This window comes from Phaeobacter sp. (assembly GCF_022825805.1).
GTDB lineage: Bacteria > Pseudomonadota > Alphaproteobacteria > Rhodobacterales > Rhodobacteraceae > Phaeobacter.
The window spans coordinates 1-57,671 of the sequence record NZ_JAJDWC010000023.1 but is presented as its reverse complement, the minus strand read 5'-3'; the positions used below and the strand labels follow the sequence as shown (position 1 = coordinate 57,671).

Genomic DNA, 57,671 nt, shown 5'->3' with positions numbered 1-57,671 from the left:
GTGCCGGGCGATATCTGACTATTTTGCTACAACAGGAGGCATAGATGACACAATTGCGCGAAAAACTACAGGATCTTGCCGCCTTGCCAGAAGATCGGCCCATGGGCATGCCCGGTGCCTTTTATACGTCGCAAGAGCAATTCGAGCACGAAGCCAACACCGTGCTCAGAAACGGTTGGCATTGCCTTGGTCGCCTCGACGAGCTTGCCGAGCCCGGCGATTTCTTTACCGTTCAGTTGTTGAACGAACCTCTTTTGGTGGTGCGTGGCGACGATGACAAAGTGCGCGTGCTTGCCAATGTTTGCCGCCATCGTGGGATGCCGCTGGCAGAGGGGAAAGGCAATCAGAAGCGGTTCATTTGCACATATCACGCGTGGATGTATGGGCGCGATGGTGCATTGTTGCGCGCGCCACGGATGGAAAACGCAGGGTTTGATCCAAAGTCATGCCGCCTGCCTGAACATAATGTGCAGGTCTGGAACGGGTTCATTTATGTGAACCTATCCCCCGATGCCGCGCCGTTCAGCTACCCGGACCTCGAACAGATGCTCGCGCCCTATGAAACCGACAAATTCCGCGTGGTTCATTCGGCCGAGGAAGAATGGCAGACCAACTGGAAATGCCTGGTTGAGAACTTCATGGAGGGGTATCATCTGAGTGTGGTGCATCCCCAGACGCTCCATGGATACACACCGTCGGGCTTGGCGCGAAAACTGGTCAGCGGCGATGGCTATACATCCTACGCTGCAAATTACCCCGAAAACATTGAGTCACGCGGAGACGGGGCGCCGGGGCTAAGCGATGCTGAGAAACAGCGTTCATCACTGTTTTCTATTTTTCCGACGCAAGTAGTAAGCCAAGCGGCCAGCCTTCTCGTTTCGCTGTCGATCTTTCCAATCAACGCCAATCTGATCCGAGTAAAATGGACGATGTCTGTTTATGGCGATGATCTGAGCGATGACACCATTCAGCAGCGCGTCAAACTCTGGGAAGAAGTGAACCGAGAAGACCGTGAGAAGTTGGAAAAAATGCAAGTGACGTTGCGTTCGGCCCACGCGCTGGAGGGGCCATTGGCTGCGGATGATTATGAGGGGACGATAAGGGATTTCCAAACCTGGCTTGCCAAACAGGATGCGGCGTTCAGCACGGCGCAGTATGCGTAAATAGGCTGGTACCGCCTGATCGGAGCTGATTTGATGCTGCTCAGCAAAGTCCCTCAGGAGCATCAAATGCCACGGTTCACCCTTCGCCAGCTTGAGTATTTTGTCGCGGTGGGGGAAACGGGCAGCATATCGCGCGCGTCACAAAAGCTGAGCGTGTCCTCGCCTTCGATCTCATCGGCGATCACGCAATTGGAAAGCCATTTTGGGATCCCGTTGTTTGTCCGCCAGCATGCGCAGGGCCTCGCGCTGACCAGCGGAGGCCGGCGCGTTTTGGAGCAGGCCCATCGGGTTCTCGCCGAGGCTCATGTTCTGACTGACATCGCAAGCGACGTTTCGACCACGGCCAGAGGTGCACTGACGATTGGTTGTTTTGTGACCTTCGCGCAATTGGTTTTGCCACGGCTGCGTAGGGAGTTTGTGGCGGATTTCCCCGAGATACAGGTGAACCAATGTGAGATGGACCAGGCCGCGCTGTTTGATGCGTTGCGCCGATCCGACATTGATGTGGCGTTGACTTACGACATGGATATCCCGGCTGATTTGCAATTTAGCGGTCTGGTTCGGCTGCGCCCCTTCGCTTTGTTCGATCCGCAGCATCCGCTCGCTGATCGCGAAACAGTGTCGTTGCCAGAACTGGCCGACTGGCCGATGGTGCTGATGGATCTGCCGATCAGTACGGAGTATTTTCTATCTCTGTTTGATGCACATGGTGTCAGGCCCAACATCGCAGAGCGGACGCGAGATATGGCTGTGATGCGGTCGATGGTTGGCAATGGCTTTGGATACTCCATTGCAACCGTCCGCCCACGCAGCGACATGTCACCAGACGGGCAGATGATCCGATCGGTGCCAATCAGTGGCGATGTACGATCATTGCGCATGGGGCTTTTGACCGCACAGAATGCCGATCAGTCCCGCAATATTCGCGCGTTTATCGAGTTCGGGAAGGCGCAGGTGCAAAAGGGCGCGTTTGCAGCAATCGGCGGTGAGGCGCTGAGATAGACGTAGCTGCGCTCCGACAGTGTAATCATGCTGCCTTAACGGGACCGAGGGATTGCCTCAGGCGAATGTCGGTGGGCAATTCGACACACTGTCGGGTGTCTTCTTCCCGCAGCATTTGGATCAGGATACCCGCTGCGCGGCGCCCCATTTCGCGATGTGGGACATGTACCGTCGTCAGGGCCGGTTCTGCCAGCATGGCGATTTCAATGTCATCAAACCCCGTGATCGACACATCTTTCGGCACTGTTATGCCCATCTCCCGCGCGGCGCGCAGCGCGCCAATCGCCAGGACATCGTTGGCACACATTACGGCAGTGGTGTTTGGTGCTGCTGCCATGACTTCGCGAAATGCCGTCTCGCCGCTTTCGATCCCGTAAGGTTTCTCAACAATAAGCAAAGCGTCCGGGTCCTGACCGGCCTCAGCCATGGCGGCTTGAATGCCAAAAACCCGTTCCCTGGCGCGATCGTTGAACTCAGTCGGAGCGGTGATACAGGCGATATTGCGGTGACCTTGTCCCATGACCAGACGGGCGAGTTCTGCCATCGCAGCGCGATTGTCAAAGCCGATCGCTGGACGGTCCTGACCAGCGGAAAACGACCAAGCAACCAATGTCGGTACTTTGCGTTTCTTGAGAAAGGCATAGAGATCCGGATTTCGGTCGTAGCCAATCAGCAAAAGCCCATCTGCACCGCGCGCGACCAAAGCTCTGACCTGCTCGTCTTCGAGTTTTTGACTATAGGCCGACGAGGCTACCAAAAGCGTTTTGCCGTGGCGCCCTAACTCTTCCTGAAAGGCTTGCAAGCCTCTGGCAAAAACAGCGTTTTCCATCGTTGGAATGACGGCGCCCACTGTGTTGGTCTGCTTAGCAGCGAGCGCTCTAGCCCCGAAATTCGGCGCATAGCCAAGCTCTTGTACCGCGCGCAGGACGCGCTCACGGGTTTCCCCAACCACGCGGTCCGGGGAGTTGAGGCAGCGGGATACTGTGGCCGTGGAGACATTGGCGCGTTTGGCCACATCCGCCAGCGTCGGGACATTGTTGCCTTCGATAGGTTGGGTCATTCGTCATCTTCTCATCACCGGCCCGGTAGCTCAATACGTCCGTTCAAAACAAGGCAAAATCGTCGGCGGGAAATCAGGGCGAAAATGTAAGCGCTTGCATTGTGATATGTAAGCGCTTACATTTTCAACGACTCAGGTGTGGCACCGGAGCATTGGGAGGGGAAAATGCCATTTGTGATTGCTGCCGTTTTGCTTGTTGCGTTTGTCGCGAACGTTGTGACCGGTGCAGTAGGAGACGCCCCTTTCGTCGGTATTGTTTCAGAGATGCTGATCCTATTTGGCGCAGCAATAGCCTTTTCCGTCGGCATTCTCCGAAGCGAGGCCCATGCGAATTCCAAAGACAAATCATCAGAATAAGTCCAATTGGGAGGAAAACACATGGACAAGACCAAGGATGATCTGGCCTCAGCAGAGCGCCGAAATTTTCTGAAACTTTCAGGGTCAGGGGCGTTCACTGCAGCGGTGGTGGCCGGAGCAGGGGGGATGCTCTGGTCCAGCGAGGCAGCAGCGCAGACTGCAGCGGAAGAACGTGATCGGGAAGCAGCGGCAGATCATATCATGACGCTTGCAACAGCCTATGTTCTGGGCGCGTCTCGCAGCTATCCGATCATGCAGCTGGATCTGAAAGAAAACATCCAAAACATGACCAATGGCAAGGTCTACGTGAAACTCGCACCTGGGGGACAGCTCGGCGCAGGTGGTGCACTTGCTCAGGCCGTGCAGGGTGGAACGATCCAGTGTGCGCAGCACTCTCTGGCCAACTTTGCACCCTTTGCAAGCGTTGTTGATTTGATCAATCTGCCCTACTTCTGCGGGTCCAATCAGCGGTTTACAAACCTAACCTCGTCAGCTGCCTGGAAGGCTGAAGTCGATCCCAAGATCGCGGCCTCAGGGTTCAAAGCTCTGTTTTATATCGTGATTGATCCACGGGTTGTGGCTGTGCGCAAAGGTGGCAACGCGATCATCACGCCCGGTGATATGTCCGGTGTGAAATTCCGCGTGCCGGGATCCAAAATGCTGCAGCAGTACTACGGCCTTGTTGGTGCCAACCCAACCCCTGTGGCCTGGGGTGAAACACCATCTGCCATCCGCCAGGGTGTTGCTGATGCGTTGGATCCATCAGTTGGCGCGCTGCATGTGTTCGGCTTTGGCGAGATCCTAAGCCACGTTACCTTCACTCAGGCTGTTCCAGACAGCCAAGTCTACTCCGTCAACGCCGAATGGTTCGATAGCCTGCCGATGGATGTGCAGGAAGGCATCGAATTTGCAGGTGAGGTCACTCAGCAACAGAACCTGTCCAAAGTTCCGTCTGCACGGTCCTATGCCATGTCGCAACTGATCGCCAATGGTGTGGAATTCCATTCCCTCAGTGATGATCAGCTGGCCGAATGGAAAGACGCAGGTGGCTACCAGCGAAGCGAATGGGACAGCTTCAAAACAGAGTTGGCAGGTTCCATGGATACCTTCAACAAACTGGATGAAGCTGCGGGAACGCCGTCGCGCTACTACGTGCACGACGCCTAGCGCTTTGCAAGTCGGCGCATCTCGGTGCGCCGACCCTTACCCATTTTCCAGATAGCGCAGGAGCAGGACCGGGCTTTGCCCGGTTCGGAGGGAGGTTGCTATGTCACGGCTCTACCAGGCCATTGATGCAAATGCGGAACGTTGGCTCTTATTGGTGTTTTACGTGATGCTCGTCGGGACAATGTTCATCGAGGTCGTGCGGCGTGAAGTCTTTGCCTATTCGTCCATCTGGGGTGAAGAAATCGTCCGCTATTCGTTTATTTATCTCGCATGGATTGGCGCTGCCGCCGCGGTGAAGGAGCGTGGTCATATCCGCATCGACGTGCTGATGCACTATGTGCCCTATCGCATCAAAGCTCTGCTCTACATTTTTGGCGATGTTGTGATGTTCGTGGTCGCCCTGATCGCGATCTACTGGTCATGGGAAACCGTGCATGTGTCGTGGAAATTCGGCTCCGTCACGCATGGGCTCCGGATCAGCCAGGTGTTTTTCCTGTTTGCCGTGCCTTTCGGTTTTGCGCTGGTGATTTTTCGGTTGGCGCAATCCCTCCTGCGAGATGTCTCAGACCTTCGGAACGGAACACCCGTTTACGAAGGCGACAAGTTGTTTGATTAAGGGGGAGACGCTGCCATGATGTGGCAAACACTTGGGCAACAGACCCTCGAACTTGGTTGGGACTTCTACGGGTCGGTTCTTCTTTTTGTAGGTTTGGTTGCTTTGGCGGTGCCGGTTTGGGCTGCAATCGGTGCGGCAACTATCCTTATGCTGGTAATGTCAGGTGCGCTTCCGCTCAGCCTGATTGGGGAGAAACTGTTCTCCGGCATCGATGCTTTCGCATTGACCGCTGTGCCTCTGTTTATTCTCACCGGTGATGTTCTGGTCCGAACGGGACTGAGCCGGAAATTCCTGGATGTCGCCGAGGCATTGACGTGCTGGGCAAAAGGCGGGTTTGGATCGGCCACTGTCCTGGTGTGTGGTATGTTCGCGGCCATTTCAGGATCCGATGCGGCGGGTGCCGCCGCAGTTGGGCGCATGACAATCGACCGCCTTGTCGAAAGCGGCTACCCGCGACCCTACGCTTGCGCTCTTGTCGCGGCGGGCGCATGTACCGGCATTCTCATCCCGCCATCGATTGCCTACATCATTATCGGCCTGGTGCTCGGTATCGCGGTTTCCACGCTTTTCCTGGCGGCCGTGATTCCCGGTCTTCTGATCCTGTTGTCGATCCTTGTCACCAATATCGTGATGAACCGTCTCAATCTTTGGGAAGGCGGCGGCATCATGACCGCTGCAGAATGGCGGGCCAATCTCTGGCAGACAGTGAAATCCGGTTGGTACGCGTTTCTCGTGCCCGGCATCATTTTCTACGGCATTTTTTCCGGTCGGCTCACCCCGACTGAGGCCGGTGCCGTGGCGGTTGTCGTCACAATCATCATTGGCTTCATCATCGGGACGCTGAAACTCTCTGATTTCCCGGCGATGCTTGTCAGCTCAGCGAAGGTCAATGGCGTCATTCTGCCAATCATCGCCTTTTCGATCCCACTGGCCGAGGCGCTTGCGATCATTGGTGTGCCACAGGGGTTTGTGGGGGCGTTGACCTCGGTCAGCAGTAATGAATTCGTGTTGATTGGCATGATGGTTCTGATCCTGATCGTGGCTGGCTGCGTCATGGAGACAACGCCCAACATCGTGATCTTGGCGCCGATCCTTTATCCTTTGGCGCAAGAGATCGAAATGAACCAGATCCAATTCTGCATCATGATGATCACGGCCCTGGGTGTTGGTTTCATCACCCCGCCACTTGGACTGAACCTCTTTGTGGTGTCGGGGATTACAGGGGAATCCATCCTCAAGATCGCCTACCGCGCTGTGCCGTTTGTGTTCTTCATGCTGCTGGTGACGCTGATGATTGCCTACATCCCAGCGTTCTCCACTTCGCTTCTTCCAGATGTCTACCGATAGGACCCGAAACAGATGACCAGAGTCTATCTCAAGAAAGCAACCCTGACACCGCGCAGCGGCGCGTCTGATGTCACCGACATCGTGCAACGCATCCTCAACGACATCGAAGAGGGCGGGGACGCAAAGGCGCTCGAATACGCGACACAGTTTGACAAATACGATGGCAACGTCCTGCTGACGGACGAAGAAATTCAGGCCGCAATCGACGCTGTTCCAGACAAGCTGAAGCGCGATATCGAGTTCAGCCACCAGAACGTTAAACGCTTTGCCGAGGCGCAAAAATCCTCCATGACGGATATCTCTGTCGAGGTTGTTCCAGGCATGACCGCAGGGCAGAAAATGATCCCCGTTGATGCTGCTGGTTGTTACGTGCCAGGGGGACGCTACAGCCACATCGCCAGTGCGATCATGACGGTAACGACAGCGAAGGTTGCAGGGTGCAAACACATCGTGGCCTGCTCCCCGCCACGCCCTGACGTCGGCATCGCACCGGCTATTGTCTATGCCGCGCATGTATGTGGCGCAGACAAGATCATGGCCATGGGTGGTGTGCAGGGCGTCGCGGCCATGACGTTTGGCCTCTTTGGTTTGCCCAAGGCCAATATTCTTGTGGGGCCAGGCAATCAGTTTGTGGCCGAAGCCAAACGCATTCTGTTTGGGCGCGTTGGTATCGATATGATTGCAGGTCCAACAGACAGTCTGATCCTGGCAGATCAGACCGCGGACCCTCTGGTGGTTGCGACGGATCTCGTGGGGCAGGCCGAGCACGGCTACAATTCACCAGTTTGGTTGGTCACGGACAGTCGGCAATTGGCCGAAGAGGTGATGGAGTTGGTGCCGGGGCTGATCGATGATCTGCCCGAGGTCAACAAAGACAACGCAACCGCAGCATGGCGCGATTATGCTGAAGTCATTCTTTGCGATAACCGCGAAACGATGGCCGCCACATCGGATGAATACGCGCCAGAACATCTGACGGTGATGGCGGATGATCTGGATTGGTGGTTGGATCGTTTGACTTGCTATGGTTCGCTGTTCTTGGGCGAAGAAACCACCGTTGCGTTCGGTGACAAAGCTTCTGGCACCAACCATGTGCTCCCAACCTCTCGCGCCGCTACGTACACTGGCGGGTTGAGCGTCCATAAATATATGAAAATTGTGACATGGCAGCGGTCTACCCCCGCAGCGATGAAGCCAATTGCCGAGGCGACGGCCCGGATTTCACGTTTGGAGGGCATGGAAGCCCATGCGCGGACAGCCGACATCCGGTTGGCCAAATACTTCCCCGGCGAAAACTTTGATCTGACGGCCGAGGACTGAAGATGCCGGAAAGTTATCTGCCAAATCTCAAAGGGCGTGTGGCACTAGTGACCGGAGCAAGCTCCGGTCTTGGCCGCAGGGCTGCACAGGTTCTGGTCCAGGCTGGAGCGCAGGTTGTTGGCGTTGCACGCCGCGAGGCGGCTTTGGCAGATCTGAATGGCGTTGCGCCGATCTCTTGGGATCTGTCAGACCGCGGCCAGCTCCCCGCTTTGGCAGAGGCTGTTGCGACACCGTTTGGTTCTCCTGACATTCTTGTTCATGCGGCGGGGGTCAACACACGGGAACCCGCTGATCAGGTAACCCCAGCCGGTTGGGATCTGACCTTGGATCTGAACTTGGCTGTGCCATTTTTTCTATCCCAACACCTGGTTCCAGCCATGCAGCAAAATGGTTGGGGGCGGATCGTCAACTTTGCGTCTTTGCAAAGTCATCGCGCCTTCCCAGCGGGTCTCAGCTACGGGGCCTCTAAAGGAGGCATCGCGCAGCTGACCCGTGCAATGGCAGAGGCGTGGTCGCAACATGGAATTTGCGTCAACGCGCTTGGCCCGGGGTTCTTCAAAACCGAGCTGACAGCCGCAGTGTTTGATGACCCCGAACGCGCGGCCCGCAATGCGGCGCAAACCTGTATCGGCCGCAATGGCGAACTGGCGGACATCGATGGTCCGTTGCTGTTCTTCTGCTCTAATGCTTGCAGTTACGTGACCGGTCAAACGTTAATGGTCGACGGGGGGTTCACAGCAAAATGAAGGCCCTTGTTTACACTGGTGTTGAAACGCTTCGCTACCAAGACGCAGCAGATCCAGAGCCGCAGGATGGCGAGGTTCTGGTCAAGGTGGAAAGTGTCGGGATCTGCGGATCGGACATGCATGCCTTTCTGGGTCACGATGATCGTCGTCCCGCGCCCCTGATACTTGGTCATGAAGCGGCTGGGACCACCTCTGATGGTCGCCGAGTCACCATCAACCCGCTCGTGGTTTGCGGAACCTGTCGATCCTGCGCTGCGGGCCGGGAAAATCTCTGTGATCGTCGTCAGATTATTTCTATGGCACCAAGGCCCGGCGCGTTCGCAGACTATGTTGTTCTACCAGAACGAAATTTGGTGCAGGTTCCCGATGCGATCCCCTTGGAAAAGGCGGCTCTTGCCGAACCTATTGCTGTCAGTTGGCACGCCGTGCGCCTGGGTCTGAACGCAGCGCATACGGACATGCGCCAAAGCGCACTTGTGATTGGTGGCGGCGCAATTGGCGTCGCAGCCGCGCTGAGTTTTCTGGCGCAGGGCGTTACAAATGTAACCTTGGTTGAACCGAACAACTTGCGGCGGTCCTACATTGGTCTGGATGCAAATTACCGCGTTGTTCAACCAGATGACATTTCTGGCGAGTTGTTCGATCTGACTTTCGACGCTGTTGGGTTTGATGCCACGCGTGAAATGGCAAGCGCGGCAACACACCCGGGTGGCGTCATCCTGCACACTGGACTGGGTGGTGGTGCTGCGGGGTTCGATATCCGGCGGATTACGCTTCAGGAAATAACTGTGATCGGAACCTACACCTACACCGATCAAGACTTCAAAGACACATGTGCAGCGATGTTCAGTGGCGCGCTTGGGCCGCTCAACTGGACAGAGATCCGGCCGTTGTCAGATGGCGCTGCTGCCTTCGACGACATCAGGGCGGGAAACACAGCCGCCCCCAAAATCATTCTCAAACCCTAGGATAACCGGAGATACTTATGTCAAATCCCGCCCCGAATGAAGTTCCCCATTTGTTGGTCCACGAAGAGGCTGACAATGTTGGGGTTGTTGTTGTCGAAGGGCTGACAGCTGGCACAGACATGTTGTGCTGCATCACCCACGACAACTCCACATTTCGTCTCACGGCCGGAGCGGATGTCCCCATTGGCCATAAGATCGCGCTGAAGGATCTGAAAGATGGGGATACTGCCGTGAAGTATGGCGAAGATATCGGCAAGATCATCGCCGATATCCCCCAAGGCGGACATGTTCACACTCAAAATTGCAAAACAAAGCGCTGGTAAGGATCAAAGAAATGACAAAGCTCTCGAACATGACAGTCATGGGGTATCGGCGTGAAAATGGCCGTGTTGGTGTCAGAAACCATGTCCTTATTCTGCCAGTAGACGACATCTCCAATGCCGCTTGTGAAGCCGTCGCAAACAACGTCAAAGGCACACTGGCTATCCCGCACGCTTATGGGCGCTTGCAGTTCGGTGAAGACTTGGAGCTTCATTTCCGCACCATGATTGGCACTGGGTCAAATCCCAACGTCCATTCTGTTGTGGTCATCGGGATTGAACCCGGCTGGACGAACCGGATCGCGGAAGGCATTCGGCAAACTGGCAAAGAGGTCGCTGAGTTCTCAATCGAGCAGAACGGGGATTTTGAAACCATTCGGGCTGCCTCCTGGGCTGCCAAAGACTTCGTCCACAAAGCGACAGAGGTGCAGCGAGAAGAGTGCTCCATCAACGAACTCTGGATTTCCACGAAGTGCGGTGAAAGCGACACCACTACCGGTCTTGGATCCTGCCCAACCGTCGGGAATATGTACGACAAGCTCCTGCCAGAGGGGATCACAGGTTTCTTCGGCGAGACCTCCGAAATCACCGGTGCAGAGCATATTTGCCAAAAGCGCGCGATCAACGAAGAGGTTGGAGAGCGGTGGTACAAAATGTGGAAAGCCTATCAGGACGACGTTATTTTTGCGCATCAAACTGACGATTTGTCTGACAGCCAGCCGACCAAAGGCAACATCGAGGGCGGTCTGACCACCATCGAAGAAAAAGCGCTGGGCAATCTGGAGAAAATTGGCCGGACTTCGAAATACATTGATATTTTGGAGCCTGCGGAAATGCCTGCCTCGGGCAAGGGCTTGTATTTTATGGACAGTTCTTCTGCGGCGGCTGAGTGTGTGACACTGATGGCAGCTGGCGGCGCAGTGGTTCATACATTCCCAACAGGGCAAGGCAATGTTGTCGGAAACCCGATTGTTCCGGTGATCAAAATCACCGCCAATCCACGCACGGTTCGCACCATGTCGGAGCATGTCGATCTTGACGTTTCGGGCATTTTGCGCCGCGAGCAAACCATTGATGAGGCCGGCGACGCGCTGATCGAAATGATCCGCCGAACTGCAAATGGCCGTCACACCGCTGCCGAAGCGCTGGGTCACCGCGAATTCTCGATGACCAAATTGTATCGGAGCGCCTGATCTCGTTTTTGGAAGCGGTCGGTGCGTCTGCCCGCTTCCAATCATTCTGGCCCCAACAGGGAGCGATCAATGCCAAAATCTATCCTGATTCCTGTCGCCATCGATCATGAACCGCTTGTCGCCCAAAAACTCGCCACCGCGCGGGATTTGCTGCAGCCTGGCGGGAAAATTACGCTGCTGACCGTATTGGAGGCCATTCCGGGGTTCACGGCTGAGTTTGTGACCGTGAAGTCAGAGAACAAGCTGACCACAAAGATCTTGGCACAGCTGAAACAACAAGCGGGAGATGCCACCGATATCGACTGTCGCGTGGCGACCGGGAAACCCGGTGTCAAGATTGCAGAGGTGGCCCGTGACATCGGCGCAGATTTGATCATTGTTGGCGCGCATCATCCCTCTGCGATGGACTATTTTCTCGGCTCAACCGCGGCACGCGTTGCACGGCGCGCACCTTGTTCGGTGTTCATTCAGCGCGCTGAAACACCTACGTCCTGATTAAGACCTTCTGGCCACTTTCGGCACCAAGCCATGCCCGACTATTCGTCTGCGCGAGGAGGCAGATAGGCGTTGCCGACGAGTTGTAGATAAACATCTTCATCGATCTGCACATTGGTGTTCTTGGCCTTGTTGTCCAACCGTAGAAACGAATGCCCATGCACGGCGCACCACAGGGCATAAGCTCTCGCGCCGACCTCTGGGCTATCAGGATCTTGGCACAGGTGTTCTGCCACCACTCGTCTGACGATTGCCAGTTTTGCCTTCCCTTCTTCGATCATTTCTCCGTCGTTGGAATGGCCTGAGGTCAAGCCGAACATCAGCATGAACACCCCCGGTTCGCTCTGTGCGAATTGGGTGTAGGATTTTCCCAAAGCCACCACACGCCGGGGATCTCCCGCATCAAAGGAGTCTGCGGCTGTCTGCATTGCATGTTCCATGCGCTGCATGCCTGCCAGTACGACCCCCCTAAGAATATCCTGTCTGTCTTTGAAGTGTTTGTAGGGTGCAGCTGTGCTCACTCCGGCCAACCGGCATGCTTCCGCCACTGAGAAACCATCAGGACCACGTTCTTCTACAAGTTGTCGGACAGCCTCCAAAAGATGCTCTTTCAGGTCGCCGTGATGATATTTTTTCTTCTTGTTTAACAAACGATTGCCTTCTTGCGTCACTGCTTAGGTCGATTTTCTTTTTGACGATGTTAGAAACGCTAACATATGTTAGCAATGCTAACTTCTTCCTGTCGTCTCAGAAAATCTACGCTCACGCCATGACAAATTCGCACGAAAAAATCAAATTGCCCCTTGGCCGCATGGTGGCAAGAACGGCTCTGACGCTAGTGATTATGGGCGGTGCGGTTGCCAGCGGCGTGGCTGCCTATGGCACGCTGTCCGCACGCGCGGCACAAACCGTGGATCAGGGCGTGGCGCCCCCCACCGTTGTGCGTCCGATCGCCATTAAAATGCAGACAGACATGACAGTTGGGCGGCGATTTGCTGGTCAATTTGAAGCGCCGCAGGAAACGGTGCTCAGCTTTGAAGAGCCCGGAACGGTCAGCGAAGTTTATGTGCGCGAGGGCGATGTGGTTTCGCGAGGCATGGTGATTGCACGGCTCGATGATCGGTTATTGATGGCTGAACAGGACCGGTTGCATGCCTCACGCGACGCAATTGCAGCCCAGGTTGAATTGGCAAAGCGGACCAATCAACGCCAGCAGAGACTGTTGGAGACTGGTCATGTTTCGGCCCAACGGGTTGATGAAACATCGCTAAGGTTGGCCCAGCTGACAGCAACAGCTTTGGAGCTGGAGGCCGCGCTGGATGCGGTGGCGGTGCGATTGTCAAAAACTGTTCTGCGTGCGCCGTTTGATGGAATGGTTGGTCAGCGCGCGGCAGACGCAGGTGTCGTGGCCGCCCCTAGTGCGCAGATTGTGACTGTTCTTCAGACCGGAACCGCGCGCTTCCGTGTCAGTGTTGATCCAGATCTCGCGCAAAAGATGACCATGGGTGACAGCGCACATATCGTATCGGGTGCGCGCAGCTATCCTGCTGTTCTGGCGCACCTCGCGCCCGAACTGGATCCTGTTACGAGGGCACAGTTCGCGTTTTTTGATGTCTTGTCCAATGACGTGCCGCCGTCGCGTGCCGCCGGTGAAGTAACCATCACGCAGACGATCCCAGCTGTCGGCGCCTGGGTTCCCCTATCTGCGCTGCAACAGGGGTTGCAAGGAACATGGTCGGTGTTGACGGTCAGTGGCGCAGCGCAGCCTGTTGTTGGGCGCGAATTGGTTGAGATTATCCAGATCGAGAGCGACAGGGCCTATGTCAGGGGCAGCTTCACCGACGGCGCATTGATCATCCCTGCCGGAACGCATCGCGTTGTGCCGGGGGAGCCTGTTCAAATCGCAGCGGAGCGGTTCTGATGTCTGGCAGCCTGGCGAGCCTCACATGGCGCAACCCACGGATCGTTGCTCTGATCTTACTGGTGATCCTGGCGGCTGGTCTGTCTTCGTTATGGTCCATCGGGCGCCAGGAAGATCCGACCATCACCAATCTCTTCGCAACAGTGAAGACCCCATATCCGGGCGCCGAGCCCGCAAGGGTTGAGGCGCTTGTCACAGCAGAAATTGAAGAGGCGCTCCGCGAGATCAGTGAGGTCGATGTGATCGCCTCTACATCTGCGACGGGCATCTCGATTGTGTCAATCGAGCTGGATGAGACAATCGCCAAAAGCCGGATTGAGCAGGTCTGGTCAGAAGTGCGCGATGCACTGTCCGAGGCATCAGATGATTTCCCGTCTGGCGCGGCAGAGCCTGAACTGAACACCGATGGTGCTGGCGCCTACGGCGTGATCGTTGCGTTGACCTCAAATCACGATGGCGTACCCCTGGCGCTTTTGTCTCGGATGGGGGACGTGTTGGCGGATCAATTGCGCAACGTTCCGGGAACCAGCCTGGTGGATGTTTTCGGCCAGCCCGAGGAAGAGGTCACTGTCACTCTCCACGCAGGTCGCTCCGCAGCGTTGGGCATCACAGCTGATGATGTGGCTGCTGCCATTGCCGCAGCGGACCCTAAAATCAGCGCCGGCAAGGTGAGCAATTTCTCTGACGAGTTGGTGGTCGAGGTTGCTGGAGAAATCGACGCCCTGTCCCGCCTGCAACGCATCGTTTTGCGAGACGGGTCACAGGGCGCCATGCTGCGTCTGGGCGACATCGCTACATTTGATCGTGGCCCACGCTTGCCCGCGTCAGAATTGGCCTTTCAGGATGGTCGACCTGCAATTCTGGTGGCCGCCAAGCTGAACGAAGGTTTGCAAGTTGATCGCTGGGCGCAGTTCGTCGGCGACGCGCTGGCGTCTTTTGCCGCGACATTGCCACACGGGATGGAACTGACACGGGTCTTTGATCAGTCCTCCTACACCTCTGATCGTTTGGCGGAAGTCGGATACAATATGCTCGTCGGGGTGGGGCTGGTGATTGCTGTTCTGCTCTGCACTCTTGGCCGGCGATCGGCCATTATAGTCGCCATCATTCTGCCGGTCGTGACCTTGGCCAGCGTCGCGACAATGAATGCCATTGCTCTGCCGATTCATCAGATGAGCGTGACTGGTCTGGTCGTCGCACTTGGCCTGTTGGTGGACGCAGGGATTGTGATGACCGATGAAATTGGCCGCCATATCCAGAATGGGGTCACTCGTTTGCGCGCTGTCGAGAAAGCGGTGAAGCGTTTGACACTGCCGCTTTTCGCATCGACCGCAACCACGGCACTCAGCTTCACCCCGATGATCTTGCTCCCCGGCGGTGCGGGGGATTTTGTTGGGGCCATCGCTATTGCTGTGGTGATCATGTTGTCGTGGTCTTTTCTGGTTGCCATCACCGTCACGCCAGCACTCGCCGGTTGGGTTTTGCCGTCGCAGGCGTCGGGCTCATGGGCCAATGGGTTGCCTTCCGGGGTGGCAGGGCGATTGTTCAGAGCAACGTTGCTATGGGCAGCGCACAACCCAATTCGGTCCATTTCCATGGCGCTTGTGTTGCCGGTTCTGGGTTTTGCCACGCTGCCTTTGCTGACTGCTCAGTTCTTTCCGGGTGTGGACCGCGATCAATTTCATATCGAGGTAGATTTGGCGTCCGGAACGGCCCTGTCTCAAACCCAATCAGTGGTGACGCAACTGGATGTTGCCTTGCGTGCAGAACCGGGGATCGAGAGCGTGACCTGGACAGTCGGCACATCTGCGCCAGCATTTTACTACAACATCGCGGGTGGGCGCGACGCGGCCCCGGCCTATGCGCAGGCTCTGGTGCGCACCTCATCTGCGGCCGTAACGGCTGCGCTCTTGCCAAAGCTGGAACAAACCCTGCCTGTCGTTGCACCCGAAGCCCAGGTCTTGGTGCGAGGGCTGGTCCAGGGCCCACCAGTGAGCGCGCCTGTGGAAATTCGCCTTGTTGGCCCTGACATAGCCGTGCTGCGGGAGGAGGGCGAAAAACTACGCCGCATCATGATTGCTGAGGATGCTGTTTCGCTTGCGCGGGCAACAATTGCGGCAGGCGCGCCGAAGCTTGAAATCGATGTAGATGAAGCCGAAGCGCGACGCCTGGGGCTGAGCCTTTCGGATGTGGCGCGACAGCTGGATGCTGCTCTGGTGGGGCGCACTGGTGGCTCTCTTGTTGAGGGTACAGAGGAACTGCCGGTGAGAGTGCGCATGGGGGAGAGGCTTCGTGGCGATCCTGCATTAATCCGGGACATGGCGATCCTGCCTGCATATGCCGCAGAAACCGCAGCGACTGGAGCCCATCCCGGCGTGCCTCTATCCGCGATTGCAGAAGTGGTCCTGACCCCAGGTGATGGAAGTATCACAAGGCGGAACGGCGAGCGCGTCAACACGGTACAAGCTTTTCTTCTGAACGGTGTGCTGCCAGAAGAAGCCCTGAGCCAAATTCGCACCAGCATGACAACAGCGGGATATGCGCTTCCACCGGGCTACCGGATTGAGGTCGGCGGCGACAGCGATGAACGCGCCTCCACCGTCAACAACCTGCTGGCTCCTTTGGGATTGATCATCACTCTTTCCATTGCGGTGATTGTTTTCACACTGAATTCGTTTCGGCTCGCAACTGTCGCTTTGGTGGTCAGTGGTCTCGCAGCTGGCCTGTCTATCTTGGCGCTTGCGATCTTCAACTTCCCGTTTGGAATTACAGCCATCATTGGTTTGATTGGATCAATCGGGGTCAGTATCAACGCTGCTCTGATCATCATGACCGCATTGCAAGAGGATGAACGCGCTGCCTCGGGGGAACCAGACGCCATGACGGATGTCATCATGAAATCCTCGCGCCACATTGTTTCTACGACGATCACCACGTTTGGTGGCTTTCTCCCGCTTATTCTTGCGGGCGGTGGGTTTTGGCCGCCTTTTGCGGTGGCCGTCGCAGGCGGAGTTCTGTTGTCCACGATCATCAGCTTCTATTTCGTGCCACCAGCGTTTCGTTTGGTTTACGCAAAGCGAAATCAATCCAAGCCTGATCAGCAAATCGGCAACAAAAGGGTTACGCTGTTGCAAGCAGCTGAATGATCGCGAATGTGTATTTTCCGAAAGACGTCGCAGGTTTTGCAGTGCATATGTGGGGGTATGTACTGAGACCGACCCTGTGAGCTGATGAAACCTGCCAGTGACCCACATTTTCGCCGCGCAAAACGGCCAAGCAGGAACGCTCGCGACGCAAAGTCGAACATATACTCGACGTTACATTGGAGTTGCTTGCCGAGGGCGCAGTGGATCGTTTGTCCACCAATTTGATCGCCTCGCAGGCTCGCATCAGTGTTGGGAACCTGTACCAGTTTTATCCGAACAAAGACGCGATCCTCTGTGATCTTCTGCGCCGGTGGCAGGAACAAACAGTCGAGGTGCTAAACGACCTGGACGCGCGATTTGCCAAGGGGATCCAGCCCGAAGAGTGTATCGACGGGATTTTGCGCGCTTTGGGATGCAACACCGCGCTCAACTCCCCGGGATATTGGAACTTGCGCGCCGCATTGGAGCGGTCGCCTGAACTGTCCCAGTTCTCGCATGAACAACATGAACCGATACGTGATCGTATCACCGGCCTCTATGAGGCCTGCGCAATGCCGGTCCAAGATACCAAAGCCGGTGGGGTAGGGATGCTGCGAAGCCAAGTTACAATGGCCTGCCTTTACACGTTGTCACAAACGGCAACTGGGGACAGGCAGGAAGAGATTCTGGAACGGAGCCGTCAAATCCTGATGACGGCTTTTGATTTGTGATTGCGCATGAAACTTGTTCCAAAGGTCGATCTGCCAAAGGTTCGGCCTCCTGACAGGAAGGCTCACCTTTGGCGTGTTCTTAGCCATCAGGCGCTCTCTTCAGTCAGTCTTTTCTCGCACGCATTCCTATTGGTTGACGCCCCATTCTTCCTGCCAATAGCTGTTTATTAAACTCTCTATCTTAGCGTTTTCGCGGTCAAAGGAGAGTGCAAAGTGGACTTGTTAAACGCGCTATGGGTCGTTGTGTGTGCTGTTATCGTGCTCGATATGCAGGCCGGTTTCCTATGCTTTGAGTCAGGGTTTGTCCGCAAAAAGAACGCTGCCAGCGTGGCGATCAAAAACATCTGCGATCTGTGCTTTGTCAGCTCGGCCTTTTGGTTTGTTGGGTTTGGCCTGATGTATGGTCCGAGTTTTGGGGGCTTGTGGGGGACGGGGCCATTCGCCCCCCATCTTGCGAACTCCGACGATCCCATGACGGGTGCGTTCTTCCTGTTTCAGATGGCCTTTGCAGCAACTGCTGCCACGATCGTCTCCGGAGCTGTTGCTGAGCGTGAGCGGTTCGAAGGGTATCTGTTGCTCAGCGTGACGATGGGGGCCGTAATCTACCCGGTCGCCGGCCATTGGATTTGGGGGGGCGCTTGGAGTGGTGGCTCTCCGGGCTGGCTGGCAGAGTTGGGATTCATCGACTTCGCAGGAGCAACAGTTGTGCACGCGGTCGGGGGATGGGCTGCGCTAGCAGCCATTCTCGTGCTTGGTCCGCGGCTGGGGCGTTTTTCGCACAAAACCCGTGTGTTTGAAGAACAATCAATTGCCATGGCGGCGCTGGGGGCGCTGTTGCTTTGGATTGGTTGGGGCGCCTTCAACGGCGGCAGCGCTTTGGCCTTCAACTATGATGTCTCGGTTATCGTTGCCCATACAATGATGACCGCTGCCGCCGGCGGGATTGTATCGACGTTTTTGTCGATCTGGCTCTATCGTCACATGCGCATCGATTTGATTTTGAATGGTGTCCTGGCAGGTTTGGTCGCCGGGACCGCCAGCGTTCATCTGATCGATGCGAAAGGCGCCTACATCGTTGGAGCGATTGGTGCGCTGGTGATGCTGGCCGCCTTTGAGGCGCTTGAATTTTTCAAGGTTGATGATGTTGTTGGGGCAGTACCCGTTCATCTGGCCGCCGGGGTTGCCGGGACGCTTTGTTTGCCCTGGCTGGTGCCAATTGATGCGTTGGGTGGGCTGACCCGTTGGGAACAGTTCAATGTTCAACTCTTGGGAACGGCTGCCGTGGGCCTGTGGGTGATGGGTGTTTCATTCGGGGTGGCATTGGCCCTAAACAAACTAGGCATTCTGCGCGCGAGCCGTCGCAACGAAGTGCGCGGGTTGAATATCTCAGAGCATCGTCGCTACGACGCTTTTGCCGAACTGCTTGATGAAATGCGCAAACATTCCAGAAGCAGCTCATTCGAAAAACGCGTGCGCGTGGAGCCGTCGACCCAGGCAGGCGCGTTGGCATTGCGTTACAACCAGGTTCTTGATCGTGTGCAAAATGAGATCGAGCTTCGGGTGACCGCCATGCGGCAAGAGCGGGAAATGCGGTCGATGGCCGAAAACGCGTTTGGTGCGATGAAGGCTGCTCAGGAGGCGAGCGCTTGGGCGGCGCTGCACGATGCTTTGACTGGGCTGGGGAACCGCAAGTTCCTGGAGGAAATCGCCGCAACGAGCGTTGGCGACAACGGCAGAGCGGCAACACAACTTGTCATTTCGATTGATCTGGACCGGTTCAAGGAAATTAATGACACCTATGGGCATGAGGCAGGGGATCAGATTTTGCAATCCTGTGCGGCCCGTATCCAGAACCATGTGCGCGAGGGGCGTGATTTGGCCTTCCGTATTGGGGGCGACGAATTCGTGCTGTTGCTGGAATTCGAAGACAGTGAACTGCATGCGCAGTGGTTTTGCGATAAGTTGCTGGATGAGCTGGTTGCCCCGGTGGCGTTCCGCACTGTTCAACTCAACATTGGTGCCTCAATTGGCTTTGCGTTGACCCAAGATGGCGACAGTCTGCTGGAGGCTTTGCGCCGATCTGATCTTGCGCTGTATGAAGCCAAAGCCCACGGGCGGGGCCGCGTCGTGGCATTCTCTGAAAAGATCGGCACCGCTCACGACGTGAAGCTGGCGCTGATCAACGATTTCAAAGACGCCATCAAAAACGACCAAATTTCAATTGAGCTGCAGCCGCAGGTCGACGCGCAAACACTTGCGCTGAACGGGATTGAGGTTTTGGCCCGATGGGATCATCCCGAACGCGGACGTCAAAGCCCTGCCGTCTTCCTCGAGATCGCAGAGGAACTCTGCATGCTGGGTGATCTGGATCGCAGGGTGTTGGACCTTGCGCTCGTGGCCCGAGGCAAGATCGAAGCTGCATTGGGATTTGCGCCGGATATTGCCGTGAACGTTTCTGCCCGGCGTTTGACGGCGCCAGATCTTCTGGACGAACTCGCCAGCCGCGAAGATCTTCCTGCACGTGGATTGGCGTTTGAAATTCTGGAAACAGCGTTCCTTGACAGTGTGTCAGAGGAGCTGGGGCATACGATCCAATCCTTGAAAGACATGAACATCAGCATCGAGGTGGATGATTTTGGAACCGGTCATGCAAGCTTTGCCTCGGTCTTGGCCTTGCGGCCCGACCGTTTGAAAATCGACCGATTGTTTGTTCCTGGCGTCGACCATGATCCTGATCGCCGGGAACTGATGCGGGGTATGATTGAAATGGCCAGCCGCGTGTCGGCTGAAACGGTTATTGAAGGGATCGAAAGCATGGAGGAAGCAAAGGCTGTGGCACAGCTGGGCGCTGGGACGTTGCAGGGCTATGCGATCTCCAAGCCGCTACCGCTGGATGCATTCATCGCCTGGGCCGAAAGCTGGCAGTCCCGCGCCGCGTAGTGGCTGCAGCACGGATCTACTTTGCATGCATGGCCCGTTTGCGTTCGCGAATGTGTTTGGTCGCTTTCTCCGACCCGTCGTGATAGGTGCCAAACCATCTATCCCATGGCATTTCCGCATTGCCATAGTTGCACTCATAATATCTGTGATGAAGTTGGTGGAAAAAGGCCCCAAGCAAAAGCGCTTGTCGGTCCTTGGCCCAGATTGCTTCATATCCTGAATGCGATGACGCAGCGCCCAACATCAGCCAGTATGCCAAAAATAACATATGCACGGGATGGGAAGGCACGATCAACAGGATCAAGACAGCGCTGAGATAGCCGCAGGCTTCCACGGGATGCATGGACATGCCAGACCACGGTCCGGTGTTGACGTTGCGGTGATGCACCGAATGCACATGTCGATACAGAATGGGCTGATGCAGCAGCAGATGCACGAGGTAAAAATGGAGACTCTGCCAAAGCGCTAGCAGCGGAAAGAGCAGGATAAACCACAGGGGCGCATCGACAAATTGGATGGTTGTCGTGTGTCCAGACGCATAGGACCAACGCAGCACACATTCAAAAACAGAAAGGATCGGCGCGCCATAGACGAGGGAATAGAACATGTTGTCCCAAGTCTGATAGCCGAATTTGAACAGCGCATTTCGGCGTTTCAAATAAGGGCGCGGATCGTATTTCAGCAACTTGCCTTGTCCGTCAATGCCATAGAACCACAGATGCAATCCACCTGCGACCAGGGTGAGCAAGATCCAGTTGCGTAGAAAAACCGGAAGCACCCAATCGATCGTTATGTCGGCCTGTGCCGAGCTGACAGGTTGCAGCCAAAACGCTACGATAAACGCCAGTATCAGAAAAATGGAACGATCCGAGAACTGCAGCCAGTTTTGCCAGCACCAACGGATCAGGCCCTTAAAATTCGGTGGCCAGTGCCAATAGGGAGCAAATCGCACAGGCAAAACAGGGTGCCAGTGCCACTCCTTGCTCATCGGCGCGTCTTGCCGGGTGGGCGATGCCGCGTTTGGTTGCGATTTCTGTTCTGACGGCATCACCTGATCCTCCCGCGGCTATCTTGAAAACAGTTGCTGGTGCTGGGTTTCACCCGCGCTGGGGTGTAATTTCGTAACCGGGCTCTTCGGGCTCGTCGTCGTGCATTTCTGCCGGAAACCCGGGGGCACGAATGTCGAGCCCGGTTGCCTCCTCCAACCGCTGGATGATTGCGGGGGAATTGCACCGCTCACCGTAGCGCTCGATGCCATCTTCGATGATCTGCAAAAGCATCGGAGAGACATCGAGCGGCACGGAACTGCGCTCTGCGATCTGCTGGAACAGACCCACATCCTTTTTGACCAGATCCAATGTGAATGAGATATCACGCGACCCGTTCAGAATAACCTGGCTCTCTGTTTCATGGACAAACGACGTACCAGAGCTGATTTTGATCGCCTCATAGGCGGTGTTCAGGTCCATCCCTGCGGCTTTTGCGGTGACCAGTGCCTCGCAACAGGTGATCAGATTGGCTGTTGCAAGATAGTTTGTCACAACTTTCAGGATCGACGCTGAGCCCAGTTCTCCGGTGTGCAAAATGCGCCGCCCCATGGTTTTCAAAAGCGGAGCGATGCGATCAAACGTATCGCGGTCACACCCCGCAAAGATTGAGATATTGCCAGTTGCGGCACGATGACAGCCGCCAGACACCGGGCAATCAACCGCGGCGCCGCCCCGCGCGATCACCTGCTCGCCCAACCGTTTGACCTCTGCCTGATCTGTTGTGGACATCTCCATCCAGATTTTTCCTGGCCTGATGTGAGGCAACATTTGCTGCAACACGCTGTCCGAGGCCGCGGGCGATGGCAAACAGGTGATGACCGCATCGCAGGTCTGCATCAGTTCGGCGGGGGAGCCACCGGGCACAGCACCGCGTTGAACAAACGCATCGACCAGCTCGGGGTCCAGGTCATGGACCGCCAGTGAGATCCCGTTTCGCAACAGGCTGTCGCTGAGTTTGCCGCCTACGTTCCCCAGTCCAATGAACCCGATTTTCATCCAGATGATCCCCTGTCGTTGCGTTGGTGGTGATTTGGTTGGTTTCACCGATTAAGGAGGATTGTGTTGAACGCGTAAAATGAATAAAAAAGCCATCAATAACCAAAAATTTTTGGTGTAAATTGGCAATCTCTCCCAATCTGATCTGGCTGCGGTCTTTTGAACGCGCGGCACATCACATGAGCTTCACTGCAGCAGCAGAGGAGTTGGCGATCACACAAACGGCCGTCAGCTTGCACGTGCGATCCCTTGAAGCCAAGCTGGGATGCAAGCTGTTCAACCGTGTCGCACGCAAACTGTCTCTGACAGAAGTGGGGCAGGCCTATGCTGCGTCTGTGCGCAGAGCTCTCGATGAAATAGAACTGTCGACGACCAGCCTTTTCGGTATCGATCAAAAACTGGCGCTGACGGTTAGGGTGCCGATCTCGACTGCGGGTCTGTTTTTGGCGCACCGGCTGCCTGCGTTTCTCGCGCGCAATCCGCAAATTTCGGTACGGCTGCTTTCGAACATCTGGGCGGAGTCAGCGGGGCGTGAAAATGTCGATGTTGAAATCAGATTGGGGTCAGGCCACTGGGAAGACGCTCCGTCACGCTGTATTTCGCAGGAGCGGATCGTTCCAATTGTTGCAAGTTCGCAGATCGGCGAGGGCACAGATATCGCCGATTGGCAGGACAGGCCTGTGGTTCAAATTCTCGGGCTGCAGGACCTGTGTCAGAAGTATCTCGCCACATTGGGTTTGGACCTTAGCAATCGCAGCGATGTTCATTCGGTGGACACAACGCTTGCTGCGGTCGATCTGGTTGCTGCGGGTTGTGGATTTGCCGTTGTGTTGGAACGGTTTGCGACGACTGCAATCGATATCGGCCGCCCGATTGCCATCGCTGGCCCGCCGTTGCCCATTGATCAAGCACATTATTTGATCGCGGCGCCCCAAGGTGCAGGCGCAAGAGCATCGAGAGTGTTGTTTGAAAGCTGGCTGGAAGAGGTTTTTGTGACCTGGAAATGACGCGAGTGCCAGCGCGATGGCCGTCGTTGGATTGGCTTTGATTAGACAAACCGCCGCTGCGCGTTAAATCCCCAAAAAACAAGAAAGGGCAGCCGTGCAAGTTGTGTGGTTCAAACGTGATTTGCGGGTGCAAGATCACGCGGCACTGCATTGTGCAGCGCGCCGTGGGACCGTCTTGCCGCTTTATGTCGTGGAGCCAGAACTCTGGCGACAGCCGGATCATTCTGCCCGTCATTGGGAGTTTGTCGCTGAGACGCTGGCAGGGTTGCGACAGGATCTCGCCCAATTGGGTCAACCGCTGATCATTCGTGTTGGCGACATGACAGATGTGCTGAACCGGCTGTTGCAACTCGGCTGCCTGGACGCACTGTGGGCGCATGAAGAAACGGGCAACAATTGGACGTTTCAACGCGACAAGAAAGTCATCGCCTGGTGCCGGTCCGCGAATGTCCCATTCCATCAACTGCAGAACCATGGGGTTGTGCGGGGTCTCGCCTCGCGGAACGGCTGGGCGGACAATTGGGATCGGATCATGTCCCGCGAGCTGACGCCGCCACCTGCACTCTGTCCCTTGAACATTGCTCCAGGCCCTATTCCTGATGCATCCGACTTGGGGCTGTTGCCTGATCCGTGTCCTGAACGTCAGGTTGGTGGTCGTCTTGCGGGTGTGGAGCGTTTGAGCAGTTTCCTTTCCCATCGCGGTGAAACCTATCAACGCGCAATGTCGGCACCTCTGGCGGGGGCGCATGCTTGTTCGCGAGTGTCACCCTATCTGACCTGGGGCGCGCTTTCGATGCGGGAGGTTTATCAAGCCTGCGAACGCCGACGGGCAGAGATCCGTTCAAAGGGGTCGTCATGGGGGCGCTCGATGCGGTCCTTTTCGGGGCGGCTGCACTGGCACTGCCATTTCATCCAAAAGCTCGAGGATGAGCCAGAGATTGAATTCACCGAATTTCACCCGCTCTACGCAGGATTGCGGCCTGAACAACCTGATCAGACCAGATTGGACGCTTGGGCCAATGGTGAAACGGGCTATCCATTCCTTGATGCTTGCATGCGGTCGCTGCGGGCAACTGGATGGCTGAACTTCCGTATGCGGGCGATGGTGATGTCAACCGCGAGCTACCATTTGTGGCTGGATTGGCGCCGCCCTGGCCAGCAGCTGGCGCGATTTTTCACCGACTACGAGCCGGGGATCCACTGGAGTCAGGTGCAAATGCAGTCAGGCACCACCGGCATCAACGTCGCGCGGATCTATAATCCTGTGAAACAAGGGATCGATCAGGATCCCACAGGTGTGTTCACCCGCCGTTGGGTGCCAGAACTGGTGAAGATCCCTGATCAGTTTTTGCACGAACCATGGAAAGCGGACAACGCGGCGGAGGTGCTTGGTAAACTCTATCCAGAGCCCATCTTTGACCATGTGGTTGCCGCACGAGAGGCGCGAGATAAGATCTGGGGTGTGCGCAAAGAGGCAGGTTTCCAATCTCGAGCGCGTGCCATTCAGAACAAACACGGAAGCCGGAAAAGTGGCATCAAAAACCGAGGTCAGCGCAAACCGAAGGGCCCGTCCAATCAATTGGAATTGCCCTTCTGAAGACTACCGAGCCCGACCGGTCGGGGATCGAGAAAGCTCAGGTCGGTTTCCTCATAGACAACAAAGCCGTTTACTGCAGGTTTCTTCGACTTTACGGCCCAACAAAGTTTCGCGTCGGTCAGCGTGAGGTTGGGGTGCGCATCGCGTAGGTCGCGCAGGTATTGCAGGTAGTTGTTGCATGAGGCAATTTCACGCCTGAACCCCGGTTGCTGTGCTCTGGTGTGAAACAGATGCCACTGCGCGATTGCCTCACCAAGGCTGCGCCCCGGGTGTGACTTCACCCAATCCATGAACTCGCCTGTGCATCTGAATTTCGGTCCAATTTCTTGTTTCAAGAAATTCCTTAGATTGCAGCCAAACGTGACATTTGCATCGATTATTGTGTCGCGCGTCAGGACGGCTTTGGACCAGTTCTTGGGCTTTCGGGGCGTTGTGCCGGGGGCGGTGATTTCACCCCTCAAATGTCCCAGCAGGCGGGCCCGCAACTCTGCTTTCAGCCCAGATGTAGGTAAGCCGCGCTCTCTACAGAGGTTTTGCATCTCTGCGACGGGCCAGTACCAGCGGTCGAATTCCTCACTGCTGGTGATGGAGAGTATATCGGGCCGGTCTTCAAGATCCATGGGGATCCTCCTGCGTTTTGGCGGACCAGTCTTCTGGGAAGAGGCTGCGCGCCATGGAAAGCAACTTACCTTCAGCGCCGGGTTTGCCGACAATCTGGACGCCGATTGGCAAGCCGTTGCTGTCATGCCCAAAGGGCAGTGTGACAACGGGCCATCCCAACGCGCCGATAGGAACAGTGAAGTGCGTCAGAATGTCGAGATAGCCCATTGGTCCAGCTTGTGTGGTGAAAACCTGCGGATAGTGTCGCGCGCCAAATCGGTCGCGCGATGGTTTCATATGCCTAAAGACCGCAGCGCCGGTCACCGGCAGGACCAAAGCGTCGATATCCGCGAGATCCCTTGCGGATTGCTTGCGAAACAGGGCCAGCTGGTCAACAGCCTCACGATACGCCGCAGCGGAGAGCCTGTAGCCCTCAAGCACATGGGACAAGAAATTGGGGGAGGCTTCGGCAGCTTCTCGATCACGGCTTGCCAACCAGCGTATGGGCCAAGGGATAAGACGGCTGGTTTCATAACCCATGATGTGGCCGAACAATCGGCGTGGTTTGTCGCCCAACAGTTCGGCGAGATCGCTACCGCGAGGAGTGCAGGGTGTGCTGGCTAGCTGCTGGAGGCATTTGTTCCAGACTGTTGACACCTGCGGTTCCAGAGGCGCTGGGCCGGTTGGCTGCCAAACGGCAATTCGTGGTTTGGCTGTTGCGTTGGAATTGGCAATCGGATGGCCCATTGTTGACCAAAACGTCGCAAGATCATCCAATGTCCGTGCTATGGGGCCAGGTCTGGCAAAATGTTGCAATTGGTGGCGCCCAGGTAGCATCCCAGATGAGGACCACAGCCCCTCTGTCGCCAGAAAAGAGACGACGCCGCACCAGGCGGCTGGCAGGCGCAAAGAACCCGCAAGATCTGCGCCGATGTCGAGAACACTCATCCCGCTTGCGACTGCCGCAGCGCCTCCGCCACTGCTCCCGCCTGCAGTAAAACCTGGATAGAGCGGGTTTTCGGTGACGCCGCGCCGGTTGCCAAATGTTTGAAAGTCCAATGCGTTCGGGGGCAGGGTCGTTTTCGCCAGGACCTTGCATCCGCGCTCTTCCAACATAGCGATAAAGGGCGCGCTCTTTACGTCGTGTTTGCGAGATGTCTGATCGCGCCCGAACCAACGTGGCCAACCGGCAACGGCAAATTGATCTTTCACCGTGATTGGCAAACCATTGAATGGGGCGATCACGGGCCCTTTCGGTATCTGGCCTGCGTGTTCGAAGGCGCGGATTTGTGGATCCTGCTTTTCTTGCGCTGCCAAAAGGGTGTTGTATAGGCGCGCGCGATATCCTGGCTCCTCAAGGTTCTTTATGATCCGGTGCAAACTGCCGTTTGGCTGCGCTACGGGGCTGTCATACATGTTAGGGCCTCATCGTTGATGGGCCGATCAGAACGCAAACGTCAGGTCGATGCTGTTCCATTTGTGCTTTGTTCGACAGGAAGGTGGATCTGCGCTGTCAAACGATCGGATGGTGCATCCACTGTGTTGGTCAGATATGTTTCAAACATCCAGCCATGCCTCAGGATCAGCCCGGCCCTGGGCAGAATGACCCGCGCCGCTTTGTTCCAGGTCAGATGCAGGTTCGCAAGCGAGCCGTAGTGGGGGAAGATTGCATAGTCTCCCGCCGCCAACTCAATCCAGTCGGGAGACCAGTTCAATGGTACAGGTTGGTCAAAGATCGCACCAAAATGGGCCCTGGCGTCCGGATCGTCGAAGGATTGTGGACCCTGTTTGAACGCGGTCGCAAACTGGTGTTTTTCCGCTGGGATCCGCTGGTGTGTGAGTTCTTCTTTCAGCGCTGCGAAGCCTGCCGAGATTGCGGCCAGGTCCGGAAAAAAATGTCCGTCGGACATGCCTGTCTGGGTGCGGTAGCACATGACCTGGGACGCAACCGTTACCAGATCGGGCAGGATATGCTGCGCTGAATGTGACTGTGGCACCAAAAAGGGCCGCGGCGCCGCACCACGTTGCGAGGGCGGCAGGCCTGAGCGCCGCAATTCACTCGGCGTGCATTGAAAGTGTGATTTGAACGCTTTGGAAAATGCGGCATGTGTCTCAAATCCGCAGTCCAGAGCCACATCAATGATGCGGCATGACGTGGTTGTCAGGTGCTGTGCAGCCTTCTCCATGCGGCGGGCGCGAATATAGCCTGACACGGTCTCTCCGGTTGCAAGGGCAAAGCGGCGCTGAAAATGGTGCTCTGCCAAACCAGCACGCGCAGCAATGTCGCGAATGGCGAGCTGCGCCGACAGGTCCGCCTCGATGAACGCGCAGGCTTTGGTGATCGTTGCGTCTGAATAGCGGTGGTTTGGTCCTGACACGTGTGCGCTCCGATGTCGATTTGGTATCAGCCCGTATCCTGTGGTGCGGCCAGCACCAAACTCTGAACTGTTGGTTAAGAGGCTAGCGCAATGAGGCGAGTGGCCAAGGTATTGCGCGCGGAACGAAAAACGCGCCGCTCAGTCATAAGCGGCGCGTTTAATTTACGTTGATTTCTGTGGGCGATAGCGCGTGCGCTAGAAATCTTCCCACATGTTCTGGGAGGAACCATTGGCTGCGACGGCTTTGGGATGCGCAGTCGGCGCTGTGGGTGTGTCACTCCAATTGCTGGGTTCCGTTTCAAACGCCGCCGGTGCTGGCGCACGGGATGCCGGGGCCGTGGTACCGTTTTGAACGGTGAAGTGTTCGACCAGTTTGGCCAATTGACCCGCGTCATTGTCCAGCAGTTGAGCCGCAGCGCTGCTTTCCTCCACCATCGCCGCATTCTGCTGCGTCACTTGGTCGAGTTGGGTCATGCCAGTGTTGATTTCGGCAAGGCCAGTGGATTGCTCTGCCGCGCTTTCCGCGATCTCGCTGACAAGTTGAGAGATGTTGTTGACCCGCCCAACGATGGATGTGAGCGCATTGCCTGCGTTTCCGACCAGATCCACACCGCTAGAGACTTGTTTGGAGCTGTCTTCGATCAGGGATTTGATTTCGAGTGCCGCATCCGAAGACCGCTGAGCCAAGCCGCGCACTTCGCTTGCGACGACAGCAAATCCACGTCCTGCTTCGCCTGCGCGGGCGGCTTCGACACCTGCGTTGAGTGCGAGGAGGTTTGTCTGGAACGCAATGTCGTCAATGACGCCGATGATCTGTGAAATCTTTTCCGAAGAGCTTTCGATTTCGGTCATCGCGCTGACCGCGTTTCTGACGACGACACCGCTCTGCTCCGCTTCATCCCGGGCCTCGCGGGTGACCTCTTCCACACTGCGCGCGCCATCTGCTGCGGATTTTACACTGGCGGTCAGTTGCTCCAACGCTGCGGCTGTTTGCTCCAGGGTTGCTGCCTGGCTTTCTGTCCGACCTGATAGTTCTCCAGAGGACTGGTTGATTTCTGCGGCGCCGTTGCGAATGCTCGCGGCGGAGGCAACGACTTGTGAAACCGTACTGTTGAGGTTTTCCACCGTCTTGTTGAAATCGCTACGCAGCGTTTCATAACCGGCCGGAAATTCCTGTTTGATGCGGGTGTTCAGGTCGCCCTGGGACAGCATCGCCAAATGCGTGCTGAGCGTTTCAACCACATCTTGCTGCTCTGCGTCGCGCTGTTTTTGTTCGCTTTCAAGCGTTTTCTGGCGGATCAGCGATTGGCGGAACACCTCGACCTTTTGAGCCATGCCACCAATTTCGCTTTGGTCGTTGGTTGCCGGAATATCCGCGTCGGTTTCCCCATCGGCGAGGGTCTGCATACGCTGTTTCAGCGCGTTGACAGGTTTAGTGATACTGCGCGTGATCAGGGTAGCGGCGGCAATCAAAAGGATCAGGCTGCCTGTTAGGATCGCAATCGCTTTCCACCGTTTGGCGCCGAGGTCGGCATTGATGTCGGACACGTAGTCGCCGGTTCCGACAACCCAGCCCCAGGGTTCAAACAATTCGACATAGCTCATTTTGGCTTCGACGACTTCGGTGCCAGGCTTGTAGAAATGATACATCAATTTGCCCTCGCCGCTGTCGCGCGCGATGCGAACCATTTCCTCGTAGAGCCGGAAGCCGTTTACGTCCACGATATCGCGGCGATAGTCCCCCACCAATTCCGGTTTGGTCGGAAGCACCTGCATGATGTAATCGGTATCAACGGCAAAGAAGTAACCAGCAGTGCCATAGAGCATGGTGTTGAGCTGTTCGCGCCCCAACGACCGGGCCGCGTCCTCCTCTAGTGTGCCTGCGTCGACCTGATCCTGTAGAACTTCCAGCTGTGATACGGCCAGTTCCACCATCTGTTTGAGTTTCTGCTCTCTCATGTCGTAGGCGTCGGAGACCGAGCTTGATAAGATCGACATGGTCAGCGCGACAGCCAACACAACGGCCAGCCCGGCGAGCGCATAGATCCGTACCGGAAGTCGGGACAGAGAAATCGGCATGTGGAATAGTCCTCACTATCTGCTTTTGACGCAGGCTCTCCGAAATTTGCTAAGGAGACCTTAGTGACAGGACGATTTGTTTCAAATGAGTTGGTCGGTTGCGCGAAGGACTGAATTGCGCTGGTGTATTGCGTATTGGCTTCGCCAGGCATAGGTTTATGTATTTGAATTTAAATGGAATAAACAGAATTTAGCTCGGCAACCGTTGTGCTCGTTGCGGTGTGCAAGTAAATCCGTGGATTGTAAATACTCCGCATGGATCCACCCTGACGCGTGACAACTAGATGCCGTTATTTTTGCTGTGCTGAATCCGTGCTGGCTTGAACGTCACCGTGGCGTTCATTTCCGACGTAGGTGCCAAACAGACCAGCCTGCGATTCCCGTTCAAACCGGCTGATGACGGAGCAGACGACCGGATCTGCGATATCCATAAGTGTGGATTGATCTGGATCCATAAACACGCCCTTTGGTGCTTCTGCGTGATGGGCGTGACATAAAAATATGATGTGCTGCTGGTTGCGGGCGATGTCGCGATAGGCGGAGTAAACGAAACCCACGTCCGCCGATACACCTGCCTGCGTGAGCAACCGGGCCGCGGTCGTTTGAGCGGTGTCTTCTGTCTGAATTGCCTGCGGAATTGCCAAGTATCCAGAGCCGTTGTCCTGCATCAGAACGGCTCCGTTGTGTTCCACGAGTATCGACACAATCTGCTCTGGGTTCTGGTTAAACGTGGCTGTCGCCTGCGCCTGTGCAGGGCGGTCGGGGCTAAGCCGCGTGGAGGAGATGGGGATCATGACTAACAGTGGTTGTTGATCAACGTCTGTGACCGCCTTTAGGCGCAAGCGCAGATCCCAGGTTCCATGGTCTTGGGTCGTGAGTTGGAGGATCACGTCCTCATCAACTGCAAAATTGCGCTCCCTCTCCAGCATCGGCTGCAAGCAGACTGCCAGTGTTCTGGGTCTGCTGTTCAGGCGTTTGATATCAGCGACTGGGTAGGTTTCGGTATCTTGTGCGGCACTGCCAACTGACAGCATGGCGGACACAAAGGGGTGGTCAAACACTGCGAGAGGTAAATCGTGGAGCGTATCGTCAGCTTTTGTCATCACGTTTCTGCCTTGGCGAAGGGATGGGGGCTACGGGGATGCGTTAGCGACGGCCCATTCAGATCATATCAGCAATTTGGTATACCATCGTATCATGCTTGATCGGATCTTGTCTATTCGCATCATTGCCAGTAGCGTTCTGCGCTATGACATCTCCAAAATTGACACCGATAGATCAGCCGCCAGCAACACTACGTGACATGGTTCAAGAACGCATGCGCGATGCAATCATCGAGGGTGTTTTTGAACCGGGGCAGAGACTTGTCGAACGTCCGCTGTGTGAACAGCTTGGTGTCAGTCGCACGGTCATTCGCGAAACGATCCGATATCTGGAGGCAGAAGGGCTGGTCGAAATTCTGCCGGGTCGCGGCCCGATCGTGGCAACGATGGATTGGTCCGACGCCCAGCAGATCTATGATATTCGGCGGATGCTGGAAACCGCCGCGGCGGAGCAATGCGCCCGCGCCATCACACCAGAACGTGCAGCTGCCCTGAAGACCGCCTTGTCGAGTTTGGAGCAAGACTTTCAAGACCGGGTTCAGGGTGGACTGTTTCGTGCCACGGCGGATTTCTATTCCGAGATTTTCGAGGGTGCCGGGCACCATATCGCCTGGGAGGTGGTCCAGCGGCTGAATGGGCGGATCAGCAGATTGCGTATGATGACACTGTCGAGCGAGGATCGACAGCGCCCTGGCATCGCGTACATGCAGGACATCTGCGCGGCTGTAGTCTCTGGCGACCCAGATGCGGCACGGGACGCTGTGGAAGCGCATCTGCGTGATACAACAGCAATTGCCAAGAAACTGTTGGCGGCAGAAAACAGCAAAGCAGCGTCCTAGAATATCTGCACTTCAGATTGGGCGGCTCGGGGGCAAACCTGCCCCCGATCACTCATTCATATCGCAGATCGGTCGCTTTTCCGCGGAAGATGAAGTAGGCCAAAATCGAATAGCCTATAATCACCGGAACCACACAGAGCGCTCCGACCAGGATGATCCAAAGGCTTTCTGGCGCAGCGGCGGCGTCGTAGATGGTCAACTTCTCTGGGACCACATAGGGATAGAAGCTGTAGGCCAAGCCCAAATACGCCATGACGAACAAGGCAGTCGACATCGCGAACGGTAGCCAATTCTGGCGGTCCTGCGGTTTGGGCATTTGTTGTAGCAGCCGCCAGAGAGCAAACAACACCACCCCCGACAAGATGGGCAATGGCACCAGCCACAGCAGCTCTGGGAAGGTGAACCATTTGGCGAAAATCCGGTCACTGACCATTGGTGTCGCGATCGACACCGTCAGTACGCCTGTCACGGCTCCCCACAGGCTACGCCGGGCCCAAACAACGGATTTTTGCTGCAACATGCCTTCGGTTTTGTGGATCAGCCAAGTGGACCCGATGAAGCTGTAGCCAACGGTGAGAGAAATCGCTGTCAGCGTTGCGAAAGCATAGGTGGCCAGGCTCTTTTCCAGTCCCATGATGTACAGTCCCAACATGAAGCCTTGCGACAGGGCAGTCATCGCTGAGCCGACAAAAAAGAGCCGGTTCCAGAGCGCTTTGTGATGGTCTCTGGCTTTCGCGCGGAATTCGAACGCCACCCCGCGCAGGATAAGGCCGATCAGCATCACAAACACAGGCAAATAGAGCGTCGATAGGATCACCCCATGCGCGGGCGGGAAGGCCACAAGGAGCAGGCCGACCGCCAGAACAAGCCAGGTTTCGTTGGCATCCCAAAAGGGGCCAATGGAGCCAATCATTCGGTCTTGTTCGGTTCTGTCTGCCATCGGAAACAACAAGCCGACACCCAGGTCGAACCCATCGAGCACAACATAGATCAGGATAGAGAGCCCCATGAGCGAGGCAAAAGCCCATGGGAGCCAATCATGAGGGTTTGAAAAATCAGGCATAGCTCTACTCCGCGGCGGTCATCGCGCCAGTTGCGTGGATCGGTACAGCGGTGTGCGCATCGTCACCCTTTGCCGCCTTGCGGGCCATATAGATGATGACGCCGATGTAGGCTGCGAGCAGTGCCGCATAAACCGCGAGGTAGGTCAGGAGCGTACCCAGCACCATGGGGGCAGGCACATCTGCAATGGCCATATCTGTGGTCATCACCCCTTGGACCAGCCAGGGTTGGCGGCCAATCTCGGTCGTATACCACCCGGCCAAAGTGGCGGCCCAGCCCGAGAATGCCATCGGGATAAGAGCCCAAACCAGTATCTTTGGCAGGCCTTCTACTGCGAGCCTGTGACCCTGGGTTCGTCCCACATGCTGGTCCCGGCGGCGCCACATGAACCAAAGCGCGGCCCAAGACAAAAGGAGCATGGAGACACCCACGCCAATCATGACTCTAAAGGACCAGAAAACCGGGGCTACGGGCGGGTGCAGCACTTGGCCGTCTTCGGTGACGAATTCATTCAGGCCCGGAACCACGCCATCGAACGAATGGGTCAGGATCAAGGAGGCCATGTTCGGAATACCAATTTCGAACCGGTTTTCCCGGGCCTCTTCGTCCGGCAGCGCAAAAAGGATCAGTGGCACATTCGGCTGAGTGTCCCAGTTTCCTTCCATGGCGGCCACTTTTGCGGGCTGGTACTCCAGTGTGTTCAAACCGTGTTTGTCGCCTGCGAGCATTTGCAGCGGGATCAAGACAGCCCCGATGACAACGCCAGTCTTCAACATGGTCCGCACTTCGCGCGACCGGTCGCCAAGGGCCCAGCGGAAGGCCGAGACACCAGCGATCAGGAAAGCAACCGTGAGGAAGCTGGCCATCAGCATATGTACGAAACGATATGGCATCGACGGATTGAAGATGATGGCCCACCAATCAGTTGCATGGGCCACGCCGTCAATCATCTCAAAGCCCTGTGGCGTATGCATCCAGGAATTCAGCACGATGATCCAGAACGCAGAGACAGTGGTGCCAAAGGCGACCAACCCTGTTGCAAGGGTGTGCAACCATCGCGGCACTCGGGAAAATCCGAACAACATGATGCCGACAAATACGGCTTCAAGGAAGAACGCGGTCAGGACTTCATAGGCGAGCAGCGGGCCCGCAATGTTGCCCACGGTTTCCATGAAGCCGGGCCAATTGGTCCCGAACTGGAAGGACATCGTGATTCCGGACACAACGCCCATCGCAAAGCTGAGCGCAAAGATCTTCACCCAGAAGCGATAGGCCGCCATCCATTTGTCATCACCAGTTTGGGTGAACCGGATACGAAAGAAGAACAATACCCAGCCCAAGGCGATGGTGATTGTTGGGAAAAGTATGTGAAACGAGATATTGGCCGCAAACTGAATGCGGCTGAGGATCAGTGTGTCTAAAGCTTCCATTGTCGAACATTCCCACTTTCGTCCAGTCCGTTGTGCCTCGAGATGCGATGGCGAATATATCCGCCATTCGCGTGTCTCGTTGTCGAGCCACACTCAGGCTCGGTTGAACGCTATGTATTCGATATCTGCTTTGATTTAAGGCCATTGCGTCAATTCGCGCGCCTGATCTCTAGCGTTGAGGCTGCGCAGATTGACGCACGGTCCGGTCTGGGTCTTGAAGAAAAGTAGCTGTATGCACGGATCGCAAGGATAGTGACATATTGTCCTAAAATTATCATTTATTGATATCGCACATTTCAGCTTTGCCATCGAAACAAGGGGGCAAGTTGCCGCAATCCCTGCCGCATGCTGTCGCGGTGCACGCTTCGTGATCGACGAGCGGCCGCAAAAGCAAAAAAAGGGGACCTGTTTCCAGGCCCCCTCTGTTTTTTGGCAGTACGTCGTTGGTTAGGCTGCCAGATCGAAGCGATCGTTGTTCATGACCTTCGACCAGGCAGAGATGAAATCACGTACGAATTTTTCTTCGTTGTCATTCTGCGCATAGACTTCTGCATAGGCTCGCAGGATCGAATTCGAGCCAAACACCAGATCTGCACGTGTCGCAGTCCATTTCACAGCGCCTGTGGCCCGCTCGCGGATTTCGTAGGTCTCATCTTCCGCCGGATGCCAGCTGTATGCCATGTCCGTCAGATTGACGAAGAAATCCTGCGTAAGCGCGCCCACCCGATCCGTGAATACGCCATGCTGCGTGCCTGCGTGGTTGGTGCCAAGAACCCGCATACCGCCGAGCAGCGCAGTCATTTCCTGCGCAGTCAGGCCCAGCAATTGCGCGCGATCCAGCAACTGCTCTTCTGGGCTGACCGCAGATTTGCCCTGCTGATAGTTGCGGAAACCATCTGCGATGGGCTCCAGCACGCTGAAGCTGTCTGCGTCGGTCTGCTCGGCCGTTGCGTCGCCCCGTCCTGGGGCAAATGGTACGGTCAGCGCATGGCCAGCGGCTTTGGCTGCGTTCTCAATCCCCAGGCTACCGCCAAGAACGATAACATCAGCGACAGAGGCGCCTGTCTCCGCGGCGATGGGCTCCAGTGCTGCCAGCACGCGGTCCAAACGATCTGGTTCGTTGCCGTCCCAACCGCGCTGTGGCTCCAGACGGATGCGCGCCCCATTTGCGCCACCGCGTTTGTCTGAGCCGCGATAGGTGCGGGCACTGTCCCAGGCGGTTGCGATCAGGTCAGCGTCGCTCAATCCGGTTGCTGCGATCTTTGCTTTGACGGCTTCGGCATCATAACGCGTGGCACCAGCCGGGATTGGGTCCTGCCAGATCAGATCTTCTGCGGGGACATCCGGGCCGATATAGTTGACCTTTGGCCCCATGTCGCGGTGGGTCAGTTTGAACCAAGCGCGCGCAAATGTATCGCGGAAATACGCCTCGTCTGCCATGAACCGTTCGCAAATTGCGCGGTAGGCCGGATCGACCTTCATCGCCATGTCGGCGTCGGTCATCATGGGCATCCGGCGTTTGCTGGGGTCCGTAGCGTCTACCGGCATGTCTTCTTCTTTGATGTTGATCGGCTGCCACTGATGCGCCCCGGCTGGGGATTTGGTAAGTTCCCACTCATAACCGAACAGCAGTTCGAAATATCCCATGTCAAATTTCGTGGGTTCTGTGGTCCACGCGCCTTCGATGCCGGAAGTGACGTGGCTTGCTGCTGTCCCATCGGAGTTGGGGTTCATCCAACCAAACCCTTGGGCTTCAATGCCTGCGGCCTCAGGTTCTGCACCCAGGGCGCCTGCGTCGCCGTTGCCGTGCGCCTTGCCAACGGTATGACCACCACAGGTCAATGCAGCGGTTTCCTCGTCATTCATCGCCATCCGGGCAAAGGTCACCCGCACATGTTGCGCGGTGCGCGCTGGATCTGGGTTGCCGTTGACACCCTCGGGGTTAACGTAAATCAGCCCCATATGGACCGCTGCGAGCGGGTTGTTCAGGCTTTCAGCATCATCAAGATCTTCATACCGCTGCTCACTTGGCGCGAGCCATTCGGTTTCCGCACCCCAGTTGATGTCGGTCTCCGGTGCCCAGATGTCTGCTCGGCCGAAGCCGAAGCCGAAGGTTTTCAACCCCATGGATTCATAGGCAATATTGCCTGCGAGCAGCATGAGGTCGGCCCAGGACAGAGCGTTTCCGTATTTCTTCTTGATCGGCCACAGCAGGCGGCGCGCTTTGTCGAGGCTGGTGTTGTCCGGCCAGGAATTCAAAGGTGCGAAGCGTTGGTTACCGGTTGAGCCGCCACCGCGCCCATCGGTTTGGCGATAGGAACCCGCTGCGTGCCAGGCCATACGGATCATCAGGCCGCCATAATGACCATAGTCAGCTGGCCACCAGCTTTGGCTGTCGGTCATCAGCGCGTGCAGATCTTTTTTGACCGCGTCAAAATCCAGCGACTTGACGGCCTCGCGGTAGTCGAAATCTGGATCCATCGGGTTCGTACGGGCACCATGCTGATGCAGAATGTCCAGGTTCAGCGCGTTGGGCCACCAATCGGTCGGCGTTTTTCCTGCGGCTGATGCGGCTCCGTGCATAACGGGGCAAAGCCCTTTTGCACCAATGTTATCTCCGTCCATGCGACGTACTCCCGTAATATGGCTCTACTACAATGACCTAACCGTTTGGCACCGTGGCGACGAGTTTGGCTGAGCATGAGGTAGCATCGAAGGGAGATAATTCCCAATTCTGTCTTCTAAAAAAATTGATAGGAAAAGATTATAGTTTGCGCTTTGCAGGCCAGATGGGTCTGCACAGCAGTTGCGCGACGGACTTGCCGCAGTTCGGTGGGGACACATCATTGAAGCGTCTTCACACCCTTCAACAATGCAGGATTATCCCCCGTGTCATTATTCCAAGACCAGCTCTCAACACAAAAAGGCATCGGTTCTGTCGAGTTGAGAGACCTCGAAATCGCGCCCCAGATTGGCACTTACGGGTCGGGTGATGTTGTGCCTGAAACCCACATTTTGGACCTGTCACTGCGCATAGATACTGATCTGGTTTTGATCGACGCGGATCAAATGGATCGTGTGTTTGACTATGATCTATTGGTTCGGGACATCGATGCCATGTGTAAGGATCGCGCCTATGAAACTCAGGAATTTTTGATCACGCGCATTGTTCAGACCTGCGCCGCATTGCCCGAGGTCGAGGCGCTTTCGATCTTTTTGCGCAAGCGCCCCGAGCTTGGTGGCAGTGGCCAGCTCGGGATCAGACTGGATCTGGACGAAGTCGCATTGCGGACCGTGCGCTCGTCACAGGCATAAGGCATCGGCGCCCAGGTGCGTTTGTCTTGTCCTCGCGAAGAGTGATCTATTTTCCCACTGCATGACGGTTGGATCCCCGAAGCCATACCAAAAAATGCTCCGCCTTTTGGCTGGGGCGGTGTCGCCCCCACCGGGTCGCGGCAGGATCGCATTGGCCTACGCCTATGGTGCGCTGTGTCACAGCATTTTTGCCATAGCGGTTTTGGCGATGATCGCGGCCATGTACTTCGGAATGAGCCAGAGCCTTGGGCGTGTCCCACAACCTTGGAGCCACCTGGCGAACGCGGGTCTCTTGGTTCAGTTTCCGATCGTACATTCCTTCTTATTGACCGATTTGGGGCGGAAGGTCCTGATCCGGCTCGCGCCGCGTGCCTATGCGGAAACGCTCACCACAACGACTTTTGCAGTGATTGCCGCGTTTCAGTTGGCTGTGTTGTTTGTGTTCTGGACGCCAAGTGGCGTGATTTTCTGGCAAGCTGCAGGCAGCGCACTTTGGCTCATAACGGCCTTCTATGCGGCCACTTGGCTGATGCTGATAAAAGCCAGCTATGACGCCGGGCCAGAGGTGCAATCTGGTGCGCTTGGGTGGATGTCCTTGGCTGCCAAGACGCGACCAATCTACCCGGATATGCCAGTCACGGGGTTGTTTCGGATCATTCGGCAGCCAATCTACGTGTCCTTTGCCCTGACCTTGTGGGCGGTGCCGACGTGGACGCCGGACCAAGTGTTTCTGGCCACTACTCTGACCATTTATTGCGTGATTGCGCCGCGACTGAAAGAGAGGCGATTTGCAGCACGCTATGGCGCCCGCTTTGCTGTTTACCGCGACACGACGCCCTACATGGTGCCACGCGGACGGTTTTGGCGTGGACCCACCCAGAACAAGACGCGTGCTGTGCAAAACACGAAGAGCGAAACATGATTGAATTTACCCTGCTGATCACTGCTGTGCTGTTTGGTGGTATGGTGCTGTTCTCGTTTGGCTTTGCAGCTTTTCTTTTTTCTGCACTGCCGGCAGACACAGCCCGCGCCCTGATCCGAAAGGCATTCCCCCACTTTTACTTGTTCGTCATCGGCAGCGCGGCGGTGGCCTTGCTTGGCAGTGTTCTGGCCGATGGGGAAAATACCTTGGCTGCGTCCCTAATGGCGATCGTGGTCGCAACAACCGTCTATGCACGCCAAATCCTGATGCCGGCCATCAATGCCGCCACCGATGTTGGCGACAAATCTCGGTTCAATCGGCTGCATGGATTTTCTGTTTCGATCACCTTGGCACATATCGGGATGGCGGCCTGGGCCTTGATCTTGCTAGCGGCCTAACGCCAGCCATTCCTCATGTTCGCTGAGGCGTAGAGGATCTGACACTGAATGTTCACATCAACCGGAAGGAAAAGACCGCAATGAGAGGGTTTCTGATGATGGCGCTGCTGTGCGGATTTGCCCTGCCTGCGCAGGCTGTGGATTTGGCGTCCCCTTTTCGATCAATCGACGGTGGTGACCTGCGATTGTCTGATTGGGATGGTTGTCCGTTTTTGGTGGTCAATACAGCGTCCCAATGTGCGTTCACCCGGCAGTATCGCGCGTTGCAGCAGCTGTATGATCGCTATCGCGACCGCGGATTGGTCGTGGTCGCAGTGCCTTCAAACGATTTCAAACAAGAGTTGGAAACCAATGAGGCTGTGAAGGAATTTTGCGAAGTCCAATACGGTCTGACGTTTCCGATGTCGGAGATCACATCCATCACCGGACAGGAGGCGCACCCGTTCTATGCATCTCTGAAGTCAGAAAACGGGTTTGTCCCGCGTTGGAATTTCAACAAAGTCCTGATTGATACGGATGGATCTGTTGTCAAAACCTATGGATCTCGCGTTGCACCTTTGTCGGGACAATTGACGGGCGCGATTGATCGTCTTTTGGATTGAAATCCCATTGATCGCACTAGCTCCCGATCCACCGGCTGTTTGGATTTGGCCGGACGACGGAACGGGAGCAAGAAATGAAAATGCGACGCAAATCCGAGCTGCCAACAAAGATCTGCGCCACCTGTGGTCTGCCGTTCAGTTGGCGAAAAAAATGGAGCAAGGTCTGGGATGACGTGCGCTATTGCTCCGAACGATGCCGGAGATCGAAATGACAGGGATGGGTCACGCAGCAGTGCAAGTTGAGTTTCAGCCAGATCGAGCGGCGGGCTTGCAAAAGCTCGATAGGTTTCTACCAAACACGGGCTTGCGTTACGCCAAACTGCGCAATTTTGATCGTGCCAGCGGTCCGTCGGCATCTGTGTCGGCATTGTCGCCCTGGATCAGACATCGCCTGCTCTCCGAACAAGAAGTGCTCCAGGCGGTATTGGAACGGCATACGCTGCGGGACGCAGAGAAATTCGTGAGCGAGGTGTTTTGGCGCGGCTATTTCAAAGGCTGGTTGCAGCACCGGCCAAGCGTTTGGGCCCGTTACCAGCAACAGTTGCCCGACCTGCTAGATAACGCTGCATCCCGACAGGATTACAGTGATGCGGTTGCTGGGCGGACCGGTATCGACTGTTTTGACCATTGGGCCCGCGAGCTTGTCGAAACAGGATATCTGCATAACCACGCGCGGATGTGGTTCGCCTCGATCTGGATGTTCACGTTGCGGCTGCCCTGGCAATTGGGTGCGGATTTCTTCCTGCGTCATTTGATGGATGGGGATCCGGCATCCAACACGCTCAGCTGGCGCTGGGTCGGAGGCCTGCACACGCAAGGCAAAACCTACTTGGCCCGCGCAGACAATATTGCCAAGTTCACCGATGGTCGATTTGATCCGGAAGGCCAACTGGCGGATGAGGCCCCGGCCTTGGCAGAAGGGGTCATCCACCCTCGGGAGCAACTGGCGGCGCCCAGGTTTGAACCACCTCAGGCCGATTATCTGTTGCTGTTGACCGAGGAGGATCTGACCTTTGGTGACGATTTGCCTCGCGGGCCTGCAGCGAGCGCCGTTTTGGGCGGCGCTGACGGTAGATCACCCCGTGCGATTGGGGACAAGGCTGACGCCTTTCGGCAAGGTGCCTTGCGTGACGGCGTTGAAAAGTCTGGCATCAGCGCTGACCGCCTGTTGCATGAGACCGCTAATGCGGATCTGGCCCATAAGGTCGTGTCTCTTGCGCAAAAAGAGGGCCTGACACATGTTGTGACAGGATATGCCCCAGTTGGGCCAACTGCGGACAAACTGGCCGCATTGGGTAAGATCCTCGCCCAGGAGGGTATCCAGCTGCATCAACTGCACCGCTCTTATGATGCTTTGGTCTGGCCGAACGCGTCCAAGGGCTTCTTTGGACTGAAAAAGGTGATCCCTTCGGTTTTGAGAGAGCTGAATATGCCCGTTTAAAAGGCTTTCAGCACCGCGGCTGCGCTGTCGAGATACTCGGCCTTTTTGTCATCTGACATGCGGTCCCACGTACGGTAGGGCTGCATCAGGCGGGCATTCTTGCCAAGTTTGTCGCGGTTTCTGATCAGGAAGTCCCAGTAAAGCGGGTTGAAAGGGCAGGCCTTCGGGCCTGTCTTTACCTTGACGTCATATGCGCAGGTTTTGCAGTGGTTGGACATCTTGTTGATGTAGTTGCCGCTGGCCGCATATGGTTTTGAGCCGAGCAGCCCGCCGTCTGCGAATTGGCTCATACCGACCACGTTGGGCGCTTCTACCCATTCGTAAGCATCTGCATAGACCGCCAGGTACCATTCATGGACCTGATACGGATCGATCCCCGCAAGCATTGCGAAGTTGCCAGTTACCATCAGACGCTGGATATGATGGGCATAGGCTTCGTCTCGGGTCTGACCGATGGCAGCCGCAAGGCACGCCATATCCGTTTCACCGGACCAATAGAAATCTGGTAAGTCGCGATCTGCACCCAGGAAGTTCTCCTGCGTGTAGCCGGGCATCTTCAACCAATAGATGCCGCGAACGTATTCTCGCCATCCAATGATCTGGCGAATGTAGCCTTCGACAGCGTTCAACGGTGCGTGCCCATCATAGTAAGCGGCCTCCACCCGTCTGCAGATCTCAAGCGGGTTCAACAAACCGGCGTTGAGGTATTGCGCAAGCACCGAATGATACAGAAATGGCGCGCCTTCCAGCATGGCGTCCTGGTAGTCACCGAATTGAGGCAGCGCCGTTTCAACAAAGTGATCAAGCGCCTTGAGCGCGCCCTCGCGATCAGTTGCAAACCAGAAATCGTCTAGGGTGCCAAAGCTGTTTCCAAACCGGTTCTGGACCAGATCCAACACCTCTTGGGTGGTGGGGTCGGGCTCATGGCGCAGAGGCTTTGGCATGAACATATCATCTTCGGCAGGTTTTCGGTTTTCGGCGTCGTAGTTCCATTTTCCGCCTTCCGGTTTGTCACCCTGCATCAACAGACCGGTCTGCCTGCGCATGTCGCGGTAAAAATACTCCATACGGAGCTGTTTGCGCCCCTCTGCCCAATCGGCAAACTGTTGGTGAGTTGCCAGAAAACGATGGTCCTCAAGCATCTGAAACGGGTGCTGTGTGTCTTCGCTCCAGTTTTGAAATGCGGATTTCAGGCGATATTCTCCGGGCCCGGTAATCATGACCTGACGGCAGGGGGTATCAGATAGCGTGCGCTCGACCTCGCCGATCAGGCTGCCGCTGTTGCCGGCATCATCCAAGCGCACATAGCGCACTGTCCATCCACCAGCCTGCAATTCGGCCGCGAAATGGCGCATCGCAGAGAAGACAAAAGCGATTTTTTTCTTGTGATGGCGGACGTAGGTCACCTCATCCGTCACTTCTGCCATCAAGATGATGTCCGACTGTGGTGAACCGGCCTGCAACGCTGGGAGATCAAGTGAAAGTTGGTCACCCAGTATGAGGATCAGATTGTCATATTTCGGCTGAGACGATGTGCCAGTGACCATGTTTTTGTGCTCCGCTTTCGGTAGCAGAGAGCTAGCGCAGCGGCGCTTGCGGGCAAGCGTTGGGGCAAGCAACGGCGGGTGTAATCATAGGCGCATGGATCAGAAAAACGGCTGCCGCGAGCTCCTCATCTCGCGACAGCCGGATCCCACAAACGGAGCGGCACTGAGGTCGTGACCCGTGCGGCAGCCTCAGGAGGCTTGGCTGTAGCGCACGCCCTCTGGTTTGTGGGTGTCAAAAGTGCTGGCAATCATGCGGGTCAGCGGACGTCCTGCAGGTGTGATCGTCAGTTTGTCCCCTGACCAAGTCACCAATGATCCGTAGACTTCGCAGACCTCCTCGATGTGTGGCGCCAAGGCTTCGGCATCATCGCCAAACTGTTTGGTCAGCGCAGGCAGGTCGAGTGTGAAATCACACATCAGCATTTCAATCGTCCGGGCGCGTAATTTGTCTTCCGGTTGCATTGCATAGCCGCGCGCACCAGGTAGTTGCCCCTCTGTGATCCGTGCGATGTAGGCGGCAGTTGCCGGGGCGTTCTGTACATATCCAGATGCAAAACGAGAGATCGACGAGGCCCCAATCCCGACCAATGTCGGGCAATGATCATCAGTGTACCCTTGGAAATTCCGGCGCAGATGCCCGCTGTGTTTGGCTTTGCATAGGCCGTCCTCTGGCTTGGCGAAGTGATCGATCCCGATGCTTTCAAAACCAGCGCCGTGCAACAGTCCAGCGGCGGTTTCTGCCAGGCCAAACCTGTTCTCGTCACTCGGCAGGGCCGTGTCATCAATCAATTGTTGGCGTTTTGCCATCCAGGGGACATGAGCGTATCCAAACAGCGCAACGCGGTCGGGGGCAAGACTGAGAACCTTGTTGACGGTGTCTGTGATCCTGGGTTTGTCCTGATGTGGCAAACCATAGACCAAATCTGCGTTGAGCGAGTGGATGCCTGCTGCCCGCAAGTCATCCACGCAGCGTTTTGTCACGCTAAACGGTTGTTCGCGGCCAATGGCTGTTTGTACTTGGGTATCAAAATCCTGAATACCGATGCTGGCCCTGTTCATGCCCTCTGCGGCCAGGGCTGCGATCTTGGCTCGATCCACAAGCGTCGGATCAATCTCGACAGAGAACTCGCAATCTTCGGTCGGTTGAAATACCGCTTTCACGGCCTTTGCCAGACGGTGGATCAGCTCAGGAGACAGGATGGTGGGTGTGCCGCCGCCCCAATGCAGCCTGCCCATTCGGAGCCCATCAGGGATGTGCTTCGCGATGAGGCTCAATTCCTGCTCCAGCACGCCGATGTAGTTTTCAACCGGGTTCAGAGTGCGGGTCCCTTGGGTGCGGCAGGCACAGAACCAGCACAACCGCTCACAGAAAGGAATGTGAATATAAACCGACACTGGCACATCGACGGGCAGGTTGGCCAAGGCAGCTTCTTGGAAGGTGCCTCCGACGTCCGTGCCAAAAATAGGCGCTGTTGGGTACGACGTGTAGCGGGGCACACGACTGTCAAAAAGACCCAGGTTCCGGAGGCGATCAATCTGTTTCATGCCGAGCAGAGTGACGATGTCTGCCCTCTGCGTCTTTGAGCCAAATCAAATTGGTGAAACGAGTACCTGCTGGCAGGTAGATCGCGTTCATGGACGACGCGTCGATCAGACCTGCCAGTCAGACATGTCGGATATGCGCATCACCAATGCGGCAGGGGCGATACCCCAAGGATCCTTTCATGCATGCTGACGGCGACAAGCCAGAGCAGCAGGCCGATAGCTGCACGATATGCCATCGACTTGCCGTTTTTCTGACGCCAGGACGGGCTTAGGAGGGGCCGCAGCGACAAAATTGGAGCCTGGGCAAAAAACCTGCGCGGGGCAGCGGTGCCATCGTTTTGGGCCAACTGCGATGATGCAGCCCTGTCAAAAAGAACCATCGCCCCCAAAGCCAAGGTGACCGACATGGCAAAGATAAGCCCGTGCGCGAGATCTCCGTTGGCACAAAGATGGGCTGCCGCCCAAAGCGTCAAAGCCAGCAGAACCGGATGGCGCGATATCGCTGCGCGACCAAATTGGGCCTCTGAGGTGGGCGCATCCCTGCGACCAGCGAGCGTGTAGGGCGTTTCAACACCCACGCCGATGGCGGTGAGGACAAACACAAACGGCATCGCGACGAACGGAACCCATTTTTGCCAAGCTGCATATGGCCAAAGTTCGACGTAAGGCGCATTTGCGGTGGCAACCAAAAGCCAAACCGTCATCAAGACAGAGACCACGCCATAGATGGCGAAATAGGGCCCGCGCCCCAATCGCATGATCAGTCTACCGCGCAAATCACCCACACGGGGCAGGAAGTGGGTGAGCATAAAGCAGACCAAAGCGGCACTATACGGACCCCATGCGAGTAACATATCAGACGGCATCAGGGTGGGCATCCTGGAAGGCCTGCAGTTGATTACATCGATCTTCAATCTCGCAAAGTCGTGGCAGATCATCATAGCGCACGCCCCAGCGCCGCGCATTGTACAGCTGCGGAATCAGGCAAATATCTGCAAGTGAGGGGCGTGTGCCGCAGCAAAAGACTGCATCCCCCTCTGACCCCAGCGCTGCGGCAAAGGCCGCGAGGCCTGGCCGAATAAACCGCTGCATCCAGTCCTGTGTCTGTGGCGTGTTATCCGAACAGATCTGCTGAACATGGCGCAGTACCTGAAGGTTGCAGATCGGATGTATATCAATGGCAAGAATTTGGGCCAACGCCAACAGCTGCGCGCGGGCGGCAGGCTCAGCCGGCAACAGCGACAAGGAACGCGTTTGATCCAGGTAGTCCACGATCGCCAGTGATTGGCACAGGCGATGCCCATCGATGTCCAGCACCGGAACAAACCCCTGTGGATTGCGGGCAAGATGTTCCGGCGTCCGCTGGTCGTCGTTCTGCAGATCCACTTCTACCGCCCGGTAGGGAACATGCGCGAGGTTGAGCGCAATCCGAACCCGGTAACTCGCCGAAGATCTCCAATAGTGAAAGAGAACCGTTTCAGTCATCTGTCTGTCTTGAGCTTTGGAATGTCACTTTGCCAAGCTAACGGGCGGAACAGATCACGGGCGATCGTCATCCGCCGGAACGCTGGGTTGCGCGGCCGCTAACGCTTGGCTCAGTACCTCATTGTCGCCGATGTGGTTGGCCAAGATCAGAACCAAACGCGCATGCAGCGCCTCGCTTTCGGTTTTGTCCAATCCGTCATGAGCGGCCAAAAGCTCTGCGTAGAAGTCGTCGGCCCGGTGAATGTTAGGGGTCAAAATGAGCTGGTGTTCGGCCATTACAAATCGTGCTCCTTACCGATGACGCGGCGCAGGGCGGCGCGGACCAAATCGTCATCAAATGTCGGCCATCTTGCGGCGACATGTTGATCCGGTCGAATGAGGTAAACTGCGCCTTCAGCCGCACCCATATAGCGTTCACGCAGGGCCTGTGTGGTATCATCCGCGCATGAGAGAGAGAGCCGTTGAGCAGTAATACCGCTTTCGTTGATGTGCTCTGGGGCCTCTGCATCAATCGTGAGCAATGTGAAACGGTCCCCAAGCTGTGGCAGCAAAAAGACGTCTTCAAGCGGCACATCAGGGCAGGGGCTGCCCGGTGCGCTGCGCGCCGGTCCGTCCAGGGCATCCGTTGAGGTGAGCGGAGAGTGGACATAACTGCAGGGCGCGGACAGACGACCAGAGTTCACAAGCGGTCTGGCAAATTCGTATTGTTCCGACAGGTCAAGGACCGCATCTCTCAGCAGGCGACTGATGTCCGATTTGGGCGTGATAAAGTCGGTAGAGCGGGATGAGTTCAGTATGTTTTCATCTGCGCCAAAAACACGTTCGGTATCATAGCTGTCCAACAGGTGTTCACTGGCGGCACCATCAATCACCAGCTTGAGCTTCCAGCATAGATTATCGACATCCTGCAGACCCGAATTCGCGCCACGCGCACCAAAGGGGGAGACTTGATGGGCTGCGTCACCTGCAAAAATGACCCGCCCGTGCCGGAACTTCTCCATACGGCGGCACTGGAACGTATAGATCGACACCCAGTCGAGCTCGAAGGGGATATCGGGCCCCAGCATGGCGCGGATCCGGGGGATGACATTTTCGGGCAGCTTTTCTTTTGCTTTGTCGATGTCCCAGCCCAACTGGAGATCAATACGCCAAACGCCATCCGGCTGTTTGTGGAGCAGTGCGGACTGCCCTGGGTTAAAGGGAGGATCAAACCAGAACCAGCGTTCGGTCGGAAACTCAGCGTCCATAATCACGTCTGCAATCAGGAAATTGTCTTCGAAAACCCGCCCGACAAAATCCAAACCCATCATCTGTCGGGTGGGTGATCCTGCCCCATCGCAGGCCAGCACCCAATCCGCTTCCAAGGCGTAAGAGCCTTCGGGTGTTTCAATGTCTAGCGTGACGTGATCATCGTGGTTTGTGATGGCCGTCAGCCTATTGCGCCCGCGGATTTCGATCGGCGCCCCTTCCTGTTGCAAGGCTCTGACGCGCTGAACCAGGTAGTCTTCGAAATAATATTGCTGCAGGTTGACGAACGCAGGTCTCTGGTGGCCCTTTTCCGGAAGCAGGTTGAATTCATAAACCTTCCGGTCGCTGAAAAAGACTTTGCCCAAATTCCATTGCACCGCTTTATCGACTAGGGCATCACCAATTCCAAGACGATCGGCGATCTCCAACGTGCGTTTGGCAAAACAGATCGCGCGGCTGCCCAGGCTGACTTTGTCGTTGTCGTCCAGAACAGTGACACGAATCCCCTGTTGTGCCAGATCCACTGCCGCGGCCAATCCGACAGGACCGGCACCAATGATCACAACTGGGTGCCGCGCGGGTGTCGTGCGATCCTGATCTTCGCTGCGTTCGTATGAATACAAGGGAACTTCAAAGATCTTGTTCATTCGGGTCCTCCCAAATTCGATCTGCAGTGGGTCGTGTCAAATAAGATGCCGACGCCATCCGTTGCGGTTGATGCAAGGACGGCGCCGTTGCATTGCATCAGCCCTGCAGGGCCTCCCACATCTCTAGATCGCGTTGCGCGGTCCAGATGCGCGGGGTGTCGATACCGCGGGCTTCATCATAAGCCCGCGCCACGTTGAAGGGCAGGCAGTGCTCATAGATTGCATAGTCCGAAAACTTTGGGTCACATTCAGCGCGCACCGCATCCCAGGCATCTTTTAGCGATCCGTTGCGGGCAGCCACTTTGGCAGCCGGACGGTAAGTGCTGTCGACAAAGTCGCGGGTGCTGTCGATGGCGGCGTTGACCATTGATTTGCCCACCAATGCATCCCCGCGGCCCGGTGCGATGGCATCGACATCAAATGTCTTGATGGCGTCCAGGGTGTGGCCCCAGTCGTTGAAATGGCCATCGCCGCAATAGCATGCGGACTGATATTCGACGATGTCGCCAGTGAACATGACGTTCTGATCTGGAACATGAATGACTGCGTCCCCTGCTGTGTGCGCCCGGCCCAGATGTTTGATATCGACCCGGCGATTGCCCAGATAAACGGTCATGGAAGACTGAAATGTTGTGGTCGGCCACGTGAGACCCGGGATACTGTCATGCCCTTCAAAGAGGCGCGGGAACCTTTGGAATTCGCTGTCCCAGTCTTCTTGTCCACGTTCCACCACCATGGCCCGCGCTTTGTCCGACATAATGATTTGCCCCGCACCAAATGCGGATGCGCCAAGGACGCGGACTGCGTGATAATGGGTGAGAACAACATGGCTGATCGGCTTGTCCGTCACCGTGCGAACACAGTCGATGACCTTTTGCGCCAGTCTTGGGGTAGCTTGTGCTTCAATGATCATCACAGAGTCATCGCCCACAATCACACCGGAGTTTGGATCGCCCTCTGCTGTGAAGGCATAAAGGCCCTCTCCGATTTCATCGAAGGTGATGTTCTTTTCGGTCATGTCCCCTTGGGACGCGAATGCCTTGGCCATGGAGTGTCCTTTTTGTCGTCGTGCCAAAGGCGCGGTTGTGCGCCTCCGGCGGGGATATTTTTGGCAAGAGGAAAAGCTGCTCTTACCGTTTGAAAGGGTCAGTCAACGCCGGCAGGAGCGTGCCGCGGCAGTCTCCGAAGCCGATGTTATAGCCGTCGCCTCGTGCGGTTCCTTTGAGGGTTAGCGTGTCGCCGTCCTCCACGAAGGAGCGGGTTTCCCCACTATCGAGTTGAATGGGGTCTTTTCCGCCCCAGGCCAATTCCAGGAGCGATCCGCGGCTGTGTGCGTTTTCGCCAGAAATGGTGCCCGATCCAAGGAGGTCACCGCTGTTCATCGGGCAACCGCAGGAGCTGTGATGCGCCAGCTGCTGGGCTGCTGAGTAGTAAAGCTCTTTGCTGTTGGTACGGGAAATGGTGGTGTCGCTCTGTCCGGATGGTGCAAGAGTGATGTCCAGATCGATATCATAGAGCATCGGTCCACAGTCTTTCAGGTGGTCCAACAGCTCCACGTCGCGTTCTGGGGCGGAACAGCGAAAGGGTTCCAACGCCGCTTTGGTTACGATCCAGGGGCTGATTGAGGTGGCTGTCGCCTTGGCCTGAAACGGGCCCAGCGGCTGATATTCCCAGGCTTGTATGTCGCGGGCGGACCAATCATTCAGCAGCACATAGCCAAAGATGTGATCATCGGCGTCTTGCACAGAGAGAGGGCCGTCAGAGCTGGTTCCGACGATTGCTCCGATTTCCAGTTCGATGTCGAACCGTGCGCTTGGTGCCCAGCGGGGGTGAGCGTCTTGTGGGCCTTTGAGCTGTCCCCAAGGTCGGCGCACCGGTGTGTCAGAAACCACCACGGAGGACGCGCGGCCGTTGTAGCCAATCGGCACGTGCAACCAATTGGGCGGCAATGCGTTTTCCGGGCCGCGAAACATGGTGCCGACGTTGATGGCGTGATGTTTGCCCGCATAGAAGTCAGTGTATTCACTTACGGCGAATGGCATGTGCAGCTCTGCGGTGTGGGCAGGCACCAGCAGCGGTTCGACGTCCGGCTGTTCGGGAGCGCCCAGTGCCAGCAGCGTCTGCAGCCGGTTGCGCAAAGCCGTCCAGACCGCGGGGCCCTGTTCCATCAAGTCATTCCAATAGGGCACCTGAAACAACGGCTCATCGGTGAGGCGCACCAGACCTGTTTCTTCCGCGGCTTGCAAATCCAGGATCATGTCCCCGATGGCGACGCCACAGCGGGGCTCGTACGATGTGGTTGAAAACACGCCGTATGGCAGGTTGTTCAAAGGAAAGGGATGATCTGGGTCGTTTGCAGATGTAACCCAGGATGTCAGCAGTGGCATGTTTTGCCCTTTTTGTTGGCAACGCAGCGGCGCCTGTTTCGTTTGGCGCCTGTGTCGTATGGCGTCTGTCCGATTTGGTAGCAGGCTATGTCAGCAGCAACCGGCGTATTTCCGTACCGATCCTGCTATCTGGTGGCGGGTCACTTCTTGCCCGGTGTGCCGTCGAATTTCTTTTCTATGTCGGACCAGCAATCAATATAGTCATCCTGAAGCGGAGCTTCGTTGGCTGCAAACGCGGTCAGATGTTGCGGGAAGCGGGTCTCGAACATGAAAGACATGGTGTTATCGAGTTTTTCCGGCCCCAGGTTGGAATTGGAGGCACCTTCAAAGGCTTTTTTATCCGGGCCGTGGGGTAGCATCATGTTGTGGAGGCTGACGCCGCCAGGCACGAAACCCTGCGGTTTGGCATCGTATTGACCGTAGATGTTACCCATCAGTTCGGACATGATGTTCTTGTGATACCAGGGTGGTCGGAATGTGTTTTCAGCTACCATCCACCGTTCCCGGAACAAAACGAAGTCGATATTGGCCGTACCAGGTTGGCCGGATGGGGCCGTCAGTACCGTAAAGATCGACGGATCGGGATGATCAAACAAGATGGCACCAACCGGGCAATAGGTGCGCAGATCGTATTTGACGGGCGCGTAGTTGCCGTGCCATGCGACGACGTCCAAGGGTGAATGACCAATTCTGGTTTCGTGAAACTGGCCACACCATTTGATCGTCAGGATCGACGGTGTCTCGCGATCCTCAAACGCTGCAACCGGGGCTTTGAAATCCCGAGGGTTGGCCATGCAATTTGCACCAATTGGACCCCGGCCGGGCAATCCGAATTTCTGACCGTAGTTTTCGCAGACAAAGCCGCGGCACGGTCCTTCCAATACCTCAACGCGGTAAACCAATCCACGTGGTAAAATAGCGATTTCCTGTGGCGCAACGTCAAGAATGCCAAGCTCTGTTGCAAAACGCAGACGCCCTTCTTGTGGGACAACCAGCAATTCGGAGTCGGCAGAGTAGAAATAGCTATCGATCATCGATGCGGTGACCAGGTAGATATGGCTTGCCATGCCGACCTGAGTGTTCACATCGCCCGCAGTCGTCATTGTGCGCATGCCGGTCAGCCAGGTCAGCCCATCATCCCCATGCGGGATCGGGTCCCAACGGTATTGGCCGAGGCTGATTACGTCGGGGTCAACGTGAGGGGCCGATTTCCAATAGGGGTGATCGACCTTTTGGTATCTGTGCGAATGTTTGACGGAGGGGCGGATCCGGTAGCACCAGGTGCGTTCGGGTCGCTCGGCGGTGAATGCGGTTCCGCTGAGCTGTTCTCCGTAAAGGCCATACTCGCATTTCTGAGGGCTGTTCATGCCTTGTGGCAATGCACCCGGCAGAGCTTCGGTTTCAAAATCGTTGCCAAAACCCGGCATATATCCTTCATGCGGCCCGGGCGTGGCGGGGGCTTGGATCATGGAATGTGGGTGGTCAGTGAGGCTCATGCTTGTGTCCTTACTTACGTGTCACGTCTTGGGTAATAGTTGATTTTGTAACTAACAAGCCGTAGGTCGGGATCATGATGGAAAAAGATGACTTCGACCTGCAGGATTTTCTGCCCTATCTGCTGAACCGCGCCGCAGAAGAGGCGTCACTTGGGTTTCAGCAGTATTACAAGAGCCGGTATGGGATGCTGCGCAATGAATGGCGGGTGTTGTTTCACCTGGGCTGCTATGGTCGCATGACGGCCAAAGACATTGGTGACCGCGCGAAAATCCATAAAACAAAAATCAGCCGAGCGGTTGCGAAACTGTCTGAGCGGCGATTTGTGGTCCGGCAACGTGATATGCAGGATCGTCGTTCCGAGCATCTCGAACTGACCGCGCAAGGCAAAGCCGCCTACCGGGATCTCTGCCAACAGGCGGCATTGTACGACCAGCGTCTTGCTGCGCCGTTTTCCACGGAAGAGCGTGAGATCCTGCGCGTTGCGCTGAAAAAACTGGCGGGTATTGCGACAGGCGCTGAACCTGGGACCTCTCAATAACAGGTCTCAGGCGGCTAATCCTGCTTTCTGCTGGGGTAGGAGTGGACATTGCGACTGTGAGTGACCAGATTGGTTCCACATTTTACATACGGCACGCCAGCGAGAGACCCGTTTCATGATGTCTGATGATCCCCGTGCAAAACCAATCGTCAAATGGCTTACGACCTTGGGTTTGGGCGAGACCGATCGTGAAGAATTGCTGCAGGGATATGCAACACGGCTGGTGGACAACGGTGTTCCGTTGTGGCGCTTTCATCTGGCGCAGCGTGCCTTTCATCCCAAATACGGCGGCACCGGGTTCAGTTGGACGCGGAACGAGGGGATGAACTACGAGTTCTTTGAACATAGTGAAACGCCGGTGCCAGAATGGCGGCGCAGTACATTCTATCACATGCTCGAAAACAAGCTTCCGGAACTGCGCAGCCGTTTCAGCGCAGAGGACCGGGAGACGTTTCCCGTTTTGCAGGATTTCTTTGAGCGTGGAGCGACTGACTATCTGGCTATCGGGTTGCGTTTTGGAGACTTCATCGACGCCCCCTTTGATCCGGCGCGCCCAGGTGAAGGGCTGCTGGCGTCATGGGCAACAGATGCGCCTGAGGGGTTCTCTGATAGCGACCTTACCTTGATCAGGCAAACCTTTGAGACGGTTGGCCTTGCGCTGCGTGCCGCCTCGACCCATCAGATGGCAAAAGATCTGTTGCAGGTCTATCTGGGCCGGGATGCGGGACGTCGGGTGCTGTCCGGGGAAATCCGCCGTGGGTCCTCTCGTCAAATCGATGCGGTGATCTGCTATTTTGATCTAAAGGGGTTCACGCAGCTTGCCGAGCAGATACCGGGCACTGAACTGATCGAAATGCTCAATGATTATTTCGGTATCGCGGTTTCGACCATTCAGGGGTTTGGCGGCAATATCCTCAAGTTCATGGGCGATGGCGTGTTGGCGATGTTCGACCTGGGCAGTATTGAAGAAGACGCAGACACTGCATTGGCGGCGGCAAGTGAACTTCAAAAACAGATGCGGCTCCGGAACATTGATCGCGCCACAGAGGGGTTGCCGATTGCTGATTTCACCTTCGCGCTCCATGCAGGTGAAATCCTCTATGGCAATATCGGATCGCAAACCCGGCTTGATTTCACCGTGATTGGACCGACGGTCAATCAGACCGCGCGTATTTCTGGCCTTCATGCCTCTGTCGGGCGCAGTATTATCGTGTCGGAGCGGGTACATTCTGCGGCGAAACCGGGCACTCGCGATCTGGTGTCACTTGGCCGGTATATGTTGCGTGGTGTGGCCGAACCGGTGGAGTTGTTCACCCTTTATGAACCCGACGAATTGAGCCATCCGATACAATAGGTTCGGTTGCGCCCTGATCTATCCGCGCATCCGTTGCCGCCAGAAAGTGTTAAATTTGCCTTAATTTGATCACCATCCCAGCCTATCCAGAAGGTATCTTTTGTGCCGTGAATAGGGGGCTTGATGTGGTAGTGAGGTCTGTTTTCTCGAAGTCTGCTGTGGGAATCATTGCGTGGTTTGCACATGCGTCCTGGGCTGCCGCGGCGGGTCAATGGCCAACACCTGGTGGTCGCTGGGGCGGCAGCGGCTGGGGGCAGGGCTGGGGCCAAGGATGGGGCAATGGCAACACGGGCGGATCCGGCAACGGGGTGCAGACGGTCCCGGAGATCGACGTCAGTGCCGGAATGTTGGCCGTCGCCGCTGTTGCAGCTGGGTTGCTTCTTGCATGGGAGTTGCGTCGCCGCCGCCGTGGCGTGCAGGGCTGAATGTGTGCGCTGCCGCCATTTGTCGGCTCAGAGCAGCGCCCAAAATCCCTTTGCGTAGGCAAAGTATGCTATCGTCAGATTGGCGACGATATGCGCCACAACCGCGGCGCCCAAACCGCCGCCGCGCAAAAACAGCGCGCCAAATATGATGCCAGACACCATGCCAAGCACAAAGCGGTCATCATGCATCAAGCCAAAAAGGGCCGATGTCACGAGCAAGCCCGCCAGCGTTCGCAATATGTTGCTCTGATTTCCTGCCAGGCGTTTCAGCAGATATCCACGAAAAAACAGCTCCTCGACAATGGGGACCAGCAGGACTGATCCCAGCAATCTGGTCGATATCCAGAATGCAGACTGCGGATCCTGTGCCAGCCCGTTGCCCAGCTCTGCAGCGGCAGCGGTTACCCAGACGGCGCCAATTCCGGCGCCCGCAGCGATGTCAATTGATCGGGGGCGGTATCGCAAGCCGCTCCATATTGCGGGCAAGAAAAAGAGTACGGCCGCTGCCATCAGCGCGCTGCGCAGGGGATATCCGTCCGCCGGGTCTGCCCAAAGCGCAGAGGTCATGACACCGCTGAGCATCATCACGATGAAGGGTACAATGGACGCCAACAGAAAATCCTGCCGCATTGGTGGCACCTGCGTGTCTGCGGCCTGTGTTTCGACCTGCAGCCAGGGCATCCGGTGCGCCACCATCAGAACTGCAAGCGCCAGTAGCGTAAAGAGCAGCCAGCCTGCGTAGCTGTGAAACCCGTTGACGGCGTGTTCCGGGGCGACCCATGCGCCTATCAAAATAAGACCTGAGATGCGCAGGATGTTGAAAGCCCAACTGATGATAAGTGCAGCGGGGAACAGAAACAGCCAATATCTGCTCTGCCGGATGCTGCGGCCCATCAGCGCCGAGTAGAGCGCCATAAAGACGGAAATGAGCGCGAACCCCTCCACGCCGGAGCAGGGCTCACCGATTTGAACCAGAAAGTCATCCACGCGGATCAGATGCTCTGCCGGATTGGTCCAGACAGAGGCGCCGATGGCTTCCAATGCAGTGGCGACAAGGAAAAATGTCAAACTGGTGAGCGCTTCAATATTCCACAGGGGTTCAATGCTCTTTGCCAGATCCGGCAGCACAATGGCTGCTATAACTGCGATAGCTGCTGCTGGTCCGCTCGCCCACAACCAGTGGCCCCATTGACGCAGCGGGAGCAGCGCGAGACTTGCACCAAATCCGGCCAATCCCCCTCCGAGGACCACAAGAATGAGTGTTGGGTAGATCCACGCATTGATGCCATTGGGGCCAAATGCGGCGAGGGGCGCAAACAGAAGAATGACTCCCACGGCATTGACGGCCAAGGCCCCTTTTCTGACGGGATGCTTTGCAATCAGGTCGCGCAATCGTTGCCATGCACTCGGGACCAAAACCAGAAACACCCCCATCAGCGCGATGGCTGATATCAGCCGACCGGCGATGGATCGCACTGCGGTGCAGGTTGAATTGGCGACGGTCAGATTGCATTGCACATCCGCAAGCAATTGATACGCGACCATAACGGCCAGCAGTTCGCCACCGAGCAGCGCCAGTATGGAAAAAAATCGCCGGGACCCGTTCCCCGTTACCTGGGGCGCGGGTGCCATGCGATTGGCGTCAGATGTCAACGTCTACACCAGGCAGATTGAGCGCTTTCATCATGTCCCGCAGCTCCTGACGGGCTGCGATGTTTGAAATATTCAGCTGTTTGACACCGATGTCTTTGAGATCCAGCAGCGTCAATCCACGGGGGAAGAGTTCGCGGAACACAACCCGCTCTGAAAAGCCGGGCGCAACACGAAACCCGATCCGCTTCGACAGCATGTTGATCGCGCGTTCCATCTTTTCTTTGTTGACCATACGCTGGGTGCCGACCCGATTTCGGATCACGATCCAATCGATAGGCTTCAAACCAGCCTGCGCGCGCAGCTGTCGGGCGTTCCACACCATTTCGGAATAAACCGAGGGACCGGTGATTTTTTCACCTTTTTGATCAGTGTGTGCCAACAGGTCAAAATCAACAAAGCTGTCGTTCAAAGGGGTGATCAGAGTGTCGGCCAACGAGTGGGCAACCTGGCTCAACCGGGTGTGGGAGCCGGGGCAATCGATCAGGATAAAATCATTGTTGGGTTCAAGTTCAGAGACCGCAGCCGACAGACGGTGATCGTAGATGTTTTCTCCGGGTTGGAGACTATCGGCATCGATTTCAGGCAGCTCATGCAGCTGCACCAAAGGCAGATCCAGTGACGCCTGCTGCATGAATGTCTTGCGGTTTTCCAGATAGCGGCCAAGGGAACGTTGGCGCAGATCAAGATCGAGCGTTGCTATCTTGTGACCCAGCCGCGCGAGTGTTGTTGCGACATGCATGGAGACGGTTGATTTGCCTGCGCCGCCTTTTTCGTTTCCGACGACAATAATATGCGCCACGTCTACTTCCCCCAAGAACCATATGCGGATTTCCGCATGCATTTGCGCTGAGTATACGGCTCAGGCGAATCGATGGGAAGGCGTCAAATCCTTGGTTTAGGGTCGAAGTTAGGCTCTGACTGCAGAGCCTGGGCCGACAGGGGGAGGCATGGCAAGACCCGCACATCTGAAACGAAAAACGCCGCCTCGTAGGGGCGGCGTTTCAAAAGACATGTAAGCGTTCTTAGAAGCCCAGGCCTTCGTATTTCTTTTTGAACTTGGAAACACGGCCACCTGCGTCCATCAGACGGGTGGTGCCGCCGGTCCAGGCTGGGTGCACTGTTGGGTCGATGTCCAGTGCCAGCGTGTCACCCTCTTTGCCCCAGGTGGAGCGCATTTTGAGGATGGTGCCGTCGGTCATTTTGACGTCGATGAAGTGGTATTCTGGATGTGTATCGGCTTTCATAATACCACTCCTTAGGCTTTTTTGGCTTTGTAGTTTGTATCTTCTGCAATACGCGCGGACTTACCGCGACGCGAACGCAGGTAGTACAGCTTGGCGCGACGCACGCGGCCACGGCGCACTACGGTGATGCTGTCGATGTTGGTGGAGTGCAGCGGGAACACACGTTCCACACCTTCACCAAAAGAAATCTTACGAACGGTGAACGAACCGGCAATGCCTGCGCCGTTTTTGCGGCTGATGCAGACACCTTCGTAGTTCTGCACGCGCGAACGGCTGCCCTCGGTCACTTTGTAGCCAACACGGATAGTGTCACCGGCTTTGAAATCAGGGATCTCTTTCCCCAGGGCGGCAACTTGTTCCGCCTCCAACTGTGCGATCAGGTCCATCGCATCTCTCCTAAATTTGCCCACGGTTTGGTCCGCAGAGGTTTGTTCCGTCATGAGAGCTCTTGGTCTTCACCGGATCCGCAGTTGCGTCCGCCAGAGATCACGTCGTCTGTTCCTTGTCTCTGATGCGTGGAGCGCCTGTTCAAACCGAAGAAGGTTTTAGGTGCTTGCCCCATATGTCAGAAGTCCGGGCACGCGATTGCGAATCCAGACTGGTGGCTTTTACGGCTGAATGTCCTTGGAATCAAGAGCCATGCACCGGAACGATCAGCGATGATGTCTCAGGGCCATCGATGGTTTCACAACTGCCTGCTCAGCCACCCCAAAGTATCGCGAAAACAAGCGCCCGAAGACCGATAACTCTATCAGGGTTGTGTAAATCAGGGCAGGGGAGAGTGGTGGGGCTGTGCGAAGTTATGGGCTGTG

Annotated in this window: 54 protein-coding genes (1 of these 54 running past the window's edge); 29 read left to right on the top strand and 25 right to left on the bottom strand. The window is 56.3% G+C overall.

The window, feature by feature from the left end; all coding sequences use genetic code 11:
* The 3 genes from Q0C28_RS02330 to Q0C28_RS02320 all read left to right on the top strand — a co-directional run.
* Positions 1-18, top strand: the 3' portion of a protein-coding gene (locus Q0C28_RS02330) for a DUF1028 domain-containing protein (RefSeq protein WP_293573037.1). The gene continues 657 nt to the left of window position 1, outside the view; only the last 18 of its 675 coding nucleotides appear in the window; the start codon falls outside the window, past its left edge; its stop codon occupies positions 16-18.
* A gap of 26 nt (positions 19-44) precedes the next feature.
* Complete coding sequence (locus tag Q0C28_RS02325) at positions 45-1,163, top strand: SRPBCC family protein (protein WP_293573036.1); 1,119 nt, start codon at positions 45-47, stop codon at positions 1,161-1,163.
* A 66-nt stretch (positions 1,164-1,229) separates the two neighbouring features.
* Positions 1,230-2,165: a LysR family transcriptional regulator gene (locus tag Q0C28_RS02320; RefSeq protein ID WP_293573035.1), complete on the top strand. Its 936-nt coding sequence runs from the start codon at positions 1,230-1,232 to the stop codon at positions 2,163-2,165.
* Between the two features lie 25 nt (positions 2,166-2,190).
* On the opposite strand, the gene Q0C28_RS02315 is transcribed toward Q0C28_RS02320, so the two are convergent.
* Complete coding sequence (locus tag Q0C28_RS02315) at positions 2,191-3,225, bottom strand: LacI family DNA-binding transcriptional regulator (protein WP_293573034.1); 1,035 nt, start codon at positions 3,223-3,225, stop codon at positions 2,191-2,193.
* 165 nt (positions 3,226-3,390) lie between these two features.
* Here Q0C28_RS02315 and Q0C28_RS02310 point away from each other — a divergent pair, with 165 nt between their 5' ends.
* The 10 genes from Q0C28_RS02310 (at position 3,391) to Q0C28_RS02265 (ending at position 11,754) form a co-directional block, all read left to right on the top strand.
* Entirely contained in the window at positions 3,391-3,582 is a 192-nt protein-coding gene (locus Q0C28_RS02310) for a hypothetical protein (RefSeq protein WP_293573033.1), read from the top strand.
* A gap of 21 nt (positions 3,583-3,603) precedes the next feature.
* Positions 3,604-4,749, top strand: a complete 1,146-nt coding sequence (locus tag Q0C28_RS02305; RefSeq protein ID WP_293573032.1) for a TRAP transporter substrate-binding protein — start codon at positions 3,604-3,606, stop codon at positions 4,747-4,749.
* Positions 4,750-4,849: 100 nt separating this feature from the next.
* Entirely contained in the window at positions 4,850-5,365 is a 516-nt protein-coding gene (locus tag Q0C28_RS02300; protein WP_293573031.1) for a TRAP transporter small permease, read from the top strand.
* A 15-nt stretch (positions 5,366-5,380) separates the two neighbouring features.
* A complete protein-coding gene (locus tag Q0C28_RS02295) occupies positions 5,381-6,712 on the top strand; it encodes a TRAP transporter large permease (protein ID WP_293573030.1) in 1,332 nt (443 codons plus the stop codon).
* A 12-nt stretch (positions 6,713-6,724) separates the two neighbouring features.
* Positions 6,725-8,032 (top strand): histidinol dehydrogenase, encoded by a 1,308-nt coding sequence (hisD, locus tag Q0C28_RS02290; RefSeq protein ID WP_293573029.1) that lies wholly within the window; start codon positions 6,725-6,727, stop codon positions 8,030-8,032.
* A gap of 2 nt (positions 8,033-8,034) precedes the next feature.
* Positions 8,035-8,778 (top strand): SDR family oxidoreductase, encoded by a 744-nt coding sequence (locus Q0C28_RS02285; protein ID WP_293573028.1) that lies wholly within the window; start codon positions 8,035-8,037, stop codon positions 8,776-8,778.
* Positions 8,775-9,746 (top strand): alcohol dehydrogenase catalytic domain-containing protein, encoded by a 972-nt coding sequence (locus tag Q0C28_RS02280; RefSeq protein WP_293573027.1) that lies wholly within the window; start codon positions 8,775-8,777, stop codon positions 9,744-9,746. Before Q0C28_RS02285 ends, Q0C28_RS02280 begins: the two co-directional genes overlap by 4 nt.
* A gap of 17 nt (positions 9,747-9,763) precedes the next feature.
* A complete protein-coding gene (locus tag Q0C28_RS02275) occupies positions 9,764-10,069 on the top strand; it encodes a UxaA family hydrolase (protein ID WP_293573026.1) in 306 nt (101 codons plus the stop codon).
* A gap of 11 nt (positions 10,070-10,080) precedes the next feature.
* Positions 10,081-11,259, top strand: a complete 1,179-nt coding sequence (locus Q0C28_RS02270; protein WP_293573025.1) for a UxaA family hydrolase — start codon at positions 10,081-10,083, stop codon at positions 11,257-11,259.
* Positions 11,260-11,328: 69 nt separating this feature from the next.
* Positions 11,329-11,754, top strand: a complete 426-nt coding sequence (locus Q0C28_RS02265) for a universal stress protein (protein ID WP_293573024.1) — start codon at positions 11,329-11,331, stop codon at positions 11,752-11,754.
* 41 nt (positions 11,755-11,795) lie between these two features.
* Here Q0C28_RS02265 and Q0C28_RS02260 read toward each other — a convergent pair whose 3' ends face one another.
* Positions 11,796-12,425 carry a TetR/AcrR family transcriptional regulator gene (locus Q0C28_RS02260; protein ID WP_293573023.1) on the bottom strand — a complete coding sequence of 210 codons (630 nt, stop codon included), beginning with the start codon at positions 12,423-12,425 and terminating at the stop codon, positions 11,796-11,798.
* 98 nt (positions 12,426-12,523) lie between these two features.
* Between Q0C28_RS02260 and Q0C28_RS02255 the strand changes: the two genes are divergently transcribed.
* The 4 genes from Q0C28_RS02255 to Q0C28_RS02240 all read left to right on the top strand — a co-directional run bounded on the left by Q0C28_RS02255 (position 12,524) and on the right by Q0C28_RS02240 (position 20,471).
* Positions 12,524-13,675, top strand: a complete 1,152-nt coding sequence (locus Q0C28_RS02255) for an efflux RND transporter periplasmic adaptor subunit (RefSeq protein ID WP_293573022.1) — start codon at positions 12,524-12,526, stop codon at positions 13,673-13,675.
* The gene (locus tag Q0C28_RS02250; RefSeq protein ID WP_293573021.1) at positions 13,675-16,821 is read left to right on the top strand and encodes an efflux RND transporter permease subunit; all 3,147 of its coding nucleotides are present in this window, start codon (positions 13,675-13,677) and stop codon (positions 16,819-16,821) included. The genes Q0C28_RS02255 and Q0C28_RS02250 overlap by 1 nt, the downstream gene beginning before the upstream one ends.
* Positions 16,822-16,982: 161 nt before the next feature.
* Positions 16,983-17,531: a TetR/AcrR family transcriptional regulator gene (locus Q0C28_RS02245; protein WP_293573043.1), complete on the top strand. Its 549-nt coding sequence runs from the start codon at positions 16,983-16,985 to the stop codon at positions 17,529-17,531.
* Between the two features lie 213 nt (positions 17,532-17,744).
* Positions 17,745-20,471, top strand: a complete 2,727-nt coding sequence (locus tag Q0C28_RS02240; protein ID WP_293573020.1) for an EAL domain-containing protein — start codon at positions 17,745-17,747, stop codon at positions 20,469-20,471.
* A 16-nt stretch (positions 20,472-20,487) separates the two neighbouring features.
* On the opposite strand, the gene Q0C28_RS02235 is transcribed toward Q0C28_RS02240, so the two are convergent.
* The gene (locus Q0C28_RS02235) at positions 20,488-21,519 is read right to left on the bottom strand and encodes a sterol desaturase family protein (protein WP_293573019.1); all 1,032 of its coding nucleotides are present in this window, start codon (positions 21,517-21,519) and stop codon (positions 20,488-20,490) included.
* 49 nt (positions 21,520-21,568) lie between these two features.
* A complete protein-coding gene (locus tag Q0C28_RS02230; protein WP_293573018.1) occupies positions 21,569-22,516 on the bottom strand; it encodes an NAD(P)-dependent oxidoreductase in 948 nt (315 codons plus the stop codon).
* Positions 22,517-22,638: 122 nt separating this feature from the next.
* On the opposite strand from Q0C28_RS02230, the gene Q0C28_RS02225 reads away from it, so the two are divergent.
* A complete protein-coding gene (locus tag Q0C28_RS02225; RefSeq protein WP_293573017.1) occupies positions 22,639-23,523 on the top strand; it encodes a LysR family transcriptional regulator in 885 nt (294 codons plus the stop codon).
* A 94-nt stretch (positions 23,524-23,617) separates the two neighbouring features.
* Positions 23,618-25,120: a deoxyribodipyrimidine photo-lyase gene (locus tag Q0C28_RS02220; RefSeq protein ID WP_293573016.1), complete on the top strand. Its 1,503-nt coding sequence runs from the start codon at positions 23,618-23,620 to the stop codon at positions 25,118-25,120.
* Here the strand turns inward: Q0C28_RS02220 and Q0C28_RS02215 are convergent.
* From Q0C28_RS02215 to Q0C28_RS02195, 5 genes are all read right to left on the bottom strand, one after another.
* The gene (locus tag Q0C28_RS02215) at positions 25,099-25,740 is read right to left on the bottom strand and encodes a DUF6434 domain-containing protein (protein ID WP_293573015.1); all 642 of its coding nucleotides are present in this window, start codon (positions 25,738-25,740) and stop codon (positions 25,099-25,101) included. The genes Q0C28_RS02220 and Q0C28_RS02215 overlap by 22 nt on opposite strands.
* Positions 25,730-27,136: an amidase gene (locus Q0C28_RS02210; RefSeq protein ID WP_293573014.1), complete on the bottom strand. Its 1,407-nt coding sequence runs from the start codon at positions 27,134-27,136 to the stop codon at positions 25,730-25,732. Before Q0C28_RS02210 ends, Q0C28_RS02215 begins: the two co-directional genes overlap by 11 nt.
* A gap of 41 nt (positions 27,137-27,177) precedes the next feature.
* Entirely contained in the window at positions 27,178-28,098 is a 921-nt protein-coding gene (locus Q0C28_RS02205) for an AraC family transcriptional regulator (protein ID WP_293573013.1), read from the bottom strand.
* A gap of 195 nt (positions 28,099-28,293) precedes the next feature.
* Positions 28,294-30,177 carry a methyl-accepting chemotaxis protein gene (locus Q0C28_RS02200; RefSeq protein ID WP_293573012.1) on the bottom strand — a complete coding sequence of 628 codons (1,884 nt, stop codon included), beginning with the start codon at positions 30,175-30,177 and terminating at the stop codon, positions 28,294-28,296.
* A 290-nt stretch (positions 30,178-30,467) separates the two neighbouring features.
* Entirely contained in the window at positions 30,468-31,115 is a 648-nt protein-coding gene (locus Q0C28_RS02195) for a hypothetical protein (RefSeq protein WP_293573011.1), read from the bottom strand.
* 311 nt (positions 31,116-31,426) lie between these two features.
* On the opposite strand from Q0C28_RS02195, the gene Q0C28_RS02190 reads away from it, so the two are divergent.
* Positions 31,427-32,119, top strand: coding sequence for a GntR family transcriptional regulator (locus Q0C28_RS02190; protein ID WP_293573010.1), 693 nt, complete (start codon positions 31,427-31,429; stop codon positions 32,117-32,119).
* Between the two features lie 52 nt (positions 32,120-32,171).
* Here Q0C28_RS02190 and Q0C28_RS02185 read toward each other — a convergent pair whose 3' ends face one another.
* The 3 genes from Q0C28_RS02185 to katG form a co-directional block, all read right to left on the bottom strand.
* Positions 32,172-33,182, bottom strand: coding sequence for a cytochrome d ubiquinol oxidase subunit II (locus Q0C28_RS02185; protein WP_293573009.1), 1,011 nt, complete (start codon positions 33,180-33,182; stop codon positions 32,172-32,174).
* A gap of 4 nt (positions 33,183-33,186) precedes the next feature.
* Positions 33,187-34,611, bottom strand: coding sequence for a cytochrome ubiquinol oxidase subunit I (locus tag Q0C28_RS02180; RefSeq protein WP_293573008.1), 1,425 nt, complete (start codon positions 34,609-34,611; stop codon positions 33,187-33,189).
* Between the two features lie 447 nt (positions 34,612-35,058).
* Positions 35,059-37,236, bottom strand: coding sequence for a catalase/peroxidase HPI (gene katG / locus Q0C28_RS02175; RefSeq protein WP_293573007.1), 2,178 nt, complete (start codon positions 37,234-37,236; stop codon positions 35,059-35,061).
* 264 nt (positions 37,237-37,500) lie between these two features.
* Here katG and Q0C28_RS02170 point away from each other — a divergent pair, with 264 nt between their 5' ends.
* The 6 genes from Q0C28_RS02170 to Q0C28_RS02145 all read left to right on the top strand — a co-directional run bounded on the left by Q0C28_RS02170 (position 37,501) and on the right by Q0C28_RS02145 (position 41,289).
* On the top strand, positions 37,501-37,926 hold the full coding sequence (locus Q0C28_RS02170; protein WP_293573006.1) for a dihydroneopterin aldolase: 426 nt from the start codon (positions 37,501-37,503) through the stop codon (positions 37,924-37,926).
* Between the two features lie 94 nt (positions 37,927-38,020).
* Complete coding sequence (locus Q0C28_RS02165) at positions 38,021-38,848, top strand: isoprenylcysteine carboxylmethyltransferase family protein (protein WP_293573005.1); 828 nt, start codon at positions 38,021-38,023, stop codon at positions 38,846-38,848.
* Positions 38,845-39,246, top strand: a complete 402-nt coding sequence (locus tag Q0C28_RS02160; RefSeq protein ID WP_293573004.1) for a DUF4149 domain-containing protein — start codon at positions 38,845-38,847, stop codon at positions 39,244-39,246. The genes Q0C28_RS02165 and Q0C28_RS02160 overlap by 4 nt, the downstream gene beginning before the upstream one ends.
* 80 nt (positions 39,247-39,326) lie before the next feature.
* Entirely contained in the window at positions 39,327-39,848 is a 522-nt protein-coding gene (locus Q0C28_RS02155; protein ID WP_293573003.1) for a glutathione peroxidase, read from the top strand.
* Between the two features lie 74 nt (positions 39,849-39,922).
* A complete protein-coding gene (locus tag Q0C28_RS02150; protein WP_293573002.1) occupies positions 39,923-40,060 on the top strand; it encodes a DUF2256 domain-containing protein in 138 nt (45 codons plus the stop codon).
* Positions 40,057-41,289 carry an FAD-binding domain-containing protein gene (locus Q0C28_RS02145; protein ID WP_293573001.1) on the top strand — a complete coding sequence of 411 codons (1,233 nt, stop codon included), beginning with the start codon at positions 40,057-40,059 and terminating at the stop codon, positions 41,287-41,289. Before Q0C28_RS02150 ends, Q0C28_RS02145 begins: the two co-directional genes overlap by 4 nt.
* Here the strand turns inward: Q0C28_RS02145 and Q0C28_RS02140 are convergent.
* The 9 genes from Q0C28_RS02140 to hmgA all read right to left on the bottom strand — a co-directional run bounded on the left by Q0C28_RS02140 (position 41,286) and on the right by hmgA (position 51,617).
* Positions 41,286-42,836 carry a cryptochrome/photolyase family protein gene (locus Q0C28_RS02140; protein ID WP_293573000.1) on the bottom strand — a complete coding sequence of 517 codons (1,551 nt, stop codon included), beginning with the start codon at positions 42,834-42,836 and terminating at the stop codon, positions 41,286-41,288. The genes Q0C28_RS02145 and Q0C28_RS02140 overlap by 4 nt on opposite strands.
* Before the next feature lie 189 nt (positions 42,837-43,025).
* Positions 43,026-44,381, bottom strand: coding sequence for an oxygen-independent coproporphyrinogen III oxidase (gene hemN / locus Q0C28_RS02135; RefSeq protein ID WP_293572999.1), 1,356 nt, complete (start codon positions 44,379-44,381; stop codon positions 43,026-43,028).
* A 140-nt stretch (positions 44,382-44,521) separates the two neighbouring features.
* Complete coding sequence (locus tag Q0C28_RS02130) at positions 44,522-45,247, bottom strand: NnrU family protein (protein WP_293572998.1); 726 nt, start codon at positions 45,245-45,247, stop codon at positions 44,522-44,524.
* The gene (maiA, locus tag Q0C28_RS02125; protein WP_293572997.1) at positions 45,237-45,866 is read right to left on the bottom strand and encodes a maleylacetoacetate isomerase; all 630 of its coding nucleotides are present in this window, start codon (positions 45,864-45,866) and stop codon (positions 45,237-45,239) included. Before maiA ends, Q0C28_RS02130 begins: the two co-directional genes overlap by 11 nt.
* A gap of 54 nt (positions 45,867-45,920) precedes the next feature.
* On the bottom strand, positions 45,921-46,142 hold the full coding sequence (locus Q0C28_RS02120) for a DUF2783 domain-containing protein (RefSeq protein WP_293572996.1): 222 nt from the start codon (positions 46,140-46,142) through the stop codon (positions 45,921-45,923).
* Complete coding sequence (locus Q0C28_RS02115) at positions 46,142-47,761, bottom strand: FAD-dependent oxidoreductase (RefSeq protein ID WP_293572995.1); 1,620 nt, start codon at positions 47,759-47,761, stop codon at positions 46,142-46,144. The genes Q0C28_RS02120 and Q0C28_RS02115 overlap by 1 nt, the downstream gene beginning before the upstream one ends.
* A gap of 97 nt (positions 47,762-47,858) precedes the next feature.
* Positions 47,859-48,809, bottom strand: a complete 951-nt coding sequence (locus Q0C28_RS02110; RefSeq protein ID WP_293572994.1) for an MBL fold metallo-hydrolase — start codon at positions 48,807-48,809, stop codon at positions 47,859-47,861.
* 82 nt (positions 48,810-48,891) lie between these two features.
* Positions 48,892-50,148 carry a fumarylacetoacetase gene (gene fahA / locus Q0C28_RS02105; protein ID WP_293572993.1) on the bottom strand — a complete coding sequence of 419 codons (1,257 nt, stop codon included), beginning with the start codon at positions 50,146-50,148 and terminating at the stop codon, positions 48,892-48,894.
* A 140-nt stretch (positions 50,149-50,288) separates the two neighbouring features.
* Positions 50,289-51,617 carry a homogentisate 1,2-dioxygenase gene (gene hmgA, locus Q0C28_RS02100; protein ID WP_293573042.1) on the bottom strand — a complete coding sequence of 443 codons (1,329 nt, stop codon included), beginning with the start codon at positions 51,615-51,617 and terminating at the stop codon, positions 50,289-50,291.
* Between the two features lie 101 nt (positions 51,618-51,718).
* On the opposite strand from hmgA, the gene Q0C28_RS02095 reads away from it, so the two are divergent.
* The 3 genes from Q0C28_RS02095 (at position 51,719) to Q0C28_RS02085 (ending at position 53,962) form a co-directional block, all read left to right on the top strand.
* Positions 51,719-52,183 carry a MarR family transcriptional regulator gene (locus Q0C28_RS02095; protein WP_293572992.1) on the top strand — a complete coding sequence of 155 codons (465 nt, stop codon included), beginning with the start codon at positions 51,719-51,721 and terminating at the stop codon, positions 52,181-52,183.
* A 115-nt stretch (positions 52,184-52,298) separates the two neighbouring features.
* The gene (locus tag Q0C28_RS02090; protein WP_293572991.1) at positions 52,299-53,537 is read left to right on the top strand and encodes an adenylate/guanylate cyclase domain-containing protein; all 1,239 of its coding nucleotides are present in this window, start codon (positions 52,299-52,301) and stop codon (positions 53,535-53,537) included.
* 158 nt (positions 53,538-53,695) lie between these two features.
* Positions 53,696-53,962 carry a VPEID-CTERM sorting domain-containing protein gene (locus Q0C28_RS02085; RefSeq protein ID WP_293572990.1) on the top strand — a complete coding sequence of 89 codons (267 nt, stop codon included), beginning with the start codon at positions 53,696-53,698 and terminating at the stop codon, positions 53,960-53,962.
* Between the two features lie 27 nt (positions 53,963-53,989).
* On the opposite strand, the gene xrtE is transcribed toward Q0C28_RS02085, so the two are convergent.
* The 4 genes from xrtE to rplS form a co-directional block, all read right to left on the bottom strand.
* A complete protein-coding gene (gene xrtE, locus Q0C28_RS02080; protein ID WP_293572989.1) occupies positions 53,990-55,594 on the bottom strand; it encodes an exosortase E/protease, VPEID-CTERM system in 1,605 nt (534 codons plus the stop codon).
* Positions 55,595-55,604: 10 nt separating this feature from the next.
* Positions 55,605-56,414 carry a division plane positioning ATPase MipZ gene (locus Q0C28_RS02075; RefSeq protein WP_293572988.1) on the bottom strand — a complete coding sequence of 270 codons (810 nt, stop codon included), beginning with the start codon at positions 56,412-56,414 and terminating at the stop codon, positions 55,605-55,607.
* A gap of 223 nt (positions 56,415-56,637) precedes the next feature.
* Positions 56,638-56,859, bottom strand: a complete 222-nt coding sequence (gene rpmE, locus Q0C28_RS02070; RefSeq protein ID WP_293572987.1) for a 50S ribosomal protein L31 — start codon at positions 56,857-56,859, stop codon at positions 56,638-56,640.
* A gap of 11 nt (positions 56,860-56,870) precedes the next feature.
* Positions 56,871-57,245, bottom strand: a complete 375-nt coding sequence (gene rplS, locus Q0C28_RS02065) for a 50S ribosomal protein L19 (protein WP_293573041.1) — start codon at positions 57,243-57,245, stop codon at positions 56,871-56,873.
* Between the last annotated feature and the right edge of the window lie 426 nt (positions 57,246-57,671).

Bases quoted from the DNA above. Each gene is read 5' to 3' on its own strand.
- Q0C28_RS02230 (WP_293573018.1), bottom strand. From the start codon at position 22,516: ATGAAAATCGGGTTCATTGGACTGGGGAACGTAGGCGGCAAACTCAGC.
- Q0C28_RS02150 (WP_293573002.1), top strand. From the start codon at position 39,923: ATGAAAATGCGACGCAAATCCGAGCTGCCAACAAAGATCTGCGCCACC.
- Q0C28_RS02320 (WP_293573035.1), top strand. From the start codon at position 1,230: ATGCCACGGTTCACCCTTCGCCAGCTTGAGTATTTTGTCGCGGTGGGG.
- Q0C28_RS02115 (WP_293572995.1), bottom strand. From the start codon at position 47,761: ATGAACAAGATCTTTGAAGTTCCCTTGTATTCATACGAACGCAGCGAA.
- Q0C28_RS02160 (WP_293573004.1), top strand. From the start codon at position 38,845: ATGATTGAATTTACCCTGCTGATCACTGCTGTGCTGTTTGGTGGTATG.
- Q0C28_RS02270 (WP_293573025.1), top strand. From the start codon at position 10,081: ATGACAAAGCTCTCGAACATGACAGTCATGGGGTATCGGCGTGAAAAT.
- rpmE (WP_293572987.1), bottom strand. From the start codon at position 56,859: ATGAAAGCCGATACACATCCAGAATACCACTTCATCGACGTCAAAATG.
- Q0C28_RS02285 (WP_293573028.1), top strand. From the start codon at position 8,035: ATGCCGGAAAGTTATCTGCCAAATCTCAAAGGGCGTGTGGCACTAGTG.
- Q0C28_RS02090 (WP_293572991.1), top strand. From the start codon at position 52,299: ATGATGTCTGATGATCCCCGTGCAAAACCAATCGTCAAATGGCTTACG.
- Q0C28_RS02250 (WP_293573021.1), top strand. From the start codon at position 13,675: ATGTCTGGCAGCCTGGCGAGCCTCACATGGCGCAACCCACGGATCGTT.
- maiA (WP_293572997.1), bottom strand. From the start codon at position 45,866: ATGACTGAAACGGTTCTCTTTCACTATTGGAGATCTTCGGCGAGTTAC.
- Q0C28_RS02145 (WP_293573001.1), top strand. From the start codon at position 40,057: ATGACAGGGATGGGTCACGCAGCAGTGCAAGTTGAGTTTCAGCCAGAT.
- Q0C28_RS02095 (WP_293572992.1), top strand. From the start codon at position 51,719: ATGATGGAAAAAGATGACTTCGACCTGCAGGATTTTCTGCCCTATCTG.
- katG (WP_293573007.1), bottom strand. From the start codon at position 37,236: ATGGACGGAGATAACATTGGTGCAAAAGGGCTTTGCCCCGTTATGCAC.
- Q0C28_RS02235 (WP_293573019.1), bottom strand. From the start codon at position 21,519: ATGCCGTCAGAACAGAAATCGCAACCAAACGCGGCATCGCCCACCCGG.
- hemN (WP_293572999.1), bottom strand. From the start codon at position 44,381: ATGAAACAGATTGATCGCCTCCGGAACCTGGGTCTTTTTGACAGTCGT.
- xrtE (WP_293572989.1), bottom strand. From the start codon at position 55,594: ATGGCACCCGCGCCCCAGGTAACGGGGAACGGGTCCCGGCGATTTTTT.
- Q0C28_RS02200 (WP_293573012.1), bottom strand. From the start codon at position 30,177: ATGCCGATTTCTCTGTCCCGACTTCCGGTACGGATCTATGCGCTCGCC.
- Q0C28_RS02315 (WP_293573034.1), bottom strand. From the start codon at position 3,225: ATGACCCAACCTATCGAAGGCAACAATGTCCCGACGCTGGCGGATGTG.
- Q0C28_RS02310 (WP_293573033.1), top strand. From the start codon at position 3,391: ATGCCATTTGTGATTGCTGCCGTTTTGCTTGTTGCGTTTGTCGCGAAC.
- Q0C28_RS02140 (WP_293573000.1), bottom strand. From the start codon at position 42,836: ATGGTCACTGGCACATCGTCTCAGCCGAAATATGACAATCTGATCCTC.
- Q0C28_RS02280 (WP_293573027.1), top strand. From the start codon at position 8,775: ATGAAGGCCCTTGTTTACACTGGTGTTGAAACGCTTCGCTACCAAGAC.
- Q0C28_RS02210 (WP_293573014.1), bottom strand. From the start codon at position 27,136: ATGTATGACAGCCCCGTAGCGCAGCCAAACGGCAGTTTGCACCGGATC.
- Q0C28_RS02255 (WP_293573022.1), top strand. From the start codon at position 12,524: ATGACAAATTCGCACGAAAAAATCAAATTGCCCCTTGGCCGCATGGTG.
- Q0C28_RS02130 (WP_293572998.1), bottom strand. From the start codon at position 45,247: ATGCCGTCTGATATGTTACTCGCATGGGGTCCGTATAGTGCCGCTTTG.
- Q0C28_RS02185 (WP_293573009.1), bottom strand. From the start codon at position 33,182: ATGCCTGATTTTTCAAACCCTCATGATTGGCTCCCATGGGCTTTTGCC.
- Q0C28_RS02215 (WP_293573015.1), bottom strand. From the start codon at position 25,740: ATGGATCTTGAAGACCGGCCCGATATACTCTCCATCACCAGCAGTGAG.
- Q0C28_RS02110 (WP_293572994.1), bottom strand. From the start codon at position 48,809: ATGGCCAAGGCATTCGCGTCCCAAGGGGACATGACCGAAAAGAACATC.
- Q0C28_RS02295 (WP_293573030.1), top strand. From the start codon at position 5,381: ATGATGTGGCAAACACTTGGGCAACAGACCCTCGAACTTGGTTGGGAC.
- Q0C28_RS02325 (WP_293573036.1), top strand. From the start codon at position 45: ATGACACAATTGCGCGAAAAACTACAGGATCTTGCCGCCTTGCCAGAA.
- rplS (WP_293573041.1), bottom strand. From the start codon at position 57,245: ATGGACCTGATCGCACAGTTGGAGGCGGAACAAGTTGCCGCCCTGGGG.
- Q0C28_RS02305 (WP_293573032.1), top strand. From the start codon at position 3,604: ATGGACAAGACCAAGGATGATCTGGCCTCAGCAGAGCGCCGAAATTTT.
- Q0C28_RS02265 (WP_293573024.1), top strand. From the start codon at position 11,329: ATGCCAAAATCTATCCTGATTCCTGTCGCCATCGATCATGAACCGCTT.
- Q0C28_RS02275 (WP_293573026.1), top strand. From the start codon at position 9,764: ATGTCAAATCCCGCCCCGAATGAAGTTCCCCATTTGTTGGTCCACGAA.
- Q0C28_RS02190 (WP_293573010.1), top strand. From the start codon at position 31,427: ATGACATCTCCAAAATTGACACCGATAGATCAGCCGCCAGCAACACTA.
- Q0C28_RS02180 (WP_293573008.1), bottom strand. From the start codon at position 34,611: ATGGAAGCTTTAGACACACTGATCCTCAGCCGCATTCAGTTTGCGGCC.
- Q0C28_RS02165 (WP_293573005.1), top strand. From the start codon at position 38,021: ATGCTCCGCCTTTTGGCTGGGGCGGTGTCGCCCCCACCGGGTCGCGGC.
- Q0C28_RS02120 (WP_293572996.1), bottom strand. From the start codon at position 46,142: ATGGCCGAACACCAGCTCATTTTGACCCCTAACATTCACCGGGCCGAC.
- Q0C28_RS02155 (WP_293573003.1), top strand. From the start codon at position 39,327: ATGAGAGGGTTTCTGATGATGGCGCTGCTGTGCGGATTTGCCCTGCCT.
- hmgA (WP_293573042.1), bottom strand. From the start codon at position 51,617: ATGATCCAAGCCCCCGCCACGCCCGGGCCGCATGAAGGATATATGCCG.
- hisD (WP_293573029.1), top strand. From the start codon at position 6,725: ATGACCAGAGTCTATCTCAAGAAAGCAACCCTGACACCGCGCAGCGGC.
- Q0C28_RS02300 (WP_293573031.1), top strand. From the start codon at position 4,850: ATGTCACGGCTCTACCAGGCCATTGATGCAAATGCGGAACGTTGGCTC.
- fahA (WP_293572993.1), bottom strand. From the start codon at position 50,148: ATGCCACTGCTGACATCCTGGGTTACATCTGCAAACGACCCAGATCAT.